This window comes from Chitinophaga filiformis (assembly GCF_900102545.1).
GTDB lineage: Bacteria > Bacteroidota > Bacteroidia > Chitinophagales > Chitinophagaceae > Chitinophaga > Chitinophaga filiformis.
The window spans coordinates 1-57,671 of sequence record NZ_FNBN01000004.1; the positions used below are offsets into that span (position 1 = coordinate 1).

Genomic DNA, 57,671 nt, shown 5'->3' on the forward strand with positions numbered 1-57,671 from the left:
CGGTTATTTAAAAACTATGAAACCGCGGCGGCTATAGTAACAGCGTCTATCCGCATCTACAATGAACAAAGGCCTCATGCAAGCTGCGACTACCTAACTCCAAATCAGGCACATACAAAACAAGGGGAATTAGTAAGGAGATGGCGAACGAAGAGAAAAGATAGTCCTGGATCAGGATTAACAGCTGATACTGTCAACCTGATCCAGGACTAAAATCTAAACAAAACAACCTTTTTAGGATTATCTTTTAATATTGTAAAATTCAAACGGATTATCTCATCAAAACTGTAAACCTATACCAGGACAAGACAGCTTGTACGGCGTCAATACGGCATCAGATCGGGACTAAAACGAAGATAAGTCTAACCTAAACCTATCTCAGAATGTCTCTCCGGGATCTCAACATCCTGAAATCCTTTCTTTATCAACCAGTTACGGAATATCTGCTGTACTTCATACTCTCCATGTACCAGGAATAACTTCTTCACCTCCCTGGGGTCCTGGCAAGACAGCCACTGGCTCAGGTCCTCATAATCACCATGAGCGCTCATAGAACGGATCACACCCACATCGGCCCTCACCTCGTAGCGGGTGCCGTAAATGGACACTTCCCTGGCCCCTCTCATCAGCCGACCACCCAAAGACTGCGGCTCACAATATCCAACTATCAGGATCGTATTCCGGCTGTCGCCGATATTGTTGGCGATATGATGCTTCACCCTGCCTGCTTCCGCCATACCTGAGGCTGAAATGATCACGCAAGGTTCCTGGCGGAAGTTCAGTGCTTTCGATTCATCTACGGTTTCAATATAGTGCAGACCAGGGAAGTCAAACGGATCGTCGTCAATCTCCAGCAGTTTGGCTACTGTCTTATTGAAAACCTCAGGATGATGCCTCACCACGTCTGTAGCTTCCAGCGACAGCGGACTATCCACAAAGATGTCCACCTTCGGTAACTTACCTTCCAGCCCTGCCCTGTTCAGTGCATACAGGAGCTCCTGGGTACGGCCCACACTGAAAGCAGGGATGATCAGTTTCCCTCTCTTTAGCTGACAGGTATCATGAATATATTTGATCAGCAGATCGTCTGAAGGAGCAGCTTCCGCATGTAAGGTGCTGCCATAGGTAGATTCCAGCAGGATGTAATCTGCCTGGGGGAAAATATCGGGGGATCTTAAGATGGCATCATTATACCGGCCTACATCTCCGCTGAAAGAAACCTGCGTAGTCTTTCCATCTTCCGTGACACGCACATGTACAGACGCACTTCCGATGATGTGACCTGCATCCGTGAAATACACTTCTATATCGTCATCTATCCGGAACCAGGTCTTGTAGTTCACTTTCTTCAGGTGTGTAACACTACGTTTAGCATCATCAATGCTATAGAGGGGCGCCACTTCCGGTTTGCCCTCTTTTCTCAGCTTCTTATTCTTGAACTTCGTATCATCTTCCTGAATCTTGGCGGAATCGAGCAGCAGGATCTCTGTCAGATCAAATGTGGCGGGTGTGCAGTAAATATGTCCCTTGAATCCTCTTTGTACCAGCAATGGTATTAGTCCTGAGTGATCGATATGCGCATGTGAAAGGATCATGTATGTCACTTCCGCTGCATTAAACCCAAAGTCTTCATTCATCGCATCCGTCTCTCTGCCCATTCCCTGGAACATGCCGCAGTCCAGCAGTATCTTCTTGCCATTCTTTAATGAGATAAGATGTTTGGAACCGGTAACTGTACGTGCCGCTCCGTGAAATGCAATTTTCATGTGGTGTGTTTGAGAAATGATCTGTAATGGTATATTCCTGTCTATGCTTTTCCTTTGAATGACCAGGTGATAGCGAAAGAGGCAATTACTGTGCCATCCTGGCTTTTACCGATACTGTTCACCGTAAGCACTTCCGGCTCTCCGGAAGCAGCGGTACGCGCTATGGCGGCCTGTATCGCCGCTCCGTCCTGACAGGTGAACCATGTCTTGCCAGTCGCTTTTTTAGTAAACGAAGCTTCCATACCAGTTACCAGCATGGATACACGTTTAGGAGCGGCCGCACGTACATACATCATGGCCATTAATCCCGTGCTCATTTCTGCCGCCATCGCCAGGCAGGCAAAATAAGTAGAGCGGAAAGGATTCTGGGATAACCACTTAAAGGGAACGACTATAGTGCATTGCTGCTCTTCTAACTGTTGTAACCTCACGCCTGCCAGCCATGCAATGGGCAGCTTCCATAAAAGATAAAGGGAAAACTTAAACGGGTGTCCGGCAAAACGGATGAATGACCGGACAGCTGGATGAGACGTGGATTGCTCCATAGCGGTGGCTTTATTGGTTTGTATAATAAGCGGGATTCAATGCATCCGGCGCCCACTGTTTCAGCATGTCTGCCACCTTCTCCTTGTCATAAGTATCTGCCGATTCCAGCAAACCGGAATTCTGTGTATGTAACCTGTTCCCTTTTGCATCCAGGATTACCAGTACCGGGAAACCAAAACGCTGCGGATATCCCAGCTGTTTCAGCAATGGCAGGTTCTTGTTCTCCTTGCTATAATTCAGGTGGTACACTACATAGTTTTTCTCTTCCAGTGCATTCAGGGTCGAATCTTCATGAACAAACTTATAGAAGCGCTTACACCAGATGCACCAGTTTCCTCCGATCTGGATCAACACGTGCTTATTCGTTGCCGCCGCCTGTTTTTCTGCTTTCAGCAGATCTGCCGCTGCATCTGCCGCGGGATCATAGATATGCTGAAGATCCAGGTAGGTTTTTTCCTGTGCATGGGCCATGCCTATAGCACACATCATTACCACAATGGGTAGTAATAAATATTTCTGCATACGTTAATTTATCTGTCTACAAAGACTGTATATACTGGTATATCGCCTGTTGTGCATTTACACGCGGCGCGCCTTCTTCCGGAACAATTTCAATATTACGAATCTCCGCGTCCAGTTTCACCGCATTGGTATTATCTGCCAGCTGCAAGCGGATAATTTCTTTCAGTTGCGCCTGTAACTGCGGATCATATACCGGGAAGCACACCTCAATACGCCGGTGCAGGTTACGGTTCATCCAGTCTGCCGATCCCATATAGACCTCTTCATTGCCATTGTTATGGAAGATAAAGACCCTGGCATGTTCCAGGTAACGGTCCACAATCCGTCGTACCCTGATATTACTGCTCTCCGGCTGTTCCGGCACCAAACAGCAAATACTGCGGGCTATCAGATCAATCTTCACTCCTTCCTGGCTGGCGGTATACAGGCTGGCAATCATCTCTTTCTCCTGCAGGTTATTCAGCTTGATGATGATCTTTGCCGGTTTGCCTGCACGGGCATTTTCAATCTCACGATTGATCAGTTCCTTAAAGCGGTCCATCAGGTTGAACTGTGCTACCAGCAGATGCTGGAAGGTAAGGAACTTATATTTGACCGGTTGTTCCCTGGCCTGCAGGTACAGAAAGAGCAATTCCAGTTCCTGCGTAATGCCGGGATGAGCTGTCATCATCACATGATCTGTATAGAACCGTGCGGTAGATTCATTGAAGTTGCCCGTAGCCATCAATCCTGAGTAGTCCCACTGGTATCCGCGACGGCGTTTCACCAATGCGATCTTGGCATGTACTTTCAGTCCGGGTATACTGTATATGATCTTTACCCCTGCGGCCTTCATCTTCTTAGCCCAGCGGATATTGTTAGCTTCATCAAAACGGGCTTTCAACTCCACGAATACCGTTACCTGCTTACCATTGCGGGCAGCGCTGATCAGTGCATTCGCGATCTGTGAGCTGGAAGCAATGCGATACAGGGTAATGTAAATTTCCTGTACGGCAGGATCTACTGCCGCTTCATTAAAGAAACGCAGGATGTAGTCGTACCGCTGGTAGGGAGCGTGCAACAGGATGTCCCGTTTGGCTACTTCGTCCAGCAGACGGGGCACATTCTCCAGTGCAGGTACCTGTATAGAAGACTGTTTCGGATAACTGAAGGCGGGCGACTTCACCGGCATAGGCAGGTCGTTCAGATCCTTCAGATTGTGATAACGGCCACCTTCTACCATTTCTTCCGGCAGGATGTGGAAGTAAACTGCCAGCAGTTTCTGCAAGGCCAGCGGCATCGTTGCATCGTACAGAAAGCGGGTAGGAATCCCCAGTTCTCTCTTCTGGATCATGGTTTCTACCTGTTCGAGGATATCGCTGGCCAGTTCATTCATGTCTGTTTCCGCATCACGGGTGATCTTGATACTGTAGCAACCAGTTACTGTATAACCCGGGAAGAGGAAGCCTACATTCTCCCTGATCACGTCGTCCAGCATGGCAATGTAATACACATTATCCAGCGGTGGCAATTCTATAAAGCGGGGCAGTGAAGCGCTGGGAATATTGACCAGGGCATATTGCTGCATATCAGGAGCCGTGTCTTCCGTAAGAGAAACCACCAGGTATAGCTGGTTATTCTCCAGGAACACTTCCTCCGGTTTCTTCTTCCGTAGCCACAGTGGCTGCAGAAAGCTGAGTACCTTTGTCAGGAAATACTCCCGCAGGTGCTCAAGATGTAATGTATGTAAAGGCTCGTTGTAGTACAGGTGTATATTGTAACTGCGTAATGCAGGCAATAACTGTCCGGTCAATGTACGTCCGAATTCTCCCAGCTGCCTGTTGATCTCCTGTTGTATAGCAGGCAATGTATCCTGCGAAAGAATGTCTTCTCCGGCGGCGTCAGGATTACGATGTAACAGCTTATTCACTGCCAGTACAGCTGGCATACGCACACGGAAAAACTCATCTAAGTTGGAAGAGAAGATAGAGAGGAACTTGATCCTTTCATACAATGGCACCTCTTCACTTTTAGCCATACAGAGCACGCGGTAGTTGAACGATAACCAGCTAAGGTCACGGTCATACAGCGGCACATTCGTAGATATAGTCTTGTTACTCATGCTTAGTTCTTCACCGGAAAAAATAGGGCTGCTATCAGGAACGCCAATACGGAAATGATCAATCCGAACATAAAGATGTTGTAGGCGATGCGCAATTGTTTATACTTTTTGCCCAACACGACACCAAGATGGTAGATGTCCTGTATCATGCTGCCATACACATATTCATTGTCTTTCATCATTTCAGTCATACCCCAGGTATACTCTTCCAGCGACATCTGATGGAAGTTACCAAAGAACAACAGGTTAGTCTTTTTACTGTCGATATCTGCTTTAGTGAACTTTCCGACGTTGATATTAGGGCGGGTGGCCAGCACGGAGAAAATAATAGTCAGCACTCCTGTCAACAGGAATATGAAGGCAGGGATGATCAGGTTAGGATAATCTTCCAGTCTTCTGAACAACACACCCAGTATAACGGATATGATGATAGAGTTCACTGAGATCATGATATGCGCCTTACTGTCTGCCATAGAGCTTAGGCGGATATGATTGGTAGAAGTGGTACGGAACATGGTTTCCACACCTCTTCCGGGTTTGGGTTCCTTGTCTTTCTTCTTCTCTTCCTTTCCTTTCTTCTCTTCCTTGATGGCAGCCGGGCTTCCATTATCAGCAAGCGGCAATGCATGCCCTTCTTTTTTAGCGGCGGCCTTTTCTTTCTTATGGGCCTTTTCTTCCTGTTTGTCCAGTTTACTTTTCAACTTGGCGATGTTTTCTTCTTTTTGTTGTTGTAGCAATGCTTTACAGTATGCTGTGAAATAATGATGGGATTCCTGCAGGCGTAAAGAGCCGGCATTCCAGGTAGCACCAGGGATCTCTTTTCCCCAGGTTAGTTCCATTTCCTGTCTTAGTAGACGGGAACGTTCTTTAAAGTCTTTTGTACCCAGGTGAAACAGGTCTGCATCACATACGATCTCTTCCAGCAGGTTTTGTGGATTCTGTGGCATTTTTGTAGCCATGATACAGCCTACCACCTGCTGTTGTACATTTTCTGGAATCTGTTGTACATTTAAGAACTCCCTGGCCATCTCAGCGCCCTTCTCTTCATGCATTTTCGTTTCTCCTGCCAGGTAGCCCAGATCATGGAACCAGCACGCCACATATACCACGAGCAGGTCATTGTCCTCCAGCCGGTAATGCGCTGCAATCTGCTGTGCTGCTGCCACCACCAGCTTTGTGTGTTCTAAATTATGATACACCAGGTTAGGGTGAGGACGGTCCTGGTATTGCTTCGCAACATATTGTTCTGCTGCTTCTATGATTAATCCTGTTTGCATAAGCCTTAGTTAAAAAAGCAAAACTGAGATCAGCAAGTTACTGCATTTTTAAGTTAATTTTATTCCATGAATACGCAATGCCGGATACAGCGGGCCTGTCGCTCGCTGTGTTTCTGCATTGAATATTAACCACTCATCTATGCAAGTAAGATATATTGCGTTCTTTTTCCTGTTCCTGTCCTGCAATGCATTCAATCGCGAGGATAAACAATATGGCTCTCCCAAAGGTTATAATCTTGCAGAGCCTACCCGTTACCGTGTCAGACAGTCCATGCAGGAGATATCAGGCATCGTCCTGGCCCCCGATGAACATCATATCCTGTCTATTAACGACGAAGAGGGTAAGATCTATTCCATCGATGTGAATACAGACAGGGCCTACCCTACTTCCAAGTTTGACAGAAGCGGCGACTATGAAGATCTGGCTACCAGTGGTTCCGATTGGTTTGTGCTCAAGAGCAACGGGCACCTGTATCACATCCATGGCATGTTCACTGACACGGTAGATGCCACCCATTATAAACTATCTCTTCCAGGCAAAAGGGAATTTGAGAGCCTTTACTTCGACGCAAGAGACAGTAGCCTGATCGCCATCTGTAAGACTTGTGACGAAGACAAAAGAGAAGGCTTTACCACCGCTTACCGTTTCCGGCTGAATACTATGGAGTATGACACCACGCCGGCCTTCCGTATCAACGTAGCCGATATTGCCAGGCTAACAGGCGGAGATGTAGGGCGTTTCAGACCTTCCGGGGCCGCAGTACATCCGATAGAACACCGGCTATATATTGTATCAGCTATCAACCGCCTGCTCGTTATTACCGACCTTGACGGTAAAGTACAGGAAGCTTATAATCTACAGCGTCGCCGCTTTCCGCAACCGGAAGGCATCTCTTTCACCGCAAACGGCGATATGTACATATCTAACGAAGCAGTAGACGAATCGCAGGCCAGCATTCTGAAATTTAAGTACCATTGAACTCATCACGATGATTAGCATTTTACCAAAAGCAAGACACATTCTACCCCTCCTCTTCCTGCCACTGCTCACGCAGGCCCAGATGACGGACGACAGCCTGGCGCGCCGGGTGATCCTCATCGGAGACGCCGGAGAGTTACATAAAGACGGGCACAATCCTGTTATAGATGCAGTGAAACAGCGTATTAATCTCCAGGATGCCAGGAACACAGTGTTATTCCTGGGCGACAACATATACCCTCTCGGCCTGCCGGATGAAGGCTCCTCCAGGTACGATGAGGCCAGACAAGTACTGGATTACCAGGTAGGCCTGGTAAAAAACACCAACACACAAGCCATCTTCATTCCCGGTAACCATGACTGGAAACGTTCCAAACCGGATGGATGGCAGACAGTGATCAATCAGCAACTGTATGTAGACTCCTTACAATTGCCCAACGTCAACTTCCTGCCTAAAGATGGCTGTCCCGGTCCTGAAGAGGTACACCTGGACAACAACACTACCCTGATCATCATGGATACAGAATGGTGGTTGTTCCCGTACCAGAAACCCGGATCAGAATCTTCCTGCGATACTAAAACAAGGGAAGAGGTGCTCACTGAACTGAACGATATCGTTAGCCGTAACAGGAATAAACTGATCATCTTTGCAGCTCACCACCCTTTCAGGAGCTATGGCATACATGGCGGTTATTATACCATCAAACAACATATCTTCCCTTTTACTGACCTGAAAAAAGGACTGTACATTCCATTACCACTGATCGGGTCTATCTACCCTATCACCCGCGGTGTATTTGGCACTCCGGAAGATATTCCGAACCCGATCTACCAGTCAATGATCCGTGGAGTGGAAGCGGCTATTAAACCACATGGACCAGCCATCTTCGTGTCGGGTCATGACCATACCCTTCAGCTCATCAAAGACGAACAGAACTTCTATATCGTGAGTGGTTCCGGCTCTAAAGAGAACAGGGTAAAGAAAGGCAGCAAGTCGCTCTTTGCCAGCAATGAGAATGGATATACCGTGCTGGAAATATCCAAAAGTGGCCGTGTGGAAGTAAAATACTATACCATAGAGAAAACAGATGCTCCCGCATATGCACAACAGTTATTCAGCCTGCAGGATGTTCGTTCCAGCGCTATTGCCAATGCCAGTCCTTCTGCCAGCCAGCTGCCTGCTGCGGTTGTTATGCCTGCGGATTCTCAATATACCGGTAAGACAAGTTTCCATTACTGGCTGATGGGAAGGAATTACCGCGATGTATGGGGCACCCCGCTCAGCTTCCCGGTTTTAGACCTGAACAAAGAAAAGGGAGGTCTGAAGATCCTGAAACGCGGCGGTGGTATGCAGACACTCTCTCTGCGCCTGGAAGATAAAGATGGTAAGGAATGGGTGCTCCGCTCCCTGAAGAAATACCCGGATAAGGCTGTACCAGAGGCGCTGCGCGAAACAGTAGCCAAAGATGTTGTACAGGATCAGATCTCCGCTGCTAATCCTTATGCACCCGTAGCGGTAGTACCACTGGCAGATGCTGCCGGTGTTCATCATACCAACCCCACTTTTGTATACCTGCCTAAAGACACGGTCCTGGGTATTTATCAGAACACTTTCGGGGATGACGTTTACCTGTTTGAAGAAAGAGAAGCAGATGTAAAGGGGAAGACGCTGAACACTCCTAAAGTCCTTGAACAGTTGCATGGAGATAATGATAATACTATCGATCAGCCGGCAGTACTGAACGCACGTCTGCTGGACCTGCTGATAGCAGACTGGGACCGTCACGATGACCAGTGGAGATGGGGCGCAGAGAATGATAAAAAAGCAAAGACACAAAAATACTTCCCTATCCCCCGCGACCGCGACCAGGCATTCTTTGTAAATGAAGGTTTCCTGCCACGTATTGCCTCCAGGCGTTGGGCATTGCCTAATATCCAGGGCTTCCGTCCCAAGATCAGGTTTGTAGAAGGTCAGAACCCTACTGCACAACCTTTCGACCGTTCCTTTATGAACGAGCTGAGTGAACAACAGTGGAAAGATATCAGCAGGAACTTCGTACAACGTATCACAGATTCTGCTATCAGGGCGGCTGTGAACCGCTTCCCCGATACCATCAGGGCAGAAGTTGGCGAGCGTACCTACAATACACTGATAGCCCGCCGCGCTATACTGGAGAAAGAAGCGCTTGAATTATACCGCTTCCTCTCTAAAAAAGTGGAAGTGACCGGCAGTAAAAAAGACGAGCTGTTTACCGTTGAACGTCTGCCGGGAGGCCTGATGGATGTAACGGTTACCAAGATCAATAAAAAGGGAGAACTGGAACAGGTGATCTATCACCGTACTTTCGATCCTAAAGACACCCGTGAATTAAGGCTGTTCGGTCTTGGTGGTGAAGACAGATTTGTCATGAAAGGAGATAATGGTTCTCCTATCAAAGTGCGCATCATCGGTGGTAAAGATGTGGATACTTATATCGACAGCACCGGCAGCCATGCTGGCAAGCGTATTCGCATCTATGAACTGGCCAACAGGAAAGACAGCTTCGATATGCACGGCAATGACAGACGTATCCTGTCTTCCAATCCGGACATCATCAGATATGAGCGCACCTTCTTCCGCTTACAATACAACAAACTGATGCCGCTGGCGTCTGCCGGATTTAACGCAGATGATGGTCTGTCGCTCGGCCTCGGCTTCCAGTATACCACACAGGGCTTCCGTAAACGCCCGTTCGCCACAAGACATACCGTACTGGCCGGTCACTCACTGGGTACCGATGCATGGCAGTTCCGTTACCTGGGCGAATTCACAGACGTAATCGGCAATACTGATCTGACCATCACTGCCAATGCAAAAGCACCTAACAATACGATCAACTTCTTCGGCTTCGGTAATGAAACGGTGTTCGATAAATCGAGGACCATCCGGTATTACCGTACCCGTTTCGCCCTGTTCAACATCGAGCCATTACTGAATACCAAACTGTCACGGAATGTAGAACTGTATTATGGTCCTTCACTGACTTATTACAGCCTTGATAAAGATGAAACGACAGGACGTATCATCTCAGACTTCCCACACAATGGACTGGACTCTCTGTCTGTTTACCGGTCTAAGTCATACGCTGGTCTGCGCCTGGGATTAAGGATTGATACCCGCGATAATGCCCTGATACCAACAAGAGGCATCAGCTGGAATACTTCTGTATACGGCAGCCAGGGACTGAATGAAGAGAAACGTAATTACCTGCAGGCGCAGACAGACCTGAGTATTTACACCAACTTCCATGTACCGACCAGTGTTGTACTGGTAACCCGTTTCGGAGCAAACAAGATCTGGGGCAACTATGAATTCTTCCAGGCAGCAGCGATCGGTGGTGTGCAGAATCTCAGGGGTTATCGTAATTACCGTTTTACCGGTAATGCGGCAGTGTACAATAACGTAGAGCTGCGCGTTAAGCTGTTTGATTTCCGCTCTTACCTCTTCCCTGCCAGTGTGGGCCTGCTTGCCTTCAATGATGTAGGCAGGGTATGGTTCCCCAGTCAGAAGTCAGCTATATGGCATGACGGCTATGGCGGAGGCGTTTACTTCACTCCTGCTAATCTCGTAGTACTTTCAGCGATAGTAGGCCGTTCTGATGAAGGCGTATTACCATACATTACTTTCGGATTCAGGTTCTGATATCCGGATTAAAATAGCAAAGGCCCGCTCTCATGACAAGAGCGGGCCTTTTTTGTTATATTAAATCCTACAGTCCTAGTCCATATTCACCTTCACACGTAATGCTCTCAGACCGCTTACCCCTTGCAGGTCTTCCAGGTCCAGCATTTCTACTTCAGATGACAATACTCCTTTATTCTGCAGGAAGGTGATGTACTTCAGGTATTCCTCCATTTCCTTCGCATAGGCATATACGATAGAAATAGTACCGGGTTGTGTCAGGCGTTTACCTGTCTGACGGATATGCACTTTATCTATCCGTTTCTTCATGATCTCATAACGGATATTGTAAGCACCTTCCACATCGAAGCGGCGTTCATCCTGACGGAAGCTGATATCTATCGGATTGCTGTGCACCAGGATCAGCTGTGTAGTCTGTAAAGGCACCTTTAGTGTGTCTTTCAGTTTATTGGTCATCTTCGCGATCTCTGCCATGGAAGAAAGCTGCCACAGACGGAGGTTACGCAGATACAGCATGTCGAACTTACGGCTCTGAGCGATTGCCTGTCCTATATAGATATTGTACTCCACACCATCGGTACGGTACTTCTCAAAATAGCAGGGGAAAGAATGCTGAATATTCTCTTTCTCTTTATCCAGGTACTTATTGATTTTCTCGTTGATCTTCGCCAGGCTCTCTTCATATTCCTGACGGTGATGCAGGATATGACCTTCTGAAGTATCTACCACAGAGAAATAGCGCTCCAGTGCAGGCTGCAGTTCAGGATGACTTTCATGCAGGTGACGGAACAATGGCCCGATCTCTTCATCGAGGTAGTTGTTCGTCTTCAGCTCATCTTCAGACAGCATGCCACTGGTAATACCAGTGATCAGCTCATCGTTCTTGAACTTCAGTTCTTCCAGCAATGGCAGATAGATTGCATTGCCGATATAATCAAGTATTTCCCTGATCAACAGTAACTGTTCCCGTAGGTCTTCGTGGATCGCATTGCTGCGTTCTGTAGAAGAGTTCCTGATATCAACAGCGCCATATAAAGGATAGACATCTTCAAAAGAGATATTACCAATGTCCTTACGCTCTTCCTGCGGCGTATGCAGATAATGCCAGGCAGCATCTGTAAATTTCCATTCTACGGATGGTTGCAAGGCAGTGAACTGCTCCTTGATCACCTGAACGATGCGGTTATTCACAATGTCGGCGCCCCTGGTCAGCAACATCATTACCTGCTGATGAGCAGGATATGCACGGCCTATTGTTTCCGCAGTAACCTTATTGACCTGAGAAGACGCTATTTCAACTATTCCCAACAGCTGTCCTTCATACCATATCGGCGCCATCAGATAGCTCTTGATACCTTTGAGTGGCAGATAACGCAGGAAAGGATAAGACAGCAAAGTAGCGTCAGTTACTTCCGGGATCAGCAATGGATCTTTCTGCATCATCAGGTGTTCCAGCAGTTGCTGAAATAACTGTTGCTGCTGTTTACCATTGTTGATCACTCCCAGCATGACACCGCTTTCGCAGAGATCGCATTCCAGTACATACTTACCATTGATCTTTGGAATCGGTACGATATGAACACTGACATCTTCCTGCTGGATCAGTGATTCCAGTTCCTCTTCCATCCGGCGGTAGGTCTGCTGTTCGTTACCATCATGCATGTTCAGGATCAGGTTCTTCATGGTATTCTGCACCTCATCCTTTGTAACATCCTGTATGGTCCAGATCACAAAACCTTCCAGTGCGAAGTTGCGCAATGGCAGCAATTCCTGCAGGACTTCCAGAGAGAAATGCTGCTGGCATATGTTGTCATATTTCAGGTTGGGGATCTCTCCCTTCACTTTTACATCTACGAAACGTGCATCAATATGTAATTTCACATACTTCTTCAAGCCGTTACTTTCAGGCAGGGTAACATGATGGATGATCTCGTTCTGGTAATCCATCGGAAACCCATATACTTTTTCAAGTAAGAGTTTGTATAACCATTCCAGTTTGTCTCTTTTTACTTTCTCCACAGAGATACCTTCCGGCACTGCCAGAAGCTTATCGCCATTAGCGGCAAAGAGCTTTTTGAACAGATCGGAGTAGTAAAAGATGGCAAACTTGTGAGGAACGCCTATGCCATATATATCCTTGTCCATGTCGACAGTGACAGGGAAAATGGTTGCAATGATCAGATCAAGATATTCCTGGTAAGCAGACAGGTCGTCCGCACCGGCTATGGGCCCCAGGAGGGCGGGGTTACCTTCAAACTGTTTAACTATCTTTTGGTAGTAAGCAGCACGTGCGTCCGATGTTTTGGCAGCCTTTTCTTTCAGAAACTTAACGTAAGGACCGAATGAAATGTGGCTGTCTATCATCACTTCCTCTTCTCTGAACACTTCGGAGTTAGCTGATAAAACTTTCATAAACTATAATGTGTAAAAAATACTCATCCTATATATAAGAGACGATTGGGAAAATAAATTATTTTATGTGGCTAGCAGAATAGACAGTGTGCAGGTAAAGCAGGATTGCGGTGAATCATTTTGCAAATTTATGTTAAAACTTGTTATAACACTTCAAAAAAAATGCAGATTTGCTTATACAAATCTGCATTAGTGCTTTAAGTATTAAGTAATTAGTTAATTACAGCTCTATCTGGTTACGCAACAGGTCTTCAATCGTATCCCGCTTACGGATCAGCTGTGCCTTACCATCTTTCACCAGTACTTCAGCTGGTTTCAGGCGGGAGTTAAAATTGGAGGACATTTCGAAGCCATAGGCGCCGGCATTGTAAAATACCAGGTAGTCGCCCTCTTTCACCTCATTAATCTTACGGTCCCAGCCAAAAGTGTCTGTCTCACAGATATTTCCCACAACGGTATAGATACGCTCTGTTCCTTTAGGATTGGAAATATTGCGGATCAGGTGGAAAGCATCGTAGAACATAGGCCTGATCAGGTGGTTAAAGCCTGAATTCACACCTACGAATACGGTAGCAGTAGTCTGCTTGATAACATTAGCTTTTACAATGAAATAACCGCATTGGCTTACCAGGAACTTACCCGGCTCAAACCATACCTGCAGCGGACGGTCGTATGTCTTGCTGAATTTATTAAAGGCTTCCGACAGCTTTTTGCCCAGCAGGTTAATATCTGTTTCAGGATCACCAGCCTGATAAGCTACTTTAAAGCCGCTTCCCAGGTCAATGAATTCCAGGTCAGGGAAATGTACTGCCTGTTCGAACATGATCTCTACCCCACGCAGGAATACATCCACATCCTTGATCTCAGAACCGGTATGCATGTGCAGGCCGGTCACTTTCAGTTTGGTGCTTTTCACGATACGCTCAATATGGCGCAGCTGATGAATAGAGATACCGAACTTGCTGTCTACGTGCCCGGTGGAGATCTTATAGTTTCCACCAGCCATGATATGCGGATTCAGGCGGATACAGATAGGGTAAGAATCACCGAAACGGTTTCCAAACTGTTCCAGGATGGAGATGTTGTCGATGTTGATATGCACACCCAGTTCTTTCGCAGCGATGATCTCGTCCAGGTCCACGCAGTTTGGCGTGAAGATGATGTTATCAGGCGAAAAACCTGCTTTCAGTCCCAGTAATACTTCCTGGATCGATACGGTATCCAATCCGCAGCCCAGGGAATTGATGTACTTCAGGACGTTGATATTGGTCAATGCTTTACAGGCGTAGAAAAAGCGGGCATCCGTTTTATGGAAAGCTGTTTGCAGCTTTTCGTACTGGATCTTTATTTTTTCAGCATGATATACATATACCGGTGTTCCAAATTCTTCCGCCACTTTCACGAGGAAGTCGGCTGGGAGAAGATCGCTTTGCTTAGACATTTATGGATAATGATTTACAAATTTTTTCATGTGCAGACAGCTGATTCTCTAAGGGCTGCCTGAAAAGTCTGCGAATTTACTACTGAAACCGGAGATTTTTTACAAATCTTCTTCTCCTCCACCCATAAAGTCGTCCAGCTCGCGGCGTTCCTTCTTGGTCGGACGGCCAATCTTGCTTGGGCGCTTACCTGTCTGGAACACAGAAGCCTCGCGGTGCTGCTGTTTATCCTCTTCAGGAGTGATATCATTGTAAAACTTGATCGCTTCTGTATACTGCACACGGTTGGCCAGCAGGCCGGTTACCTGTATCACCCACTTACGGCCTTCAGTTCTGATCTCATAAACGTCGTTAACGGCTACCGGGCGGGCTGCTTTTACTGCTGCCCCGTTCATTTTCACCCTGCCGGATTCACAGCCTGCTGAGGCCAGGGAGCGGGTCTTAAAGATTCTGATAGACCAGAGGTACTTGTCGATACGTACTTTTTCTACTTCTTTCATCTTTGGATAATGTATAAGGCCGGCCCGTTAGTAACGAGCCGGCCTTCAAATTTATCAATAAATAGCGTTATCGGGCTATTTGCTCATTTCTGCGAAATATTTGTGGAAGTAAGGGATGGTCTCAATTCCTTTATAGAAGTTGGCCAGGCCATACTTTTCGTTGGGAGAGTGCAGGTTATCGCTGTCCAGACCAAAGCCCATGAGGATGGTCTTCAGGCCCAGTTCCTTCTCAAACAGTGCTACGATAGGAATACTTCCGCCGCCGCGCATCGGGATAGGACCTTTACCGAAGGTAGCCTTGATCGCCTCACTGGCTGCTTTGAAAGCCACATGATCTGTTGGCGTTACGTAGGGGCTGCCGCCATGATGGGTTGTTACCTTTACCTTCACAGATTTGGGAGCGATCTTTTCAAAGTGTGCCTGGAATAATGCAGAGATCTCTTTCCAGTCCTGGTTAGGCACCAGGCGCATGGAGATCTTGGCAGAAGCCTTGGATGGCAGCACGGTTTTGGAGCCTTCTCCGGTATAACCACCCCAGATACCGTTTACTTCCAGTGTAGGACGGATGCCGGTGCGCTCGATGGTAGTATATCCTTTTTCGCCCCAGAGTTCATCTACCCCCAGGTCTGCTTTGTATTCCGCCTCATCGAAAGGTGCGGCGTTCAGTGCATCACGTTCTTCCTTGCTCAGCTCCTGTACTTTGTCATAAAAGCCGGGAATGGTGATGTGGTTATTTTCATCGTGCAGGGAAGCGATCATCTTACAGAGGATGGTGGCGGGATTAGCTACCGCACCACCGTATACGCCGCTATGCAGGTCGCGGTTAGGACCGGTTACTTCCACTTCCATATAGGAAAGACCGCGCAGACCGGTATCCAGTGAAGGATTTTCCAGGCTGAGCATGGCAGTGTCAGAGATCAGCACAACATCTGCTTTCAGTCTTTCTTTATTCTCCTTGATGAAGATACCCAGATTAGCAGACCCAACTTCCTCTTCGCCCTCTATCATGAATTTGATATTGCAGGGCAAGGTGTTGGTTTTGGCCATGGTTTCAAATGCCTTCACATGCATGTAAAACTGTCCTTTATCATCGGCGCTGCCGCGTGCATAGATCTTTTCATCTTTGATAACAGGCTCGAAAGGACCGCTATTCCAGAGCTCCAGCGGATCTGCAGGCTGTACGTCGTAGTGGCCGTACACTAATACGGTAGGTAGTGCAGGGTTTATGATTTTCTCTCCATATACGATAGGATGGCCCGCGGTAGGGCATACCTCTACATTTTCAGCGCCGGCTTCCTGCAGGCGCAGCTTCACAGCTTCCGCACAGGTTTTCACATCCTTGCTGAAGCTTGAGTCAGCACTAACAGAGGGGATGCGCAACAATTCCAGCAGTTCTTCGAGGAAACGATCTTTGTGTGTAACCTGGTAATCTTTCCAAACTTGCATGTTCCAGTAAATTAGCTTTTAGAAAGGTGCAATTTAAGGGAAAGTCAGAAATATTGATTTGTCTGTTTCAGCCGATCAATTTGACCACATTAACACCGCATTAACAATTTTGTTGAACTTTTGATCGAACTTAACCCTGCAAAAACCGGTATACACTACACCAATCCCAAAAAGTATGCAAATCAGCGAGGACATCACAATGTTATCAGCCCTCCAGAAAGATAACAGACTTGAGGCTTACCAATACTTCTTTATGAAATACTATAAGCCCCTTTGCTTTAAAGCCTGCCAGATGCTGGGGAACGAGCAACGCGCTAAAGAAGAAGTGCAGCAATTATTTATAGAAGTATGGAAAAAGAAAATTTACAGGCAAATATCCCATTCTCCGGGAGGGTTCTTTTATCAGCTTTTATATGAGCGATGCCAGAGGATACAACAACAGGCAGCACCCAGTACCTGTCCGCCTTGTCAGACAGGACCTGCCGTTGTACCCCAGGCCTTATCTCCCCGGTTGAGCATATCGTGACCCTGTCATTCAAGAACACAACATAAATTTTACCCTCAATTAATCTTCACAGCACAAGATGAAATACGACCAAGAGTATATATACACATTACTCCTGCGTAAGCAACTGGGCGAATTAAGTGAAGTAGAAGATACGTTGCTGCAAAACGTCATACATACCGATGAACAAGTTCGTAAATGTTACTATGAACAGGAAGAAGCTAAACTATATACTGACAATGCTTTTCTTGACGATCTGCGGGTAGAACATGACTGGTTGAAAGTAGCAGCTATCCTTGCTCCCAAGCCCTTACATACGAGGATCTTTCAGTTTGCCAGACAGCATAGCACTGCTGCAGCTGTATTTGTTACAGCCGTAGCCTGTGCGGGCAGCTGGATGGTTTATACGCAGGGCTATTTTCAGACGCCTACCGAAACACCGGCGTATGCGTCCATGGTATACCACAAGGCGCCACCGGCAGTAAAGAAAACCACCCCTGCAGCTGTGGTATTACCGGCCGATACTACCGTCCATGTCACTACCACACCAGCCGTACCTGCCGGTAATATGCCAGCAGCACCTGCCGGAGATACTGTTGCCATGGACGCGATCAGTCCACTGGCCGGCAGGCGGATCACGCACGACAGCATCTATCTGAGCAGCACCATCGAGTGGAATACACTGACGGTACCGCCCAGAACGGATTACAGGATTGAACTGTCCGACGGTACGGAAGTACACCTGAATGCCAGTTCCACACTGCGGTTCCCGTTCATCTTCCCCGGCAGGACCAGGGAGGTTTACCTGGAAGGAGAGGCATTCTTCACCGTAGCGCATGACCCGAAGCACCCGTTTATTGTGCATACGGGTACCACTTCCGTGATTGCATTGGGCACGGAATTTAACGTAAACTCTTACGATCACAATATCATCACAACCTCCCTTGTCACAGGCAGTGTGGTAACAGATGTAGGCGATAGTCTGGATGTAACCCTGAAACCGGGCTATGAGGCTATTTACAGGCCGGGTGAACGTTTTAAGGTAAAGCGTTTTGACGAGAACGTTACCCTGGGCTGGAGAGATGGGATCTTCCGTTTTCAGAATAAACCGCTGGAAGATATCATTCCGGTGATGAAGCGCTGGTTTGGGCTGAAGGTTTCATTTGCAAAACCCGGTATGGCGGACCAGCTCATTTCCGGCGATCTTGATAAGGATAAACCCGTTACTGACTTTCTGAACGATATCTGCCGGGCAAAAGGTCTTGACTTCAAGATCTATGACGGTACCATTCACTTTACCGTACAAAAACAATAGGCGGAGAAAAATCAGGAAATCAGTTTCTGCCGTAGCAGGAATTCAAGTTTCTCGTTTACATCCAGCAACTTGGCTGTTAGCTCTTTATTCTCTTTCCGGAGGGAGTAAACTTCGTATGCCTTATCTATATTCTGCTTCAGCTCATCGTCATTCCAGGGCTTCGAGAAGTATTTGTATACCTGCCCTTTATTGATGGCATCTATTACAGCATTGATATCAGCATAACCGGTTAACAGCATCCGGATCGGTTCCGGATATTTATCGAGAATGGATTCGAAGAACTCTATTCCCGTCATTTTGGGCATCCGCTGATCAGAAATGATGATGTGTATTTCCTGCTTTGCCAGCACCTCTTCTGCCTCCTCTGCCGAAGTAGCCGTAAACACTGTGTAGAGCCTACGGAATGATGCCTTAAAAGCATTTAAATTGTGTATCTCATCATCAACATACAGGATATGGATGTGTTGTGCACTCATTGACGCTGCCTTAGATTCAAATAATTAAAAAAACGCGTTACAAACGAATGAAAGAAGATAGACACTGAAATACAAGCGCTTATATTGGACCCGTTCATGGATAACTTCTTCAGATACAAGCTGTTCCGTACCTTGCTACCGTGAAATATTAGTAAAATTATAGAGAAACGTACATAACACTGCCGTTTTTTTTGACAATGACGATATCTTTTCTGTGAAAGTGAAATAACGCCGTTTTATCGTTTACGCGACATCCTTGCAGATTAAAAAAAAGCTCCTATGTTTGCTGTTGCTATCCAGTTTATTTCATGGAGGTCTGACCGGATGCCCCCAAACTGCATTCTAAGTTACGATAAACCAAAGTGATATAGTACTGTTGTATTTTAAACTGCAAACCATAGATTAAACTTAAATCCTTATTAACATGAAAAAAAACACGCTTGTTATTTTAATTATCATAGCCGTAATTGTAATTCTCGGCGGTTGTGGAGTTTCTAAATATAACAGTATCGTGAACCTGGATGAATCTGTAAAAACATCCTGGGGTACCGTACAGAGCCAGTATCAACGCAGATCAGACCTCATCCCGAATCTTGTTGCAACTGTAAAAGGCGCTGCCAACTTTGAGACAGAAACGCTGACCAAAGTGGTGGAAGCACGCGCGAAGGCTACATCCATTAACGTAAATCCGGAGGACCTTACTCCTGAAAAAATGCAGCAGTTCCAGCAGGCGCAGGGCCAGCTCAGCACCGCATTGGGAAGATTACTTATGGTTACTGAAAACTATCCTCAGCTGCAGGCTAACCAGAACTTCCGTGACCTGCAGGCACAGATAGAAGGTACTGAAAACCGCATCGCTGTTGCGCGTAAAGATTTCAACGAAACTGCCAGAGTATATAACAGCACCATCCGTACCTTCCCGAACAATATCGTGGCGGGCTTCGGTGGCTTCCAGCAGAGACCTTATTTCGAAGCACAGGCGGGTGCAGAGAATGCTCCTAAAGTGCAATTCTAAACACAATCCTGTATGAGCATATTCCCATTCAAAAAAAAGGAGCTCCTGACAGAGGCTGAAAAACAACAACTGGTACAGGCTATACGCGATTCAGAAAGGCTTACCAGCGGAGAGATCAGGCTGTACGTGGAAAGCCGTTGCAAGTATGTCAGTCCTATGGACCGTGCACAGGAAATATTCCTGCAGCTGGGCATGGACAAGACTAAACGTAGTAACGGCGTGATCGTGTACATTGCCATGAAGGACCGCCAGTTTGCCATCCTGGGAGACCGGGGCATTCACGAGAAAGTAGGCGGCGACTTCTGGGTAAAAGAAGGAGAACTGCTGATCAGCCATTTCCAGAAGAATGACTACGTAGGCGGCATAGAAGCCTGTATCAGGGAGATAGGAGAATCGCTTTGCAAGTATTTTCCTTTTGAAGGGGACGACGAAAACGAATTACCCGACGACATAGTGATCGGAAGATAAGCGGCGGCTGATCATCCTCCGCACTGTAAAATTTTATATGATGAGGAAAATATGCTGGTTATGGCTGGTTATACTGTTATTCACCGGATGGAAAGTGCAGGGGCAGGATATTCCTCCCCGTCCCAATCCTCCAAGACTGGTAAATGACTTTGCAGGCGTATTGTTAGGCAACGAAGCGGAAATGCTGGAGCAGAAACTCCGCGCCTATAACGATAGTACCTCCACACAGATTGCGATCGTAACGATGAACACCATCGGCGATTACGAAAGCAGTGAAGTGGGTTTAAAGATCCTGCGTGATTGGGGTATCGGTACTAAAGGTAAAAACAATGGTATCCTGATACTCGCTGTTATACAAGACAGGAAAGTACGTATCGAGACCGGCTATGGCATGGAAGGTGTGGTGCCCGACGCGATAGCCAACCGTATCATAGACGAAGCGCTTAAACCTAATTTCCGTCAGCAGCACTACTACCAGGGCTTTGACGAAGCGACTGACAAGATCATTGCAGCTGCTGCAGGTGAGTACAAAGCAACTCCCGGCAGCCGGGGAGGTAAGGGAAGACCTGCCAGTGCCCTGTTCATGACCATCTTTGTCATTGTCATTGCTATTCTCCTCCTGTGGCGAGGCGGAGGCGGTGGCGGCACGACCATCAGCAGAAGAGGTTCCGGCGGCTGGATAGGCCCTACTATAGGAGGTCTCGGTGGCTTTGGTGGTTTCGGTGGCGGAAGTTCCGGCGGAGGCTGGGGCGGCGGTGGAGGCGGAGGCTTCGGTGGCTTTGGTGGCGGCTCCGGTGGTGGAGGCGGCGCCAGCGGCAACTGGTAATAACGTAAATACCGTATAAAAGAAACAGGCTGTTACGCGATGCGAACAGCCTGTTTCTTTTATACCTCTGTCAGCGGGAACCAGACACTCACCCGTGTACCTGCCGGCTGCCCGGCTTCATCGTACAGGTCTTCTATATCAAATGTAGCATCCAGGTTGAAACGTCTGTTATACAGCGCCAGCCTGTCTCTTGTGATCTGTAGTCCGCGGGAATGATGCTCATTTCCCTGCTGCCGCTGTGCAGCTGCTTTCTCCCTGCCAATACCATTGTCTTCTATCACACACAACAAACTTCCCTCCCGCTGCTCGAAAGTAATCGATAAGCGGCCATCTCCTTTCTTATGTAACAATCCATGCCAGATGGCGTTCTCCACAAAAGGCTGTAAGATCATGGTGGGAATATCTGTAAAGTCAGGATCCAGGGCATCATCCACCGTAATGTTATAACTGAACTGGTCTCCAAACCGTAGTTTCTCCAGCTCCAGGTAGTTCTCCAGCATCCTTAGCTCTTTTGATATAGGGATACTGTTTAACTGTGAATTGTCCAGTACATTCCTGATCAGCCTTGCAAAACGGCTTAGGTAAGACAGTGCCTGCTCCGTTTCCCGCTTCATCATGAAGGTCTGGATGGAGTTCAGGGCATTGAAAATAAAATGAGGGTTCATCTGCGCACGCAGTGCTTTCATTTCCAGCTGCGCTATCTGCTGCTGGATAACCGCCCGGCGGCGTGCTTCCTTCTTAATAGCGTTCACCCGCAGTTTAAAATAGATGTAGATCAGTACGATGATCCCCAATGCACATAACACCCGGAACCAGGCCGTTTGCCAGAACGCGGGTAATATATTGATCGTAAGAGTGGTTATCCCTGTTGAAAAGGTACCGGCAGGATTCACGCTACGCACTTTGAACAGGTAACTACCTGGCGGGAGATTAGTATATCTTGCTATTAGCAATCCTTCAGCCTTTACCCATTCTTCGTCAACCCCTTCCATCTGGTACAGGTACCCGACCGACTCATGATGATACTGCAGGCTTTTGAATTCAATACTGATAAAGTTCTGCCGGTGCGATAAGGTAACCGGTGTATATCGTCCACCCTCCACTCCGATATTGATCACACTGTCCATGGCCCGGAAACCCAGTATCGTCACATTCGGCGGAGGAGGCGCTACTTCCAGGGCGGCCGGATCGAATATCACAAAGTGATCCGAAGCGCCCACCATCAAACGGCCATCCAGCAACTGACTTACAGAACGACGCACCTTCCTGTTATTATCAATAATATCTCCCGACTGTACGAATGTTTCAATCGTTCCCTGCTGCCGGTTGAAGCGGTAAAAGCCGTACTGGGTTGTGAACCAGACGCCTGTCTTACCGATCACCTGCAGGTTCAGCACCCATTCGTCGAAGAGGGCGCCGTTGATCATCAGGGGTCTCCCCTTCGCGTTGATGGTATTATAGATCCAGAGACCATGATCTGTTCCCGCTACCAACGTACTGTCATCCAGGAATTCTATACAGGTGATATTGCTAACCGTCAGTTTATCCTGCAGGAAAAGCGTTGATCCGTTTACCTTCCCTGTTTTTATATTAAACCTGATCAGGCCTGCATCGCTGGTGGCTATCCACAACAGCGAATCATGCTGACGGGCTACATCCATTACCGTTATAGGCCGTCTTACATATTCCAGCAGTCCGGGGTAACGTACGAATTCATTGGTACGCGTATCCCATCTGACCAGCCCTCTCTTATATAATCCTATCCATACAGCAGTATCATTTTCCGGCAACATCGTCATCAGGGTCTGCTCACCAAACGTCGGGGAATGATAGTGATTCACGAACATGCCCTTCTCCGGATCAAATACTGAGAGATGGCCATTCTCCTGCCCTACCAGCACTTTCCCATCCTCCATCTCAGCAAAACTCCAGACAAGACTTCGCTCTTCCGGCAATTGCCAGGCAGGGCTCCTGGCATTATGCTGGAACTGCCCCTTCAGCTCCAGCGAAGGATTTAACCAGTTGAATCCCTTTCCCCAATATCCGGCATAGATATTCCCCCGGCTGTCCTGGAACAGTCCTGTCACTTCCGCTCTGGGCAATCGTTCAGCGGTACCTTTAAACACAGTACGATGGTCCATGATCCGGAAGGAGCTGTCCGGCATATTCAAGATGTTCACACCGAGATCTGTTCCCACCCAGAGACGGCCGTTACGGTCATTCAGGAAACAATTCACCTCAAAATCGTAATGCAGACTCTGATCATCTTCGTTATGGGCCTGGATATTTGTGGTGAATTGGCCTGTACTTTCATTGAACCTGTAGATGCCTCCGTTTTCGGAGGATACCCAGATATTCATTCCTTTGTCTTCCACGATATCCGTCACCATATTCCCATTGCCAGAGGGCAAGGTAAAAGAATAGGCATTCAGCTGATGGGTATCAGGATGATATTGATAGAGCGTATCGCCGGCCCTGGCAGCCACCCATATACGTTGCCGGTGGTCTATATAAAATCTTTTAACGCTGCTCCTGATAGCAAGCAGGGGGTTACGATGAGGATTGTTTGCATGATAATAGAGATGCTTTCGGGGAGGGTCGAACATATAGATGCCATCCCGCCCGCTGATCCACAGATTACCTTTTTCATCTTCAATGATCGTGCTGTAAAGGTCTCCCCGTATCGCTTCTGGAATATTGGCAGGCTTGATAAAACGGCGATGCGCCTCATCATACTGTAACAGGCCTTCCTGTGTGGTAGCCCATATCACGCCAGCGTGGTCCTGTATGATGCGGCTACAATTCAGGTTACCGTGCAGAGAGGGAGGAATGTCGATCTTTAGTACCGCTACTGCTGACAATGCAGGGTCATAGTACCGGATATTGTCAGGAGCGCCCATCCAGATCCTTCCTTTATTGTCTTCACACAGGCAGATATCATCATAATAAATAGATCCGGGTACCTTATCAAAACTGGCGATCGTTACCAGGTTCATTCCGTCATAGCGTTGCAGCGCGGTGCTGGCGATCCATATAAAGCCTTTGCTATCCTGGAGGATCGCGGAAACGTGATTACTGGCCAGGCCATCTTTGCGGTCCAGGTGTGAGAAAGTATAGGCAGTTCCCTGCGCCTGCATGTCCAGGCAATACCATGCCGTCAGCCATAGCAGCAAGGCTGAGACAGATAAGCGTTTCGACAAATGCAGTTTCATCAAGGTGGTGAAAGCGTTAAATTGTTTTTTGTACCCTGGCTATTCCGACAGCTGCCTGGTACTTCCCTTCATCAAAAGCATTTTCACTTTTAGCCATCACGATAGTGGCTACGCCATTTCCGATAAGGTTAGTAATAGCACGCGCTTCCGACATAAAACGGTCTACACCGATCAGAATACCCAATCCTTCGATGGGGATTACCTTAATAGCGGTCAGGGTAGATGCCAGTACGATAAATCCACTGCCGGTAATACCAGCAGCTCCTTTTGAGGTTATCATCAGTATGCCGATGATGGTCAGCTCCTGCCAGATGTCCAAATTTACACCATAGACCTGAGCCAGAAATATCACCGCCATAGAAAGATAAATGCTGGTGCCATCCAGGTTGAAGGAATAGCCGGCTGGTACTACCAGTCCAACTACCTGCCTGGCGCATCCCAGTTCTTCCAGCCGCGCCATCAGACCTGGTAAGGCGGATTCGGAGGAAGAGGTGCCCAGTACGATCAGTATTTCATTGCGGATAAATTTAAGATATTGCCACAGACTGAAACGATAAATACGTGCAATGCCTGCCAGCACTACACCTATGAACAATAACATTGTCAGGTATACACAGCCCATCAGTTTCAGCATCGGGTATAAAGAGGCGAGTCCGAAGCTGCCTATCGTATAGGCCATTCCACCAAAGGCGCCCAGCGGGGCCAGTCGCATGATAAATTTGAGGATGTTAAAAAACACTTCGGATAATTTCTCGAAAGTTGCCAGCAATGAGTTGCCAGCGCCATTCATCCTGGTAAGACCGTAACCAAACAACACAGCAAAGATCAGTACCTGGAGGATGTCTCCTTTCGCGAAAGAGTCTACCACATTGGAGGGAACGATGTGCATGAGAAACTCAGACCATTTAAACTCCTCCGCCTGTTGCTGGTATTTCGTCACGGCAGCGGTATTCACATTCTGAAAAGCTCTGCCTACACCTGGTTTCAGCTGATTGGCTACTATCAATCCGATGGCAATGGCCAGGGTGGTAATGATCTCAAAGTATAGTATTGCCTTCCCCCCTACACGACCCACTTTCTTCATGTCTCCCATACGGGCGATACCCAGTACGATGGTCAGGAAGATGATAGGAGCGATCAGCATTTTGATCAGGTTAATGAACATTTCACTCATTAACTTACCTGTAGGGGCGATGGAGGGGAATAGGGCGCCGGCGAGTATGCCAAGGATAATTGCAACGACTACCTGGAAGTATAGATGCCTGAATAGTTTACTCATACAGTCAAGATACAAAAAAACGCTTAACGCTGCGTGCAATCTGCACACAGCGCCAAGCGTTCCCGTAATATGATATGTAACGATTATCCTTTGATAGCGGCAATACCAGGAAGGGTTTTACCTTCAAAGAATTCCAGCATTGCACCACCACCGGTAGATACGTAACTTACTTTTTCAGCCAGGCCAAACTGGTTTACTGCAGCTACAGAGTCACCACCGCCTACCAGGGAGAATGCACCCTGTGCAGTAGCGTTCACGATAGCATCAGCTACAGCTTTGGTACCTTTCTGGAAAGCTGGCATTTCAAAAACACCCATCGGACCATTCCACAGGATAGTTTTTGACTGTTGGATCGTTTCGCTGAACACCGCTACAGATTTCTCTCCGATATCCAGTCCCATCCATCCTGCAGGGATGTTGTCATTACTCACCACCTGGGTGTTGGCATCAGCAGCAAATTTATCAGCAGCTACTGAATCCACAGGCAGGATCAGCTGTACGCCCTTCGCTTTTGCTTTGGCCAGCAGTTCAAGTGCCAGTTCCAGTTTATCATTTTCGCAGAGGGAGTTACCGATCTCTTTACCCTGAGCCTTCAGGAAGGTGTAAGCCATACCACCACCGATGATGATGTTGTTAGCTTTTTCCATCAGGTTCTCGATGATCAGGATCTTGTCGCTCACTTTAGCACCACCCAGGATAGCGGTGAAAGGTTTACCAGCACCGTTCAGTACTTTCTCTGCGTTACCTACTTCTGCTTCCATCAGCAGGCCAAACATACGTCTGTTGGCAGGATAGAATTCAGCGATAACAGCTGTAGAAGCGTGTGCGCGGTGAGCGGTACCAAAGGCGTCGTTCACGTAAACATCACCCAGTTTGGACAGTTTTTCTGCGAAGCCTTTATCACCTTTTTCTTCTTCTTTATAGAAGCGCAGGTTCTCCAGCAGGAGTACTTCTCCGGCCTGCAGGTTAGCAGCTGCAGCTTCTGCTACAGGGCCGATGCAGTCTTCGGCAAATTTCACTGTAACACCATCCAGCAGTTTTACCAGGTGGTACACCAGGTGTTTCAGGGAATACTTCTCGGTAGGACCATCTTTCGGACGACCCAGGTGAGACATCAGGATCACGCTACCGCCATCTTTCAGGATTTTCTTGATAGTTGGCACGGCAGCCGTCATACGGGTATCGTCAGTGATCTCGTATTTATCATTAAGAGGCACGTTAAAATCAACACGTACCACTGCCTTATGGCCGTTGAAATTGAAGTCGGAGAATTGACTCATTTGCAATTATTTTAAAAGATGGAGAAGTAATCTGAGAATAAAATATAAATGGTGAACAGTGAATGGTGTGTATTACCACCATTTACCATTCACCACTTACAATATTAGCAATAAGCCTATTTGCTGATCAGACCGGCGAAGTACTTAACAGTACGTACCAGCTGAGATACATAGCTCATTTCGTTATCGTACCAGGATACGGTTTTAACCAGTTGTTTGTCGCCCACAGCAACGATTTTGGTCTGTGTAGCATCAAACAGGGAACCGTAGGTGATACCGATGATATCGCTGCTCACGATTTCATCCTGTGTATAACCGAAAGACTCGCTGGAAGCGGCTTTCATAGCGGCGTTGATTTCGTCAACAGTCACTTTCTTCTTCAGAACGGTTACCAGTTCAGTCAGGGAGCCGGTGATAGTTGGAACACGCTGAGCGCTACCATCCAGTTTACCTTTCAGGCCAGGCAGTACCAGACCGATGGCTTTAGCGGCGCCGGTGCTGTTTGGAACGATGTTAGCAGCAGCAGCACGGGCACGGCGCAGGTCACCTTTCGGGTGAGGAGCGTCGAGTGTATTCTGGTCGTTGGTGTAAGCGTGGATAGTGGTCATAGTACCCAGTTCGATGCCGAAGCTATCGTCCAGTACTTTTGCCATTGGCGCCAGACAGTTAGTAGTACATGAAGCGCAGGAAATGATAGTTTCGCTACCATCCAGGATGTCATGGTTTACGTTGAAAACTACTGTTTTCAGGTCGCCGGTAGCAGGAGCAGAGATAACTACTCTTTTAGCACCTGCGGTCAGGTGAGCGGCAGCTTTATCTTTATCTGTAAAGAAACCTGTAGATTCAATCACCACATCAATACCATGTTCTTTCCAGGGAATTTGTGAAGGATCTCTCTGTGCGTATATTTTCACTTCGTTGCCGTCAACGATGATGGCATTATCAGAATGTTTAACTTCTGAATCGAAACGACCCTGTGCAGAATCGTACTTCAACAGATGAGCTAATACAGCGGGACTTGTAAGGTCATTAATAGCTACCACGTCTATACCTGGCATCTTGTAGATCTGACGGTATACTAAGCGGCCGATACGACCAAAACCATTAATACCGATTTTAAGATTAGTTCCCATTTTACACTGAGTTTGTTGAGATTGAAAAAAATTGAGTAGCGAATTTACAAGCTATAGCGGGATAAAGCAATATAAATTTAAGTTAAGCAACTTTTTTTTGAAAATATCAAAATTGAGATTACCTTTGCAGTCCTCTAAACATGGAGAGCATGTCAAAGAGGGGATTAGCCGCGTTGGTCAATCGGCTAAGACGCCTCCCTTTCACGGAGGAATGACGGGTTCGACTCCCGTACGCGGTACCAACAGAAGAAGGGAACATCGAATGATGTTCCTTTTTTTATTTATACCATGCTAGTCCTGATTCAAGCCTTTGAAAAAATCCCATATCAGTGCAGGAGCGTCTACACCTTTAGTCATATTGCCCATTTTACTAATTGGTATCCTGAAGTTCCTGTTAGGAATGGTGTGTCCTCCGTCCGATATATCAAGGAAAGAAATCTGTTTACCGGCAGCTGTGGCATAATTTGAGAGCGTTGCGCTTTGAGTAATAGCAATTGTGGATTGAATATCGAACTTATCCTTTTGCAGCCAATACTGTAAAGTTTCTTTTGAACTTCTCACTTCTCCAAAGCTTTTTCCATTCAAAAAGATCTCACCTCCTTTGTATGGAACAATGGGGTCTTGTTGTCCGGTCATATAAAACAGCGATACCGGATGCATTGCATTTTCACATTTATCATTTGAAGGCGTACCCAGGTTAGCATCAATAACCGCAAATCCTTTAAACCATTGAGGATATTGTCTTGCTAAGCTCATTACCATCTCTCCCCCATTTGAATAACCAACAGCAAATACTTCGGAGGTATCAATATGATAGTTTTCCTTAAAATAGCGGATCATCTGTTTTGTAAATTCAATATCGTTTATATTCATTTCGCCCGCAGGATAGGGTGCTACTTTTCTGCAACCATTCCAGTTATTCTTAAACCCATTGGGATATGCGATAATTGTGTGTTGCTCTTTATCAGACAGCTCATCAAATTCGTGCCCGGTGAATATTTGCATGATATTACCGTTAATACCGGAACCATGGTATAAGATTATTAGCCGTGGACGCGCTGTTATTTTCTTTGGCAAGTGGTATAAAAATGTCCTGTCCCTGCCTTCGATTTTTAATGTGGCACTTTTCAACGGATGTAATACATTCCAGCGATACAGGTAAAGAAACATCCCTATCATCATTACTATTATGAAAACAATTATTCCTGTCAGCATTTTCTTATGTTTCATTATTGCAAAAATGAGTTCTCTATAGTTTACTTTTGCTATGCATTTACTTTTAGTAACTAGTTTCCAAAACGAAACCAATCTGATAATCAAATGAATATACAGGACTGCATTACGCCCTGCACGCAAAAACCAAAATTGGTACTGGCCATCAGAGATGCCATGGAAGTATTAAATGGCAAATGGAAGATTCTGATCATAGGTACGCTGATGGCTGGAGGGAAGAAACGTTTTATGGAACTGTTAAGAGAAGTAGATGGAATCGCTGCAAAGATGTTGTCGAAAGAATTGCAGGAACTGGAAATGCATAAATTAATTTCCCGCACGGTATGTAATACCAAGCCCATTACAGTAGAATATGAGATTACCGAGTATGGAAAGAAACTGGAAAAGATACTACTGGAGTTAACTAACTGGGGAATGGAACACAGGGAAATGATCCTGAAGGGATAACTAAAAGCTGCTCAAAATCTTCAACTAATGTCAGAAATAGTAGCACTGCACACATTTATGATGATATTTCTATAAAACATAATTATCCATATCTTGCCTTCATATTAAAACTCCCTAACCAACATGAAAAAAATTTTCTGCATCATCCTTCTGCAATTTGCGGCTGTGCAGCTCTTTTCTCAATCAATTCAGTATGAAATAGCAAACTGTAACGGCGAACGTCGGACCCTACTATTTCTGAATCAGATAACCAGTGTCCTGCACGCATCCAAAGGAGAGTTATCACTTAAGAAAAATCTGTCGCTCAAATTCAGCCGTGATAGTCACCTCAATTTAGATAGCCTGGATCTGGTAGCCATCAGGTTCGGTAAAGCATTTCCTAAAAACTACTGGAGTCAAGGTGTTCCGGTTATTACACTAGATACCAGGCCCAATGAGGAAGGACGCATCTGGTTTGAAAACGTGTACGTTGAAGAAGATAGCAAGGGGAACATTAAACCTATAGCTGCGCTAAAAGTGGTTTTTGAGGGCAATGATGCCGGGAAAGAAAGAGTTTCTCCAAAAATCCTCAATATCATTTATATCTCTGATCCCAAAGCACTTAAAAAGTACATTGCCGTTATAAAGCAGTTAAAAATAGCAAACAATATAAAAACTACAAATGTCCTCAAAGAGGCCGAAAACGCTCCGCCACCACCAATAAGGAATCTGTAAGATTGTTTCCCCAGCATCAAAGAGTAGTGAGTTCTCATTTTACGTCTTTTCCCCGGCTATGCTATTACGATCGGGCTGCTGGTGCAGGGACACAATGTCAGAGAAAATGCGTTAGCATTTATATTCTCTTGGCGAGCAAAAATGAAATTTTTCCTGCTAAATCAACGTCAAGTTTTTTGAATCATTACAAAATCGCCCATCCAATAGTTCGACACCTGTCCGGCCCGTTGTACCAACAGGACGGGGATAGTACGAGAGTATTATCTCCGTTTTTATTTTAGGGCAGATCGGGGGCCATTGGGTGACGGCAAGGAAGATCCCATTTACACAGAAGGTTCAACTCTGGTCGTTTTTCCGGTTATAGGACATTTCTTCAGGAAAGAGTAAGAATTGAAGTTGCTGTTTTTCGACATAGGTGGCTAGATCCCATTGGTTGTGGGTTGTTTTATTCAGCTCCTTTGGACTTCCAATGCTTTCTCGCTTTCCCGGTCTTCTCCTGTTTGTTCTTTTAACTCTTAATTAACACAAACCCCGCCCAATAATATGGATTCCTATACAACCTCTTCATCTTCTCCTGCGCTCCTATCAACGCCCTTGACGCGGCCTCTCCTTTCACAATCCTTTCATAAAAATACCTCATCATCTCTGCTGTATGCTTATCTGAAATATTCCACAACGTCACTAAAACCTCATCCACGCCTGCTAGTGAAAACGCTCTCTGAAATCCTTGCACCCCCTCGAATCCATAAATTTTCCCAAGTCCTGTTTCACAAGCAGACAGCACCACCAGCTTAGTACCGGACAAATCCATTTTCTCAATATCCTGCGCAGATAAAATCCCATCATTTAACTTATCTGCATGCATATTATTAGCGCCGGCAAACACCAGATTACAATTTCGCATAGCAGTAATAGATTGAAATACATTGAGCCTATCACTGGTAACATCTACCGAAACCACCTCCTGCCCTTTATCATAATATCCATGCGAAGCCACGTGAATAACATCATAATGTCCCCCTGACAAAGACCTGAATTTTTTCTCTGTCGCATTCCCGTCTGTTATAGCCTCACTTGACACCTCATGTCCGGCTAATAGCTTATCAATATCCTTCACTTCACCCAAAGTAGCAACTAACCTGTTAAAGCGCCTTTTCACCGAGTTATTATGTTGACTGCGTTGACTGCCATAGTCAATGCCTCCAAAGAGAATAACGCTCCCATTAAGAGATGTCATTGAATTACTCTCTTTCAAAATACGGGTACTACCCACTATATCATAAGTAAGACCAGATTCTTCCAATAATGCAGGAAATGATACCTGGTGAAGGATTCCGGACGGCGATATAAATAAATGACCAGATTGCATAGTATTCTCGGTAATAGGAGCAATCAGCAGTTTTCTCATTAGGGCAATTGAATGAACATAAGTTATATTTATTTGCGCAATAAGGTTCTCTCGGTCATTAATTAGTTTATTCAAATCTTGTTCTTTACAAATCCTAACCAATTTGGGATAAGAAAAATCTGCCTGTAATATTAATGCATAATAATCATTTGACCTGCTGCTATCAGATAAGTTATATGATGGAAAATATTCAACAGCAACATCTCCTACAGCCAATCCATTCTTCACATCCTGCCATGTAATCTCTAATGGATCATATGATTTAAAATCAGGTCGTGATCTTAGGGAATGTAGGAAATTCTTCTCCTTTAATAACACATCAATCTGATTAGCATTCACATCCTTTTCCTGTAGCAACTGGAGATATTGTGTCTTTAATAAGCTATCATGTAAAAGACGACGTTGATAGCGATTCGTATAAAGGACCAGATTTTTAGAAGCAAGGATATTATTGTACAGCTGCATATTTGCTGCTGGTGTATTAATTCTCACTAGAATAGCATTAATAATTTCTAACTGTTGCTGTATCTGATCCGCATAAACATCCCGTTCATATTCATTCAAATAAATCAGCTTATTAACAGCCTCGTTAAAAACGGAAGCGGTTATATCCTTTAATGTAGTTAGATCAGAAATATTTCTTCTCTGCATCAACTGGCAAAATAGGGATACTATATATATACGGTTTTTAAAATCAACTGGCACTTGTTTATAACTATTCAACCTGGCAGTAATATCATGAAAGATTTGTTCAGCACCTGCATAATTTCCAAACTTCAAGTAGCAATATCCCAATTGATAGCGGGCATGTTCATACTCTAAAGAATTATTACCATACCTCTTTTCAATTTTCTCTATAATACCTTCATAACAATCTAGTGAAGCTGATATAAATTGTTCTCTGTCGCTAAGCGAAGGTGAAAAAAAAGATAAAAACGACTGCCACCACCCTTTTTTAATCACATTTTTATTACCAGTATTACTAACCGACACCATCTCACAATATTTCGCTTTTGTCATCAGATAAGTAATATAGAATTCACTTTTGCTTTTCTTCTCAGCAAATGGGATCGCTTCTATCAACAACTTTCCCGCTGCCTGTGTGTTTTTAAGCAGCAAGTGTCCCCATGCAGCTGAGATAAGGTGATATAAATATTGAGATGACTTTTTACTTAATTTAGCTTTCCTGTAAATGTCCAGATTATTTATATGCAGTGTTGCATATGTCTTTTCATCCCCCGACTTCAATGCATATTCCGCTACCTCTTCCTGACATTCAATGAAATACCTCGTATCAGCTTTATCGGCATATTCAATAAAAGACATCAGCTCAATATTACAGCTATCCGCTTTCTCAAATTTTCTATATTTCAAATAAAGATCAATCAATGCAGTCAATGGATAAACTTTATAATCCTTCCGCTTTGATAATAGGGCAGTATCAGTTAAATGAAGAATATTATTATACTCCTGAATAGACTCATTTTTCAGACTGTCGAAATTGCTTAAGCAATAGGCATAGTTAATACTTACAGCGTATTGTTCATCTAATTTAGCAAGTCTTCCATCTTCTGTATTTTGATAATATTTTGTCAGTACAAATATTGGCCAGGGGGAATTGCCAAATACTGCATTCTTCTTTGCTTTTTTTGCATAACTTAGTGCCTCTTCAAATTGGGCATTACGTACTAGCTCCTCGGATTGTTCAAGATATTTATACTTATCGGCCATAAGCTTATAGAACTTTAGCTCTAGATAATTAATCTGAAAAAAGTTTAGCCCCTGCATGACCAGCAATAGCGCAATAAAACCAATTCCTAACAATAATTTTTTGAATGAAAAATTATTGAATAGATCCATTACTCCAATCATAATAAGCCAGAGGAGCATCAGTAATACGGCCAGGCCTCCAATCACAAGAATAAACGTTCTCAACCAGGAAAAGAAGCTCCAGAATCCCTCTGGTTTAACTATATACCAGATCAAATGAGCAATATTAACTATAACAAACACTATTAGAATGGCTATAACGACAAAGCTTATTCCTGAAAATGAATCTTTTATCTTTCCTAAGCGTCCCATAAGTATAATCTGGATATTTTTTTTATTTTCAATTTAGTTAAATAACCAGTTCAAATGAACCTTGAGAGAAAAATAGGTATTGTCACAGGAGTACTGACTATAATTGGAACTATCTATGCACTTTTTGTAACAAACGTTATTACATGGAAGAAAGATGCGCTTGAAACCCAGGAAAAGAAAAACACTCTGAACGCAGCAGAACCGCGCTTGACAGTCTGTTATGCAGAGGTATCAGGAGACCTTAACCGGGCCCAAGGCTCAAGTGCGAGTAAAGAACCTGAACTCGCTAATTTAGCCAGCCTTCGTATCGCTGATAATGGCCTGCTCTCATGTACAGAAGCTTGCCTGAATATTGCAAGTAAAAAAAAGCTTAAGACACATACTATATATCTGCTAATAGAAAATAAGGGAAAAGATCCTGCCTCAGGCATTAAAATAGAATACACCATATGTGGTCTATCCAATATAGTTAAGATAAAAGATAGTATTGTCGGCACCTTTGACTATGAAACTGCTATTTTATCTGCAGCTGATAACCAGTCTAAATATATACAAACCGTTCCCTTTGAAATTGAAAGCGGCATGAAAATTTTGGTACCTGTATTAATAGCGACAGTTGGACCAAAGGCTAAGGATCTGAGCCAGGAATGGCAAATTGTATCTAGGCTTGTTTATTTACCAAGAATTATGAAATACAAAAGTGAGATTAGTAAGAAAGATTATGCTGATTCCGTAAGGAGAATGGAGGCGCCGATGAAGGCGTCAGATTTGGTGAATATAAGGGGATGATATAGATAGTATCCAATGACAAATATTGCATAAATAACATATTTCCTCTTAACGTTATAGATGTAACGACCTACTATTACTCTTTTTGTTTTTGTATTATTGATAGATTGCGAAAACCTATTATAAATTGAAATAGTATCATACTAATAAGAAACGCCTATAACCGCACTACCAATGGTAGCTCGCTACAATAACAAACAACGATTATTAACGGGACTTGGGATTAAGATGCGATGGAAGGCCTACTTTTTTGAGAAGTCTTTTTACAGCTTGAGCCTTTTTCTCAAAAAAAGGATGCCCTTCAAATGAAGGCAACGTCGGATCTACAGTAACCAATGGCTTGGTACCAACCTTGATAAGTCCCTTCTTTTTTGGCTTATTTGACATAATGCAAAGATAATTATTTTTATCCTCTTCTAAAAAACACCTAATAAACTGATAATCAAAATATAAACATCCCCTTCTGATATCCTAAAAATGCTTGATAATTTACTCCTTTCCGGAAGAGCTCCCATTGATCACCTTCTAATAATCCATATACTTCAAAGACCGGTTCAATTCGTTCCCAATGCTTATTTATATTCATCTGGTATAACCGGGTTCTGACTTTGTTTGTACCCTGGACAGAGACTATTGAGTTGGCGAATAAATTTGTAAAATCATAAATAATTGAACCAAGCGTACCCATAATAACATCAACGTCTTTGTTATCGCTTACGGCGGTATCGGAAATATCACCAGTTACAGGATCTAAGTCCCCAAATCCAAAATTGTAAAGATTATCTTCAATAAGATTAAATTTTGCAATCTTTTGTATTGACCCTTGAGGACCATTGCTGGTAAAATGATAGGCCATAAAGGTTTTATCACTCGTATACTGGTATTTATCAAGACCAAACATAGGTCGCAATATACAATTGAATCCAATCCGAAAAACCAATGTTAATAACTGTATATCAGCTCCATATGCATCCAAACACCTACATTATCTAACTGAAATTCTGCAAAAAAAAGTTTGACGTTTGTTCGCCATGCAGGACCAACATGAACGAGGATACTACGTACCTTTCCCACACACCTACTTTTCCTCCTTTCGCGGATTCTTCAATATCGAAAAAAACGGATTCCAGGGCATTTCTACCTTTTCTTTTTTCGCGTCCTCCAGCATTTCCTCAGTCGCCATTTTCGGAAGCTCCACCCTGATTCCTTTTTTAAGATCGATTATCGCACCTACAGGAGCATGATCACTAAACGCTTTTTGTTTCCCCTGGTCTGTTGTCCATTTATCTGTTTCACTGTGATCCGTATCAACAGGTTCCAGGCCACCGCCTCCCCGTTTAACAATACCACCACTCACGACATTGGTATCCTTATTTACAAGGATAATATCTGCCTGGTTGTATTTGACCTTATCTTTTTTATTCGACCATCTATTTGTTGCGGCAGTAGTATCACCAGCAATTTTCACTCCCTTCTCCTCAAAAACAGTCTCGGCTTTTTTATTGCTTTCAACGTGATCCTTCGGATTAATGTACAGATCACCAATCATCACCTCATTCGGGTTCTTACGCTTCGACATATCTTCAAGGGCAGTGGATATCTGGCTAAAAACCTTCATTCTCTTCTTACCATCTGTGGTTTTTCCTTCATCACTTGGCGAGGTATGCACAACATTCAACGCGAGGTTTACATTTCTTTCTTCACTATTGATTGAATACCGTCGTATTGGTCTGTAAGTGTCCTTCTCCTCTGCCTCTATATTAACCATCGTTGCTACATTATGAACATGCGCATCGAGGTACTCAATATACTTATTGAAAGATGGTTCATCCAGGCCCTTCACGAATACCAAGACAGAATTTGCCCATGTTTGCAACTGAGTATAATAAGCTTTATTAGGTTTGTTTTCAGTTTTGTCCATAGGTATAACATCTTCAAACGGCTTAAACCCCTGGGATTTCAATTCCTTGTTAAGATCTTCTATAAATGAAAGTATACTGTTATTCCCGTCCTCGATACGCCTTTTCAGTTCCCAATTTCCTCCCCGGTCACGCCAAACATCCCTATCTCTATGACTTTCATTCCATTTGAAATATCCGTCTTCCATATCAACATCCTCATTGTGGAAATCGATTTCTTCATCGCCAGCGTTGTTTTCCAGTTCTTTGAAGTACTCCCACAATCCAGCAGAACGAAGATCCTTTTCTTTCTGCTCATCTGTCATGTTGACATAGGCATTTTTTTCTTCCTCCGTTAAGGGGGGAGCTAATGATTTTTTAAATTCTTCCTCGTTAAGTCGTACAGGCACACCTATCTCCATATTGTCAGACTCTTCCAAAACATCCATGCCACTTCCGGGATAGTAAGAATCAGTGCTGGTTATGCTCCAATCACTATTTGCTCTTGTAACAACAACATAATCCTCACTCTGTCCTACGCCACCGGTCTTTTTAAGCGCCCCCATAGGAAGGCCGCCGGTTATTACCCGCAATCCGGCACGGTCTATCAGCTTTTCAAACAACTCAACATCATTTACTTCCTGTACTACCATAATATCCAGCCACTTGTTTTTCTTAAACATATCAGCGATCTCGCTGACTTTCTTTTTATTAAATGCTATCGCTTCTTTTCCACTGCCGAAGTGAGCTATGTTCCAGGTCACAATTCCTACCTGTTGAGGATTACCTGATCCTTTCTTCTTATTTGATTTCTCCGTTTTTCTTTTTTTTACGGGCTTATCAGTTTCTGATCTTGCTCTTTTCCTTCCCCGCGGCTGTTCTTCCGTTAATAGATCTTTCTCCTCATGCTGTTCTTTTCTGTGACGCTCTATAGATTCTTCATAGCCCTCTCTATTTCTTAACAATTTGTAATGTCTGAATTCTCTATCCGTCATATTATCAAAGTCTACCTCATCTTCACTTTCCACATACGTCTGCTTTAATTCGGAATAATATGCTAACGCCTCAGCAACTGTTCGTTGTACAACAAGTCCCGGGCCTTTGAGAGAAATTTGTTGGGTATTAGAAGAGTCATTGAATGGAGTATTCTCTTTTCCATGAAGCGATGGTGAGTCTTTCCTCTGAAATGGAGCAACAGCGGTCTTCGATATCCCCAGTGAACTATTATTATTAGCCGCAGCCCGCGAAGAACTGCCGGAGGTGTTAACACTTCTTTTTTCTTGTCGCATAGGGTAATGTATTAGCGTTTGCTCATCAATTGACACAACGGGTATTCGAAGATAATTAAAAGCGGGGCAAACTGGACCGTTTTTCTCACTATTCCTTTTCTGTAAGCATATGAGGGCCATAGGGTTCCGATCGCATAAATCAGGTATTTATACGCTTTTCAGAAATGACAGAAGCAGGTAATTTTGTTCTCACGATTTCCACAACGAGCTGCTGATTTTTCAACCCCAAACATTATACATCATGAATTTCACAAATCTTCAGGAGCAGGTTATTCAAAAACCTTTTGTAGAAGAGCTATTTCTCTGGAACAAATTTTATTCAAGCACAGTACTTAACTTTAACATGGAAGCGCAAACACAGTCCAATTGGTGCTGGGCCGCGACTTCCAAAAGCGTATCGTTCTTTTATTCAGCATTGCTGAACCCATGGACACAATGTAAAATAGCATCTTCCGAGCTAGGACAGACCTGCTGCACATCACCCGTTCCGGGCCCTTGTAATGTACCCTGGTACCTCGATAAGGCGCTCACCCGTACCAAAAACTTTGTTGAATTAAAGTATGGTACAATGACCTGGGAAGCTGTTAAAGCAGAGATTGATGCCGGACTGGTAGTGGGTACCCGTATAGGCTGGTCTGGTGGCGGTGGGCACTTTATGGTGATCTACGGCGTGTCTAAGATCTTTAACACAAAGTATTTCCATATAGATGATCCTATCTACGGCAAAAGCGTACTCACCGTTAACCAGTTTTCTACCAACTATCAGGGCAGTGGTTCCTGGACACACAGTTATATCACGAAAAAACACTTTTATTTTATGTGGATCAAAGAACTCACATTCAAACCGGAATTACTCAAGCCAATCCCTGAGGTTCGCCCGCTGATACGTTTACAGCGTCCTGACCTGAAGGCCGACAAGAGCGCAGCCGAACTGGAATTGAGCTTTGCACACCACACGTATATTGTAGGGCTGAAAGATATCGATAAGGATATCACGATTCCTGAAAGGCCTAGTTCCCTCCGTGTGATAGAACTGGATCAACGGAAACCTGTAGCACTCTATGATCTCGCTACTACAGAAGAAGATCCACAGGTATTACAGGTAAGTACTGACGATGATTACCTCAATCGCATTGAGAACGGCATGGAAAAAATAAAATTCAGCCTGCAGGAAAAAGAGATAGAAGGAGAAATGAGAGTGCTGAAGTTCCCTGCGCTGAACCTGGAAGCACTTTGGTTGCATACAGAAAATAAGGAAAATGACCGCTATTATCTGCTCCGCCACTTTGGCCAGGAAGATAATGTACTCAATGAAGCCAGTTTCAAAGAGCTGGTGTTCAGACAGAAAGCTGTCACAGAAAAACAAGACGACCTTATGGGCGCTTAATATTACAAATCGCCGGCCTGAAAGGGGCTGGCGATTTGACTTTATCGCGTCCTTTTGCTTATTTTTAAGTATGAACACAACTATCCCCCTGTACCTGCTGCTAGCCTATGGCATCTCTACCCCGTGCTTTCTTGTAATGGCTGTCTTTAACTCCCATTTAAGAAAAATAAGGCCCCGGTATTTATCTACTGCCAATATCATTGCCGCTCTTGCTGCGCTTCTGATGATTATATTACTGGTCATTGATCTTCGCAACGCCCGGCGAATCAACGCTGACGATAGTTTTTACCAATACCGTAGTGCCACTATCCTCCCAATCATCCTTTTCCTGTCGGCAGCCTGCCTGTTAACGCTTTCGCGGAAACTGCGACGCAATGTGCTCTTTACATTGGTACTGATCGCGATTTACTGCATTTGTATCTTTAAAGACGCTGTATACGTCTTTTTCACAGGCTTTTCCCGGGATTACCTGCCTTCCAGCTGGTCCTACTATTATAGCGCCTATGACTTATACATCCTCATCTATGCAGCGGTTTATTTAGCCATCTGCTATTTTATTGCTGCTAAACCGGTATCCAGGAGTAGAAGGTAATCAAAGACCGATCTTCACATACGGTACCCTTATTCCCTTCACCCGATAGTAATAAGGATCCAGATAATCTCCCTCACAGGACTCCAGCCTACATGCCGAAAAATTCAGGCAATAGGTTAACAGTAGCTCATTCCTGCCATTGTCTGATTCCGGATGAATAACAGGCGTATAATATCGTGTATATTGACCTTTAAAATATTCCTTTATCGTATACACCAGCGTTTGCGCTGAAAACGGTCCTGTCGGAGAACTGGCAGTAGCGATGTATATATTCCTGGCTGTATCACAGTCAAAGCCCTGATCCATAGTCATCAGGATATATTTACCATTCAGGTAGGCAACACTCACAGTTCCCCTGCCATCTGCGATTTTAGCAGCACTGCCGAAACTGGGACTGCTGCCCCATGCGCTGCCATTATAGTATTCCCATTGCAGTGGATTGCTCTCACGGAATCGGGCCACATGTACATAACTGGCATAATGGATTTCCGCTCACTTCCATGTACTTGCTGCTCTTTACATTTCTGAGCGTAACAGTAATATAGTCCGGAAGCGCTTGCATTTTTGCCATTGCCAGGTGCAGGTTACAAAATAAGATGGATAGTAATACAATGAGTGTTTTCATGATACGTGGCATTTTGAGTAGGGTTAATTGTATAACAATATATAAAACAAAAGCCATCATTTCTGATGACTTTTTGTATACACACAATTCTAAACAAGAATTCCTTATTGTGCAATAACAACCTTCCCCCTACGCTGCGTTGACTCAGCGAAAGCGCTTATTTGGAATTAAGCGTAGCCAGCAACTTTTCAACGGTGATCTGTGATGAAGCCGGATTCTCACCTGTGATCAGCAAACCATCCTGCACTGCAAAAGGAGTCCATTTTTCAGCTGCCTTCTGATAGTTGGCGCCACGACCTCTCAGCATGTCTTCCAGCAGGAAAGCGCCTTTTGCACCTGTTTGTCCTGCTACTTCCTCGTCGTTAGAATAACCTGTCACAGTTTTACCTTTGATCAGGTATTCGCCATCTTTGGTCTTCACATTTTTCAGCGCTGCAGCAGAATGACATACAAATGCAGTTGGCTTCTGCTGTTCAACGAATGACTGGATCAATGCAATAGACGCTGCATTATCAGGCATATCCCAGGTTGGTCCATGGCCACCGGAATAGAATACTGCATCATAATCCTTCGCCTTTACAGTGTTAAGTTTAACCGTATTATTAAGCTTACGCTGCGTTTCCGGATCATTCAATGCCCTTTTTGAAATAGGCGCGATCAACTGTTCACTGATGCTTGCAGGATCGATAGGTGTCTTTCCTCCTTTTGGAGAAGCCACTGTTACCTCTACACCGTGCTCTATCAGATAATAATAAGGAGCAGCAAATTCTTCCATCCAGAGACCTGTCTTAATATCCGCGCTCACCGTTTCAAAAGAAGTAACCACGATCAGTACCTTCTTCGCTTTTTTAGTTTGTGCGCTTGCTGTCATACCGGAAAAAGCCAATGCTAATAAAGCCATAAATGCTGCCACATATTTGATCTTCGTTCTCATATATTTGTTTTTTTGACAAAGCTAGACCCATACAGGCCCTCAGCCAAGGACCTGGCTCACGCATTTGATGTGATGTAGATCACACCATATTTTTTGTTAAGTTTGAGGCATTTAAGAGATCTGTATGCATCTTGCACTTAGAAAACACTTTGAGGAATTAGTCAAACTGACCGATGCAGAATATGAGCGTATCGCCCCCTGTTACCATCTCAGGAAATTTAAAAAACACTCTATCATCCTTCAACCCGGAGATATTGTCAACCATGAATATTTTGTCTTAAAAGGATTACTAAAGACCTTTACCATTGACGACAGCGGGAAAGAACACATCCTGCAGTTCTCTATGGAGAACTGGTGGGTGTCTGATTACATGGCACTACATACCGGCGGAAAATCGTCCTTTATTATCCAGTGCCTGGAAGATGTAGAACTGCTATATATCTCATACGACGACAGACAGCGCTTATGCGATGAGCTGCATCAGTTCGAGCGTTTCTGCAGATTAAAGATCACTTCTGGATTTGTCAGCATGCAGAAAAGAGTGATGGCATTGATGAAGAATGATGCTCAATCCAGGTATCAGCAATTACTGGAGCAATACCCGTCCCTCTTCCAGCGCGTACCGAAAGCCCTTATTGCCGCATACTTAGGTGTTTCAAGAGAGACACTGAGCAGGTTACATGTCTAACTATTACAGGTAATTCCTTCCCATACCGGATTAGAGAGACTAATAACTGGTTCAACCTGCAGAAATTAAAAACCAGCAGTTAACAATCAGGAAATAGCACAAACTTATCGTGTATACCAATCCCGGGCTGCCAGCTCCGGGTTTCTCCATTCCTAACCCATTGTAAATGAGCACTCATCATTTTTCTGAAAAAAAAGTTCCCTTCCGCATCAAAGTATCCCTCCCTTCCAGCTGTCATTATACTGGCTAGCCAAAATTTTTGATCCTTCAAGTAAACCATTATTTATGCAAAAACTCACAATCATCATTGCGGCACTAGCCATTTTTACCAGCTGCAGCAAAGAAGCTGCCACGACAACAGATACCCCTTCAACAAACACCAGCGCGGATGGCGGAGCACGTAAAGCAGCTACTACCATCAATTTCAGCGGTTATACATGGGAAGTAAGAGACCAGGGATCTTCCGGTCCCGGCCCTAACTACTGGAGTTCCAGTAATGTGTGGGTAGACAGTGAAGGTCACCTGCATCTGAAGATCAGGAAAGATGCCGCTACCGGCAGATGGTTATGTGCTGAAGTAACTTCTCTGCAAAACTTCGGATACGGTTCTTATATTTGGAAAGTAGAAGGCGCTGTAGATAAATTGGATAAAAACATCGTACTGGGTCTGTTCAACTATAAAGCAGGTGACGACGGACATCATGAAGTAGATATCGAGTTTGCCCGTTGGGGAAACAATGCATGGCCAAACTACAATTATACCGTATACCCTGCTTCCGGCTCAGGCAGTGTATCACAAACCAACGAGCTGGCACTGAACGGGACTTATACGTCCTATAAATTTGTTCGTACCAGCACTTCAGTGTCTTACAAGGGCTACCACGGTCACGGCCTGGATGAAGCTAATTCCTTCTTTCCATGGACAACGCCGGCAGGCTTCAATGTAAGCACACTATCTTTACCGGTACATATGAACCTCTGGCTGTTTAACGGTAATGCTCCGTCTAATCAGCAGGAAGTTGAAATCATTATACACTCATTCACATTTACCGCTGCGTAAGTGTTGTAAGTCTTGTAATGGAGAGGGTTACGCCAGGAAGGTTTCTACCTTCCGGTTAACCCTTTTCTCATTTAAATACGCTCCATTTGCAGCCATTTATCAGCTGTTCCTGATACTTACTATGGTCTCCCTCTCAATCTACGAAATCACCACTCCGTTCAAGCTGCATAAGCCATCAGGCTATTTTGCTTATATCCTCACAATGCCGGTTACGGAACCGGGATACATTACACCCTGTCTTTAATTTAAAAAACCTGCTGAAATGAGCGGGACTCTCGAAGCCAAGGCTATACCCTATTTCCTTGGCTGATTTGTCGGTATAATACAGGTATCTTTTAGCCTCCAGTATGATCCTGTTATGTATAAGGGTAGAAGGCGAAGGGCAATTGCAGATCCGGAAAACATTGGTCAGCGTTTTGGGTGATTTATTCATAGCCTCTGCGTAAAACATCACTTCATGTTCCTTTCTGAAATTGATCTCCAGCAACAGGTTAAACTGCCTGATGATGTCCATTTTATCTTCTGTGACCCGCTGGTAACACTCCGTCTGCTTCCTGGCGATCCTCGTTATATTGATAATAACGCGTTTTAACAGGGTACGTAGCATTTCTCCCTGCATACTGTCGCTTAGCTGCATGTCTTCCAGAAACAACTGTTCAATAGTAGTCAGACTATGCATCTCGGCTGAAGTAAGTGGGATAAACATGGGGTGCTTGATGCCGTAAAAGATAAATCCTACACAGCTGACTTCCGCGTCGTGATCCATAATACAATAAAACTCCCGGTTGAATTGCCAGGCCAGTAATAATTCGGGGTTTTCAAAAACGAAATGCTGGTTAGCCACCAGTGGCAATACAGAATGAGTAGGCATGGTATACACTATTTCATCAATAGTGACCCTTTGCGCTTCCCCTTTGTTGATAACGAATGTATTGATCGTGCTCTTTTGCCCGTTCATTACACCTTCTCCTTTAAAAGAGTGATCATCCACTCTCATAACAAAGCGGCCCAGTGTTGATTTATCTGTAAATTCCAGTTGCATCCGTGAGGCATTTAATCACGGATCTAAAATCATATAATATAGTGGCACTGGAAATGTTTGGATTTCCCGGAGACTTATCTATTCTTCCCGGGGCATGAATCTAAGAGGATAAAAGAAAGGAGGCCCCACAACAGGGGCCTTCTTATAGTATTCGTCATTTAATGGTTACTTTCACGATATTGCTAATAGCCGGAAGCGTCGTGAAAGCATTGGGATTAGGAATTTCGCTGATTATAGATCGGGTTGTCAATGCCGTTGTACACCACTACCAGTACGGGCGACAATGGAGTGAAAATGCCGGTATTCTCTTTGACATAATTATACAGCTGAGAATTGTCTCCCGCCTCAGCCAGGCAGGATCACGGGTGGAGTTCCCTCTCCCTGATAAGTCCCTGACTCTACCAATGTTCTGGAATTCAATACATTTTCAACGGTGATTGTTCTCTTTTCTGTACCTTCCGGTGGATTATTATCATCATCCTTGTTACAGGCGATAAAGGTCAGCGGTAAAAGCACTGTAGCTATCCAGCCCAGACGTAGCGTATTCATTGTCATGGTATTCCTTTTTGTTTTAGGATAATCACAAATTTATACGCCTCAGAAGGGGCCAGGAATGACGGTCCTTCCCGAACAATTGACAATACCGCCCGGAGGGAAAAATTATAGGGCAAACAATCTATCTGTCACGGAAGTGCTTTATTTTAAAAAGAATATAATAAATTAAGCGCCGAAAACTGTTATAAGCATATGGAGAGCAAGGCTAAAATTATCTTTTTAGCAGACGATGATCCTGAAGACCAGGAAATTCTGAAAGACGCAATTTTAAGACTAGAACCAACAGCAGACATTCATTCTGTGGTGAATGGGCTACAAGCCGTTGAATACCTGCTTAACTGCCCGGACGCCAGCCTGCCGGAACTTCTCATCTTTGACTACAAAATGCCCATTTATAACGCAATAGAGGTATTGGAGAAAATCCGGGATGTACCCCGCCTGAAAGCTATTCCCAAGGTAGTATGGAGCACGTCCAATCAGCCTGAGCATGTCAGGAGCTGTAAGGAGAAAGGTGCCCTTCAGTATTTTGTAAAGCCCACTAAAATCGACGAGTTAAATAACATCGCCAGGCAAATGCTGGAAGCAGGTAAAAGCTGAGGCCTTATTCACAGGGGACATAGATATCAAACCTGGCGCCATGACCAGGATTACCATATGCCTTAATAAGGCCATGATGATTCAGTACGATCTTCTTACAGATAGCAAGCCCTATCCCGGAGCCTGTAACACCAGGTTGACTGTGTAATCGCTGGAAGAGTTCAAACAGCTTATCTGCATAATCAGATTCAAAACCGATTCCGTTATCAGCTATTGAGAACCTGTAATAACACAGCTCCGCAAAGCCCGCATTCCTGGCCTCAGGAGGCGCTGCTGTCTTTTCAGCACGAATGGTAATATGTAGCTGACGATCCGGATGCCGGTATTTCAGTGCATTCCCCAGCAGGTTGTCAAACAACTGGGCAAACTGGAAAGGAATAACACGCATAACCGGGAACTGGTCTACCTCAATGAGCACATTATTTTTCTCGATGATATCATGATGAGATGAGATTGCCTCACTGATCAGGACATTAAGGTCTGTCTCCACCATTTCCTGTGAGAAGGAAGACGCCTGGGAATAGGTCAGCAGATCATCAATAAGCCCACGCATCCTGGAAGCTGCACTGATAGACCGCGTCAGGTATTCACGGGCTTTATCCGGCAGTTGCAGACCGGAATTGTCGAAAATATAGTTATTGTAAAACTGGATCTTCCGCAGCGGCTCTTTCATATCATGTGCAGCTGCGTAGGCAAATTGTTCCAGTTCTTTATTTTGGAACTCCAGTTCATTTGCATACTGTCTGATCTTGTCTTCCCATAGTTTTTTCTCCGTCAGGTCGCGTGTTACTTTGGAGAAGCCGATGACATTATGTTCGGCATCATGCAATGCCGTTATAACAATACTTCCCCAGAAACGGCTACCGTCTTTGCGTACCCGCCAGCCTTCCTGCACAGCTTTCCCCGTCTCCTTTGCTTTTGCGATCATTGTTTCCGGAAGATGTCTCTCCCTGTCTTCCGGCAGATAAAACACACTGAAATGTTTCCCAACGATTTCTGATTCACGATAGCCCTTGATCTTTTCTGCGCCCTTATTCCAGTTCTGGATGATACCTGATTTGTCGAGCAACAGGATGGCATAGTCTTCCACCTCTTCTATCAACTTATGATGGCGCTCCTCACTCCTTTTCAGCTCTTCATTCAGTTGCGTGTAACGGGTAATGTGCTCGTCAATTTCACGCAGCGCAGCAGTAGTTCCCATCACTTCCTGAAAGCAATGAAGCACAGCAGTCGTCACTCCGGATTTATCCTTCAAAGGAAGAAGGGTCCCTTTGAGAAGGATCTTTGATTTATCAGGACGTTCCAGTATAACCTGCCAGTCATCGCAGGGGGTACCCTCTTTTATCAATGCTGCAAGCGTAGCTGCATCGTGCGATAAATAGATTCCCTCCACTGTGTAACACGGAGACGCCGCATCGTAAATATCCCCGGCCTGGATTACCGTTGGTCTTCTTCCCCATAATTTCGCGGCAGCTTCGTTGTAAAATATCATCTTGCCACTGGCATTGTATATACAGGCAGCTACAGGTAACAATTGCAGAATGTCCAGTTGTGATATTCCTGCATCAGTAAGAAAAGCGTTCGATATGGTTGTATTAAATCCACGGTCCATTCCTTGAAATTAGATAATAGTAAGCTAATTTTAATACGATTTATGAGAGTCATTATTTGATAAGCGGCTACCAGCCTAATCCGTATAATGTCTACCTTTGTCTGTTTTTTTTATATCTATCCAATATAACTAACTCAATAACTATCACATGAAATTCAACATTGCAACAATTATCGCGCCGGCGGTTGTAGCGCTCTGTATGACAGCCTGCAACAACCAGCCTAAAACATCAGAGCATGCGGCTGACAGCACTGTCGCACAACCGACCATTACAGAAGAAACTGTTGCTATCCAGGCAGATAGTGTAACAATGAACAGTATTGTTGCTTTCAGCGATGACACCACCGCTAAAAAACCGATCGTACTGATCGTTCCTGAATGGTGGGGATTGGACGATTATATCAAAGGCAGGGCTAAACAGCTTGCTGAACTTGGGTACCTGGCTATCGGCATAGACATATACGGAGGTAGCAAACACGCTGATAATCCTGATCAGGCAAAAGCGTATGCTACACCATTCTACACTAATCCACAGCTTGGTTTCAGCAGACTGCAGGCGGCGCTGGCGAAAGCCAAGACCTATCCGCAGGCAGATACCACCCGTATTGCAGCGATCGGTTATTGCTTCGGCGGTTCCATGGTGCTGAACGGTGCTAAACTGGGGCTTCCTGTAAACGGTGTTGTTAGTTTCCATGGCGGATTGCAGGGTGTACCTCCTGTAAAGGGCCTGACAAAAGCACAGATCCTGGTATGCCAGGGCGGAGCTGATCCTTTCGTACCTGCCCAGGATGTGGCTACATTCAGAAAGCAGCTGGACTCCCTGAACATTCCTTACACCTTCAAGGAATATGCAGGCGCTACCCATGCATTCACCAACCCAGCCTCTACTGCAAACGGCAAGAAATTCAACCTTCCTATCGCATACAACCCTGCAGCTGACACTGCATCCTGGAACGACATGCGTGCCTTCTTCGGTGTAATATTCAAGTAATATTCAGGCATATAAAATAAAAGGAGCGTCTCTGACAGGGACGCTCCTTTTATTTTATATTTTTATCCGTTCTGATGGTTTAATAGCCGTAACCTAATTTGTCAGAACGTCTTTCTCCCAATATTTTATAGTCCATTTTGTCCAGCGCTTCCACCACTTTGGTCCTGTCCTTATACAGTGACCTGTGTTGGAAATTAAAAATCCCCAGGCCTATATGAAAGAAAATGCCGCTGATGATAATGATCTGCAGTAATTTCATGACGAATGCCTTTTTTGATACCAGCCACTCATAACAATAGAAAGAATAGATCATGGGCAATGGCAACAGCATGCAGAAGGTATGTGAAGACGGCCCCTTGATCGAGAAAAAGAAGCTGGCAAACACCAGCAGGAAAGTAAATAAGTTCAGCCACCTCATTTTCTTCCACTCCTCATTATCTGTTTTGATGAAGTAAGAAAGAATGAACAGTCCCACTTGTGCAAATCCAACTATCAGCAGGAAAAACAGGAATGGCGTCACCCAGATCTGCTCCTTCATAAGTTGCCATTTCTCCTCAGAATTGCCTATTACATAGGGTATCTCGAAAGAAGCGAAAGACCAGTACCTCGTCAGGATGGTTACAATATTTTTGATATTCTCCCAGTTGAATACAACATTGGATCCTACCTTACCCGCTTCCGGATCAGGGTGCAGCCAGGTGGGGATTAAAGTCAGCGCCCCAATGATCAGTCCTGCCAGGTATACCATCACACGTACGGACGTACTCTTTATGCCTGCCAGGCGGTAAGAGAACAGCATCGCTACTCCGGCATATGGCAACAACAGTACCCAGGACAGGTGCAGCTGCATGATCATCGTCGTGGCGAGCCCCATTACAAAGAAAGCCAGCCCGGGAGGGATGAACTTGTCCTTGCTCATGGGTAACACCTCCAGCAGGCAGATAAAGAAAGGAATAGCAAGCGCCATTGTGTAGGAGGGGTTTACAACCCTGGTGGGATAGTACAGGGCCCAGGGAGTGATCATACACAACACCCAAACCATCCAGGCGGGAATGCCCTTTACCCGGCGGGTAATATAGTAAGCCAGTAATGACAGGCTGGCAAAAGATAAAATGTTCAGGATGAGGGTCGGCATCTCTGGTAGTTTCGCAATATAGAAACCGGCGCTAACCAGCAAGCCCTGTAAGGCCCCGGGGATCTGCGTATTGGTATACACGACATCCGGGCCATAGGTCGGCCAGGTACCGGTGGTGAAGGATTTTAATCCGATCAGGTAGATTTGTAATTCGTCAGGGAACCAGAATTCCGAGCACAATCCATAAATCACCCGGAATATAAAAAGAGCTATAAGAAGCAGAAATAGGTTCTTCCTATTCATAAGTAGTCGTTTGTTATTTGCGGCGGGCCAAATTACATAACTTTCTCAATTGTTCGACCCGGATTTACATGAAAGCCATTGTTTTATCCTGCTAAGGCATTGTTTTTCAAACGTCTCATATAAGTATTTATGCTCAGGCGACTTACCCATATAAGATTATTGACCACTATACAATCCTCTCTTAACTAACCACTAATACAATACATATTCCAGTATAGCCTTGTGAGGGCTCTACCATAGTGCATTCGGTGAGATAACCCATATATAACCCATATATAAGCCATATATGACCCATATATAACCCATATTTGAAAGATATGGGTTATATATGGGTTATATATGGTTTGAGGATGGTTTATCTATGAATTATAATAAACAAAGCACCGGCACCACACCCTGTTTCGAAGCAGGTACAAACACGAAAAAGCCATGACTGATCGTCATGGCTGAATGCAGTTAGTATATAAAGTGTTACCGGCCAACCTGGAGGGGCTGGTTAGTAGTGTGGCAGGCGGGATGATTTATTCCCCCAGTAAGAGGTCATACAGTTCTTTGGCCATTTTCTGATAGCCGGGAGCGTTGTCAGGTTTGATAAAGTGTTTTAAAGCGCCCATTTGCTGGCACTTCTGTTCCTCACTACCGCTATCGGAGGTAGAGTAGGTTACCACCGGAATTTCCCGGAAAGCATCACTTCTTTTAATGTAATAGAGCACATCATAGCCATGTCCTGCGGCTGACAGGATCACATCGGGGAACAGGATATCGGATTCCTCCATGATGTCTTTCAGGATCTTTCCATCTTCTGCCACCGCCACTACATTAAATAGCCCCGTATCAGCAAATGATTCCTGTATCAGGACCTTACCATTTGCGTCATTTTCTGCTATAAGTATGTTTAGTTTTCCCATAGTAGTACAAAGGTGGGGTATTCTCTGCTTTTTGAAAATATTTAAAAAAAATTTTGCTGTGTAAAGTATTTTACTACCTTTGCAATCCCAAACGGGAAAGGCCGCGTTGGTCAATCGGCTAAGACGCCTCCCTTTCACGGAGGAATGACGGGTTCGACTCCCGTACGCGGTACCAACGTAGTGAAAAGGAACATCGGATGATGTTCCTTTTTTCATTTGGTGCATTCTTCACTTATCGGCACCAGATGCGCTATGCCGCCCCTCTTTCATAACTAGTTTCGAGTCTATATCCTTTACCGCGTATAACAACAATGTTGATATTCGGATCAAATTCCAATTTCTTCCTAAGTTTTGATATGAACATATCCAGACTACGCCCCACAATAACCCCTTCATCCTCCCATATCTCTTTTTGCAGCCGGCTTCTCTCTATCGTCTCGTTAGGAGACAGGGCAAAGATGAGCAGCAGGCGCGTTTCAGTCCGGGTCAACTCTATAGACTTTTCACCTATTATCAGCTGCCGTTTCTCTGCATCAAACAAGACCGGGCCAAAAGTGAATTTCCGGGCACTTTGACTACTCTGACCATCTTCCTCAGTATCTATCAGTACCGGCGCACTATCGCTCTGACCAATAGTGGTCATATCACTGACGCTAGTTGTAATACGCTGAGGTTTAGCAGATTTAAAAAATACAAACCCGGCAAATGCTAAAAACGGCAGGCTGGCCAACAGATATCCAATCATTGCTTTATCTGTGCCGGTAGGTTTAAACTTAATGTTAATCATGTAACAGGCTCTGGGTTGTACTCTTCGTGAACATGTCACAATATTATTCCTTTCATCTCTTGATATAGCATATCCAAAAGCGACACTGGCGTTGCCACAGTTCAGAACGTTGACAACATAGTCACGTGTAAGCGGGTCCTGGGCCAACAAACGCCGGGTAGTATTCACCAGGGAATCAGGCTGAAAAGTAAACTCTTTCTCAAACCTGATCTGGTATTCATTTTCTGCAACCTTTTTTACCGGGAGCACCCTTGACGTACTGTCCCCCGACTGTAAGAGCAGCTCATGTCCGATCTTGCGGAGCAGGACCTCCTTTCTGGCGAGATAAAAATCGTCACTTCCCGTCATATTGAAAGCGAGGTAGACCACAAAAATCAACAGGAATGGGATTAAACCATACAGGTACTTACGTTTCCCAAAGAAACGATTTAGGCCGCCATGCATAACATTGGATTATTTACAAAGTTTACATTTTTATTTACAATCCGAATTTTCCTGGCTGAAAGATATTGAAGAATTTCACAACATCGACGTCGATCTGATATGAAAAATAAAAGAACCATTTTCACTTACTCACTTTACTCCTACATCATGGAACCTCTTTGATTCGCCTGAAAGACAATCTTTTGACGATGGGATCCGATGAGTCTGGAGCTGGTGTCTAAGCAATGATTGTAACGTAAAAAAACAAAAAATGAAGCAATACGCACGCATTTACACCTTGCTCCTGATGTTAGTTTTTAACATTTCTTTTAAAGAACAAAACAAAACTAACCTGTCAAAAGATGATACCAGGTCTAAAACCGTAATTACGTCCCTCGGGCCTAACAGTGATATCCGTAATATAAAACAAGATAAAAAGGGCAACGTCTGGATCGCAACAAATGACGGTATCTTCAAATACGACGGGGGATCGTTTACTAATATCACAAGTAAGATAACTTCAGCCGCTTTCTCTTCTATTTTGGAAGATAGAAAAGGTAACTTTTGGTTCGCTTCTCTTGGTTCAGGTGTTTTTTATTATAACGGGACATCCTTTCGAAATTTTACAACCAGGGACGGACTTGCCAATAATGGGGTTCTTACCATCTACGAAGATAAAACCGGCAATATTTGGTTTGGCGGTGAAGGCGGAGTTAGCCGATACGATGGGAAATCATTTCAGAATTTTTCAATGAAAGAAATACTGTCCAACAATAATTTTGCTACCATCATTAATGCCAAAACATTAGAATCAATTCCGAATATTATAACGAGAGAAAAGCTGCCCAATAATACTATTAATGCTGTCCTCGAAGACCGAACAGGAAAATTCTGGCTTAGTACAAGGAGAGAAGTCTATGTCTACAACGGAGAAACATTTACTGTCTTCAGGAATAAAGACGGCAACCCTTTTATGAATGTTCGTACTATAATCGAAGATAAAAAGGGGAATATCTGGCTGGGGGGCCAGGATGGCCTTTGGCGCTATGACGGCAATACATTTACCAATTTCACCGAGCATTTCGTTGGTCAGGTTTACGAAGATAAGAAAGGCAACATCTGGACTACTTCAGCAAGGCCTAATGGCAGAACCTGGATACTTTCCCGTTATGATGAAAAGTCATTGTCTGATATAAGGCCCACTGTAACCCAAATAAATCCCAACTCAGGGCGACTGATTTTTGGGATTTTTGAAGCTAATGATGGAAATATCTGGTTCGGCTCAGGTGGCGTACTGTATCGTTATGATGGAAATACTGTTACCCCGGTTAATTCCTTCGGTATAAAATCGCTTATGAGTGATGAATTTGATTTTCCGTCATCAAACTGTTAGTCGGTGTAATCGTTGAAAGAGTGCTGCAAAGGATCAAAAGCATATTAATAATGAAGAAGGTTGCTCAATGAACAACCTTCTTCATTATTATTTCTTCACCGGCATACCGGCAGGATCAATATTTCCAAAATTATAAACCGGCTCTCGATAATATTTCTCTAATACCTCCATTTCTTTTTCATCCACAAACCGAACGACTGGCTTCATCACTTCTCGTGTAACGGGGTATCCTCTGGTATAATCGCGGATCTGTTTTATTTCATAAAAATGATGGACGTCGTTGTCTCCGGTTTCAGATACTTTGTTACTATAGTAGATCACTTCCACATAATCATAAGGGAATTGTTCAATTGTCTTCACCAGAAATCTGCCGGGTGAGCCATGGGTAATAGCACGTGAGCCGGGCATTTTGTAAATAGTGGTATCTCCTTTACGAAGGAAGCTTTCAGCAGGTCTGACCGCATACTGTGTCAAACGGATCTCAGGGATCATTGCTGTTCCATATATATACCAGGATCCATTTATCCTGTCCTGAAAAAAATTGCCACTCAGATACCGGAAAATACCCTTTTGCTCATCGTAGTAAACGAGAAAACGTCCATCAGAGGGGAAATACTTATTATTACTGTCATATTTTTTCGAATATAAGGTATCCGTCAGCTTACCATTATATGGACGGAAGGAGTAGTTCAGTACGAAACGATTTTCCCATTTTGTCACGATGTAATAATGCGCCAATGGATTCGCCTCAGGCCATCTGTCAACATGCATCAACAGCTCGGGTGCATCATACACTTCCGGGTCCTCAAATAAGATCCAGGCTGCGTCCTTATATATCGTTTGATTACCAATCTTTTTATAGATCTTGTCCGCTTCCGTCAATTCGGGGTTATAGTCAACCCGGTATTGAAGAATAGCAGCACTTACATGCGATATAATATATCTGGACACACTATCCGGCACTCTTTGATGGGTTCCGCTTTGTCCGTATAAAAAAGCACAGCTTAAAACAAAACTTAACAATGTCGTCAATAATTTCCTCATAATTGTATGCTTTTTGCAGGTTCCGGTACATAGCTTTTCTGTTCGTCGCAAGTTTTCTGATCTTCCGGATTATACTCCTCATGTCCATCACATACTACAATCACTCTTTCCTAAACCATAACCGTATTGAGTCTGCTTATCCCGGATCACAGACCATTTCAATACAGAATAGTAGTTCGTCGACGTAAAGTATACATGCATCATTTCATGAGCAGTGATACTTGTAAATCTATTCTCCGTAGTTATAGGAGCCGGTGTCCCTAATGCGAGTATTCCGTCATAGTTGAGATATATAAGTTTTTTAGTTGTCATGCCTCCAAAATATGCAGATAGTACATTCATGTTATCGGGAAGGCAGGACAAAAGACCGTACAGGAATATATATAACTTTATAAGGCTTGTTCACCGTCTTCAGCGATTTATCAGCAAACTGCAGGCTCTCCTTTGAAAAAGGCTGAGAGGAACTGGTAAGCAGCACCTGCCCCATGACTGATTGCAGTAAAAAACAAAAAAATGCGAGCAAATAAAGTTTCATAGGTTAAACACTCGGGTCAGTACTCGAAGGAATAAAGATGTAAATATATAAAAAATTATACTATGTAACAAATCCAGTCCTATGGTAGCAGGTCTCATTGCTGACATCATTAACTCCTTCATACAGATCCTGATAGCCAGCTGAAAACAGCCGCATTTACTTTCTAACCATCATTGAAATCAGCTCCCATGGGGTAGTAATTCGTAAAATATAGGGGGCTTATTCTTCGCATGGAAAATTTACTGCCGATGAACATTATCTTAGGCAAATAATCAGGCGTTATGAAATTTCTTCTATGCACACTTCTTACAGCTATAATAAGCATTACTGCTTCGGCTCAAAATCTGCAAAAAGGTGACTATGGCTATCTGTATTGTCACATGAGTGGCCGGGGAGAATGGACTGCCTTTGCCCTGAGCCGGGATGGATATCATTATAAAGATCTTTTGAATGGCGATTCTATTTTCAGTCCCGGTGAACATGCCCGTATTGAGGGAGGTACCCGCGACGCCTTTATTGCCCGCAAGCACGACAATACCGGTTATTTGATGGTGACTACAGATATGTGTGTAAGCAAGTCAAAGAAATGGGACAATTATGGAATAGACTTGCTGACAAGTGATGACCTTGTTCATTGGAAATCTGTGACCTTCGACTTTCGAAAAGGCCCTTCTATATTCTCTAATCCACAAGCACCCGATTGTTATAAAGATTACAGCACTATAGATCGTGTATGGGCGCCGCAAATATTCTGGGATCCGAATTATAGCTGGGAGAACGGAAAAAAAGGCGGATACTTTATCTATTATTCGCTTCTGAACCGGGAAGAAGAAGGCTACGACCGTGTTTATTATTCATACGCGGATGAATCGTTTACACAACTAACGAAACCAAAGTTGCTTTTCGACTGGGGCTATGCAACGATCGATGCGGATATCAATTATTTACAGTCGGATGGTCTTTATCATATGCTTATTAAAAAGGAAGGCGGTAAGCCTGGTATATATACAGCAACAGCCAAATCACTGACCGGACCATGGAATGAGCCGGATAGTGCTGACTATGTGAGTTTTGAAGGAGATAAGAAATGTGAAGGTTCATCGGCATTCCAACTGACAGGTGATAGCACCTGGCGGGTTGCATATGTTGAATATACCTCGAGGCCATCGCATTACCGCATTTGTAAAGCAGACAAATACCTGCGTAATTTCAGCTCGCCTGTAGATATCGAAGGAGTGGCGGCCCCGCAACACGGTTCATTTATGAGATTGACTAAAGAAGAATATCGCAGGCTAGAACAACTTGAGTCGATTTCACCGCAGACAAAGAAAAGCAGCCATTGACGCTGTTGGTTGTCCGTTATGTCAACGTAGCAAAATCTAACACTATCAACTTTTGAGTACGGGTAATTAACAAGCTGTTTTAACATGACACACCTTCATGTCTTCTACCCCTGCTTTATAATCGAAGCTAACCTCTCCCTATCCTTAATAATAATCGTCTTCCCGGAAAGCTCAATAATACGCTCTCCCGTGAACTCATTCATGACCTTAAATATTGTCTCATACGTTGTTCCCGCATAAGATGCAAGATCCTGCCTGGTTAGTGTGCCTTTAATTGTCCCATCTTCATCACATCCGAATACCTCTGCGATCTTCAATATGGTATCCGCAATACGGCTTTTTACATCCATATGCACCATATTCCGCATCCCCTTCTCAGCCTCCTGTAGATCGTGGGCATAATAAAGCATCAGCTGATAAGTAAGTTCAGGATTTATCCTGAGCGTCGTTTTAAGAAACTCTGTGGAGATAAAACAAACTGATGCATCTTCTATGACGGTAGCAGAGACGGGGTAATGCTGACTTGTACCGATCCCCCTGTGCCCAAGTACATCGCCTTCCTTCGCTAATTTGATGATAAGCTCCTTATCCTCCCCCCACTTCTTATGTATTTTAACCTTTCCTTCATGCAGAAAATAAAACCCTATAACAGGATCATCTTCCCGGAATATTGTCTGCCCCTTCTTGAAATTCAAGAGCTTAGAATTACTATCAATTGCCGCTTCCCATTCAGGTAAGGAATGTTTTTTGAGAAAACAATTAGTATGGTGATGCATAACCAAAGGTAACAAAACATTGCCTAAACAATGTTTTTAATGCTTTTTTAAGAAAAATTTTAGAATAAATGTTGTTTTCGCAATATTTTTGCGGTGAAAAATACATTTTATGCACAATAAAGATACTGACGAGTCTATATCAATAGCACCGTCCCTCGACCTTACTATCGATAAGGAACAGGAAGAGTACCGGCCCCTCGTTTCAAAAAGGGTTCTATACCTGAGCATTCAGGTGATATTCAATGCCATTATTATAGGCCTGATTGCCAAGGTCTTAGTTGCATTGATCAGCCTGATCACCAATCTTTCATTTTACGGAAAATTCTCTATTGAAGAAAGTAGTCCTGCGCACAACCAACTGGGCTGGCTGGTCATCTTTATACCGGTAATTGGCGGCTTAGTGGTGGGTATCATGGCACGTATCGGGTCTTCAGCTATACGTGGACATGGTATACCGGAAGCGATGGAGCAGGTGCTTACCAATAAAAGCCGTATAAAGCCTATCATTACTTTGTTAAAGCCGCTCTCTGCTGCTATTTCGATAGGTACTGGTGGTCCTTTCGGTGCTGAGGGACCTATCATTTCTACTGGTGGAGCATTCGGTTCACTGACCGGACAGATCATGCACATTTCGCCCAATGAGCGGAAAATTATGCTGACTGCGGGCGCTACGGCTGGTATGGCTGCTATCTTCGGAACACCGGTAGCAGCGGTATTACTTGCAATCGAATTGCTGCTATTTGAATTTTCACCCCGTTCTATTATACCAGTAGCATTAGCCTGCGCAACAGGCGCTGCCATGCATTATACGCTTTTCAGCGATGCACCGGTATTTGCAATGCCTGCCATTCCCTCTGCAAATGCGGAGGCGATGATCTGTTATGTTGCCATGGGTGCAGTGGTAGGTGTGATTGCTGCCTTTGTAACCAAAAGCATCTATTATATTGAAGACCTGTTTGAAAA

Annotated in this window: 51 protein-coding genes and 2 tRNA genes (1 of these 53 running past the window's edge); 22 read left to right on the plus strand and 31 right to left on the minus strand. The window is 44.5% G+C overall.

Annotated features, from left to right (window positions below; genetic code table 11):
* Positions 1-213, plus strand: a 213-nt coding sequence (locus tag BLR32_RS17755; protein ID WP_143011510.1) for an integrase core domain-containing protein, incomplete at its 5' end; no start/stop codon positions are given.
* Positions 214-362: 149 nt separating this feature from the next.
* On the opposite strand, the gene BLR32_RS17760 is transcribed toward BLR32_RS17755, so the two are convergent.
* Genes BLR32_RS17760 through BLR32_RS17780 form a run of 5 tightly spaced genes read right to left on the minus strand, consistent with a single transcriptional unit; the run spans position 363 to position 6,212 of the window.
* Positions 363-1,766, minus strand: coding sequence for an MBL fold metallo-hydrolase (locus BLR32_RS17760; protein WP_089834199.1), 1,404 nt, complete (start codon positions 1,764-1,766; stop codon positions 363-365).
* Between the two features lie 41 nt (positions 1,767-1,807).
* Entirely contained in the window at positions 1,808-2,311 is a 504-nt protein-coding gene (locus BLR32_RS17765; RefSeq protein ID WP_089834200.1) for a DUF4442 domain-containing protein, read from the minus strand.
* 10 nt (positions 2,312-2,321) lie between these two features.
* A complete protein-coding gene (locus BLR32_RS17770) occupies positions 2,322-2,834 on the minus strand; it encodes a thioredoxin family protein (RefSeq protein ID WP_089834201.1) in 513 nt (170 codons plus the stop codon).
* 16 nt (positions 2,835-2,850) lie between these two features.
* Positions 2,851-4,935, minus strand: coding sequence for a polyphosphate kinase 1 (gene ppk1, locus BLR32_RS17775; protein ID WP_089834202.1), 2,085 nt, complete (start codon positions 4,933-4,935; stop codon positions 2,851-2,853).
* A 2-nt stretch (positions 4,936-4,937) separates the two neighbouring features.
* Positions 4,938-6,212 (minus strand): Pycsar system effector family protein, encoded by a 1,275-nt coding sequence (locus BLR32_RS17780; RefSeq protein ID WP_089834203.1) that lies wholly within the window; start codon positions 6,210-6,212, stop codon positions 4,938-4,940.
* Between the two features lie 139 nt (positions 6,213-6,351).
* On the opposite strand from BLR32_RS17780, the gene BLR32_RS17785 reads away from it, so the two are divergent.
* Both BLR32_RS17785 and BLR32_RS17790 read left to right on the plus strand, forming a co-directional pair.
* The gene (locus BLR32_RS17785) at positions 6,352-7,191 is read left to right on the plus strand and encodes an SdiA-regulated domain-containing protein (RefSeq protein WP_089834204.1); all 840 of its coding nucleotides are present in this window, start codon (positions 6,352-6,354) and stop codon (positions 7,189-7,191) included.
* 10 nt (positions 7,192-7,201) lie between these two features.
* Positions 7,202-10,873, plus strand: a complete 3,672-nt coding sequence (locus BLR32_RS17790) for a BamA/TamA family outer membrane protein (RefSeq protein ID WP_089834205.1) — start codon at positions 7,202-7,204, stop codon at positions 10,871-10,873.
* A gap of 75 nt (positions 10,874-10,948) precedes the next feature.
* On the opposite strand, the gene BLR32_RS17795 is transcribed toward BLR32_RS17790, so the two are convergent.
* From BLR32_RS17795 to BLR32_RS17810, 4 genes are all read right to left on the minus strand, one after another.
* Positions 10,949-13,285, minus strand: a complete 2,337-nt coding sequence (locus BLR32_RS17795; RefSeq protein ID WP_089834206.1) for a hypothetical protein — start codon at positions 13,283-13,285, stop codon at positions 10,949-10,951.
* 220 nt (positions 13,286-13,505) lie between these two features.
* Positions 13,506-14,726: a diaminopimelate decarboxylase gene (lysA, locus tag BLR32_RS17800; RefSeq protein WP_089834207.1), complete on the minus strand. Its 1,221-nt coding sequence runs from the start codon at positions 14,724-14,726 to the stop codon at positions 13,506-13,508.
* Positions 14,727-14,825: 99 nt separating this feature from the next.
* Positions 14,826-15,224, minus strand: a complete 399-nt coding sequence (locus tag BLR32_RS17805) for an RNA-binding S4 domain-containing protein (RefSeq protein WP_089834208.1) — start codon at positions 15,222-15,224, stop codon at positions 14,826-14,828.
* A 75-nt stretch (positions 15,225-15,299) separates the two neighbouring features.
* Positions 15,300-16,670, minus strand: coding sequence for a dipeptidase (locus BLR32_RS17810; protein ID WP_089834209.1), 1,371 nt, complete (start codon positions 16,668-16,670; stop codon positions 15,300-15,302).
* Between the two features lie 175 nt (positions 16,671-16,845).
* On the opposite strand from BLR32_RS17810, the gene BLR32_RS17815 reads away from it, so the two are divergent.
* Together BLR32_RS17815 and BLR32_RS17820 are read left to right on the plus strand one after the other, a co-directional pair.
* Positions 16,846-17,196 (plus strand): sigma-70 family RNA polymerase sigma factor, encoded by a 351-nt coding sequence (locus BLR32_RS17815; protein ID WP_089834210.1) that lies wholly within the window; start codon positions 16,846-16,848, stop codon positions 17,194-17,196.
* A 58-nt stretch (positions 17,197-17,254) separates the two neighbouring features.
* A complete protein-coding gene (locus BLR32_RS17820; RefSeq protein ID WP_089834211.1) occupies positions 17,255-18,490 on the plus strand; it encodes a FecR family protein in 1,236 nt (411 codons plus the stop codon).
* An 11-nt stretch (positions 18,491-18,501) separates the two neighbouring features.
* Here the strand turns inward: BLR32_RS17820 and BLR32_RS17825 are convergent, their stop codons facing one another.
* Positions 18,502-18,966 carry a response regulator gene (locus BLR32_RS17825; RefSeq protein ID WP_089834212.1) on the minus strand — a complete coding sequence of 155 codons (465 nt, stop codon included), beginning with the start codon at positions 18,964-18,966 and terminating at the stop codon, positions 18,502-18,504.
* Positions 18,967-19,390: 424 nt separating this feature from the next.
* Here BLR32_RS17825 and BLR32_RS17830 point away from each other — a divergent pair, with 424 nt between their 5' ends.
* The 3 genes from BLR32_RS17830 to BLR32_RS34490 are packed head-to-tail and all read left to right on the plus strand — an operon-like array spanning position 19,391 to position 21,275.
* Positions 19,391-19,981: a LemA family protein gene (locus BLR32_RS17830; protein ID WP_089834213.1), complete on the plus strand. Its 591-nt coding sequence runs from the start codon at positions 19,391-19,393 to the stop codon at positions 19,979-19,981.
* A 12-nt stretch (positions 19,982-19,993) separates the two neighbouring features.
* On the plus strand, positions 19,994-20,449 hold the full coding sequence (locus BLR32_RS17835; protein ID WP_089834214.1) for a TPM domain-containing protein: 456 nt from the start codon (positions 19,994-19,996) through the stop codon (positions 20,447-20,449).
* A 37-nt stretch (positions 20,450-20,486) separates the two neighbouring features.
* On the plus strand, positions 20,487-21,275 hold the full coding sequence (locus tag BLR32_RS34490) for a TPM domain-containing protein (RefSeq protein WP_089834215.1): 789 nt from the start codon (positions 20,487-20,489) through the stop codon (positions 21,273-21,275).
* A gap of 59 nt (positions 21,276-21,334) precedes the next feature.
* Here the strand turns inward: BLR32_RS34490 and BLR32_RS17845 are convergent, their stop codons facing one another.
* From BLR32_RS17845 to gap, 4 genes are all read right to left on the minus strand, one after another.
* The gene (locus tag BLR32_RS17845) at positions 21,335-24,487 is read right to left on the minus strand and encodes a sensor histidine kinase (protein WP_089834216.1); all 3,153 of its coding nucleotides are present in this window, start codon (positions 24,485-24,487) and stop codon (positions 21,335-21,337) included.
* A gap of 16 nt (positions 24,488-24,503) precedes the next feature.
* Positions 24,504-25,766, minus strand: a complete 1,263-nt coding sequence (dctA, locus tag BLR32_RS17850) for a C4-dicarboxylate transporter DctA (RefSeq protein ID WP_089834217.1) — start codon at positions 25,764-25,766, stop codon at positions 24,504-24,506.
* 83 nt (positions 25,767-25,849) lie between these two features.
* Positions 25,850-27,046: a phosphoglycerate kinase gene (locus tag BLR32_RS17855; RefSeq protein ID WP_089834218.1), complete on the minus strand. Its 1,197-nt coding sequence runs from the start codon at positions 27,044-27,046 to the stop codon at positions 25,850-25,852.
* Between the two features lie 116 nt (positions 27,047-27,162).
* Positions 27,163-28,179: a type I glyceraldehyde-3-phosphate dehydrogenase gene (gap, locus tag BLR32_RS17860; protein WP_089834219.1), complete on the minus strand. Its 1,017-nt coding sequence runs from the start codon at positions 28,177-28,179 to the stop codon at positions 27,163-27,165.
* Positions 28,180-28,346: 167 nt separating this feature from the next.
* Here gap and BLR32_RS17865 point away from each other — a divergent pair.
* Positions 28,347-28,421, plus strand: a tRNA-Glu gene (locus BLR32_RS17865).
* 49 nt (positions 28,422-28,470) lie between these two features.
* Here the strand turns inward: BLR32_RS17865 and BLR32_RS17870 are convergent.
* A complete protein-coding gene (locus BLR32_RS17870) occupies positions 28,471-29,409 on the minus strand; it encodes a CE1 family esterase (RefSeq protein WP_089834220.1) in 939 nt (312 codons plus the stop codon).
* Positions 29,410-29,499: 90 nt separating this feature from the next.
* On the opposite strand from BLR32_RS17870, the gene BLR32_RS17875 reads away from it, so the two are divergent.
* Complete coding sequence (locus BLR32_RS17875) at positions 29,500-29,859, plus strand: winged helix-turn-helix transcriptional regulator (protein ID WP_218124213.1); 360 nt, start codon at positions 29,500-29,502, stop codon at positions 29,857-29,859.
* 123 nt (positions 29,860-29,982) lie between these two features.
* A complete protein-coding gene (locus BLR32_RS17880; RefSeq protein ID WP_089834221.1) occupies positions 29,983-30,573 on the plus strand; it encodes a hypothetical protein in 591 nt (196 codons plus the stop codon).
* A 508-nt stretch (positions 30,574-31,081) separates the two neighbouring features.
* Here the strand turns inward: BLR32_RS17880 and BLR32_RS17885 are convergent.
* Complete coding sequence (locus BLR32_RS17885) at positions 31,082-34,063, minus strand: CHAT domain-containing protein (RefSeq protein ID WP_089834222.1); 2,982 nt, start codon at positions 34,061-34,063, stop codon at positions 31,082-31,084.
* 54 nt (positions 34,064-34,117) lie between these two features.
* On the opposite strand from BLR32_RS17885, the gene BLR32_RS17890 reads away from it, so the two are divergent.
* Positions 34,118-34,852: a hypothetical protein gene (locus BLR32_RS17890; RefSeq protein WP_089834223.1), complete on the plus strand. Its 735-nt coding sequence runs from the start codon at positions 34,118-34,120 to the stop codon at positions 34,850-34,852.
* Between the two features lie 207 nt (positions 34,853-35,059).
* Here BLR32_RS17890 and BLR32_RS17895 read toward each other — a convergent pair whose 3' ends face one another.
* The 3 genes from BLR32_RS17895 to BLR32_RS17905 all read right to left on the minus strand — a co-directional run bounded on the left by BLR32_RS17895 (position 35,060) and on the right by BLR32_RS17905 (position 38,039).
* Positions 35,060-35,239: a hypothetical protein gene (locus tag BLR32_RS17895; protein WP_089834224.1), complete on the minus strand. Its 180-nt coding sequence runs from the start codon at positions 35,237-35,239 to the stop codon at positions 35,060-35,062.
* Between the two features lie 55 nt (positions 35,240-35,294).
* On the minus strand, positions 35,295-35,753 hold the full coding sequence (locus BLR32_RS17900; RefSeq protein ID WP_089834225.1) for a DUF6934 family protein: 459 nt from the start codon (positions 35,751-35,753) through the stop codon (positions 35,295-35,297).
* 177 nt (positions 35,754-35,930) lie between these two features.
* Positions 35,931-38,039, minus strand: coding sequence for a hypothetical protein (locus BLR32_RS17905; protein WP_143011512.1), 2,109 nt, complete (start codon positions 38,037-38,039; stop codon positions 35,931-35,933).
* Between the two features lie 241 nt (positions 38,040-38,280).
* On the opposite strand from BLR32_RS17905, the gene BLR32_RS17910 reads away from it, so the two are divergent.
* Together BLR32_RS17910 and BLR32_RS17915 are read left to right on the plus strand one after the other, a co-directional pair.
* Positions 38,281-39,426: a papain-like cysteine protease family protein gene (locus BLR32_RS17910; RefSeq protein WP_089834227.1), complete on the plus strand. Its 1,146-nt coding sequence runs from the start codon at positions 38,281-38,283 to the stop codon at positions 39,424-39,426.
* Positions 39,427-39,496: 70 nt separating this feature from the next.
* Complete coding sequence (locus tag BLR32_RS17915; protein ID WP_089834228.1) at positions 39,497-40,018, plus strand: hypothetical protein; 522 nt, start codon at positions 39,497-39,499, stop codon at positions 40,016-40,018.
* Here BLR32_RS17915 and BLR32_RS17920 read toward each other — a convergent pair whose 3' ends face one another.
* From BLR32_RS17920 to BLR32_RS17925, 3 genes are all read right to left on the minus strand, one after another.
* A complete protein-coding gene (locus BLR32_RS17920) occupies positions 40,019-40,480 on the minus strand; it encodes a DUF4185 domain-containing protein (RefSeq protein WP_218124214.1) in 462 nt (153 codons plus the stop codon).
* Positions 40,464-40,643 (minus strand): hypothetical protein, encoded by a 180-nt coding sequence (locus BLR32_RS33800; RefSeq protein WP_143011513.1) that lies wholly within the window; start codon positions 40,641-40,643, stop codon positions 40,464-40,466. The genes BLR32_RS17920 and BLR32_RS33800 overlap by 17 nt, the downstream gene beginning before the upstream one ends.
* Before the next feature lie 157 nt (positions 40,644-40,800).
* Complete coding sequence (locus BLR32_RS17925) at positions 40,801-41,577, minus strand: type 1 glutamine amidotransferase domain-containing protein (RefSeq protein WP_089834230.1); 777 nt, start codon at positions 41,575-41,577, stop codon at positions 40,801-40,803.
* 124 nt (positions 41,578-41,701) lie between these two features.
* Between BLR32_RS17925 and BLR32_RS17930 the strand changes: the two genes are divergently transcribed.
* Together BLR32_RS17930 and BLR32_RS17940 are read left to right on the plus strand one after the other, a co-directional pair.
* A complete protein-coding gene (locus BLR32_RS17930; RefSeq protein WP_089834231.1) occupies positions 41,702-42,265 on the plus strand; it encodes a Crp/Fnr family transcriptional regulator in 564 nt (187 codons plus the stop codon).
* A 285-nt stretch (positions 42,266-42,550) separates the two neighbouring features.
* Entirely contained in the window at positions 42,551-43,324 is a 774-nt protein-coding gene (locus BLR32_RS17940; protein ID WP_089834233.1) for a glycoside hydrolase family 16 protein, read from the plus strand.
* A gap of 175 nt (positions 43,325-43,499) precedes the next feature.
* Here the strand turns inward: BLR32_RS17940 and BLR32_RS17945 are convergent, their stop codons facing one another.
* Together BLR32_RS17945 and BLR32_RS17950 are read right to left on the minus strand one after the other, a co-directional pair.
* Complete coding sequence (locus BLR32_RS17945) at positions 43,500-44,366, minus strand: helix-turn-helix domain-containing protein (RefSeq protein ID WP_089834234.1); 867 nt, start codon at positions 44,364-44,366, stop codon at positions 43,500-43,502.
* A gap of 345 nt (positions 44,367-44,711) precedes the next feature.
* Positions 44,712-44,915: a hypothetical protein gene (locus BLR32_RS17950; protein ID WP_089834235.1), complete on the minus strand. Its 204-nt coding sequence runs from the start codon at positions 44,913-44,915 to the stop codon at positions 44,712-44,714.
* A gap of 198 nt (positions 44,916-45,113) precedes the next feature.
* Between BLR32_RS17950 and BLR32_RS17955 the strand changes: the two genes are divergently transcribed.
* A complete protein-coding gene (locus BLR32_RS17955; RefSeq protein WP_089834236.1) occupies positions 45,114-45,518 on the plus strand; it encodes a response regulator in 405 nt (134 codons plus the stop codon).
* A 4-nt stretch (positions 45,519-45,522) separates the two neighbouring features.
* Here the strand turns inward: BLR32_RS17955 and BLR32_RS17960 are convergent, their stop codons facing one another.
* A complete protein-coding gene (locus tag BLR32_RS17960; RefSeq protein WP_089834237.1) occupies positions 45,523-47,130 on the minus strand; it encodes a PAS domain S-box protein in 1,608 nt (535 codons plus the stop codon).
* A gap of 148 nt (positions 47,131-47,278) precedes the next feature.
* On the opposite strand from BLR32_RS17960, the gene BLR32_RS17965 reads away from it, so the two are divergent.
* The gene (locus tag BLR32_RS17965; protein WP_089834238.1) at positions 47,279-48,121 is read left to right on the plus strand and encodes a dienelactone hydrolase family protein; all 843 of its coding nucleotides are present in this window, start codon (positions 47,279-47,281) and stop codon (positions 48,119-48,121) included.
* A gap of 79 nt (positions 48,122-48,200) precedes the next feature.
* Here BLR32_RS17965 and BLR32_RS17970 read toward each other — a convergent pair whose 3' ends face one another.
* Entirely contained in the window at positions 48,201-49,499 is a 1,299-nt protein-coding gene (locus tag BLR32_RS17970; RefSeq protein ID WP_143011514.1) for a hypothetical protein, read from the minus strand.
* 521 nt (positions 49,500-50,020) lie between these two features.
* Entirely contained in the window at positions 50,021-50,407 is a 387-nt protein-coding gene (locus BLR32_RS17975; protein WP_089834240.1) for a response regulator, read from the minus strand.
* Between the two features lie 100 nt (positions 50,408-50,507).
* On the opposite strand from BLR32_RS17975, the gene BLR32_RS17980 reads away from it, so the two are divergent.
* Positions 50,508-50,582, plus strand: a tRNA-Glu gene (locus tag BLR32_RS17980).
* Positions 50,583-50,657: 75 nt separating this feature from the next.
* Here BLR32_RS17980 and BLR32_RS17985 read toward each other — a convergent pair.
* Entirely contained in the window at positions 50,658-51,638 is a 981-nt protein-coding gene (locus tag BLR32_RS17985) for a winged helix-turn-helix domain-containing protein (protein ID WP_218124215.1), read from the minus strand.
* A 250-nt stretch (positions 51,639-51,888) separates the two neighbouring features.
* On the opposite strand from BLR32_RS17985, the gene BLR32_RS17990 reads away from it, so the two are divergent.
* Positions 51,889-53,010, plus strand: a complete 1,122-nt coding sequence (locus BLR32_RS17990) for a ligand-binding sensor domain-containing protein (protein WP_218124216.1) — start codon at positions 51,889-51,891, stop codon at positions 53,008-53,010.
* An 87-nt stretch (positions 53,011-53,097) separates the two neighbouring features.
* Here the strand turns inward: BLR32_RS17990 and BLR32_RS17995 are convergent, their stop codons facing one another.
* Both BLR32_RS17995 and BLR32_RS18005 read right to left on the minus strand, forming a co-directional pair.
* The gene (locus BLR32_RS17995; RefSeq protein ID WP_143011515.1) at positions 53,098-54,054 is read right to left on the minus strand and encodes a hypothetical protein; all 957 of its coding nucleotides are present in this window, start codon (positions 54,052-54,054) and stop codon (positions 53,098-53,100) included.
* A gap of 87 nt (positions 54,055-54,141) precedes the next feature.
* Positions 54,142-54,366, minus strand: a complete 225-nt coding sequence (locus BLR32_RS18005) for a hypothetical protein (RefSeq protein WP_143011516.1) — start codon at positions 54,364-54,366, stop codon at positions 54,142-54,144.
* Positions 54,367-54,870: 504 nt separating this feature from the next.
* On the opposite strand from BLR32_RS18005, the gene BLR32_RS18010 reads away from it, so the two are divergent.
* The gene (locus BLR32_RS18010) at positions 54,871-55,932 is read left to right on the plus strand and encodes a glycoside hydrolase family 43 protein (protein ID WP_089834244.1); all 1,062 of its coding nucleotides are present in this window, start codon (positions 54,871-54,873) and stop codon (positions 55,930-55,932) included.
* A gap of 104 nt (positions 55,933-56,036) precedes the next feature.
* On the opposite strand, the gene BLR32_RS18015 is transcribed toward BLR32_RS18010, so the two are convergent.
* A complete protein-coding gene (locus BLR32_RS18015) occupies positions 56,037-56,627 on the minus strand; it encodes a Crp/Fnr family transcriptional regulator (RefSeq protein WP_245705455.1) in 591 nt (196 codons plus the stop codon).
* Positions 56,628-56,817: 190 nt separating this feature from the next.
* Between BLR32_RS18015 and BLR32_RS18020 the strand changes: the two genes are divergently transcribed.
* On the plus strand, positions 56,818-57,671 hold the 5' portion of the coding sequence (locus BLR32_RS18020) for a chloride channel protein (protein WP_089834246.1). The gene runs 1,039 nt beyond the window's last position; only the first 854 of its 1,893 coding nucleotides appear in the window; the start codon lies at positions 56,818-56,820; its stop codon lies off the right edge, out of view.

Coding starts and splice junctions, on each gene's coding strand:
- BLR32_RS17760 (WP_089834199.1), bottom strand. CDS start 1,766: ATGAAAATTGCATTTCACGGAGCGGCACGTACAGTTACCGGTTCCAAA.
- BLR32_RS17765 (WP_089834200.1), bottom strand. CDS start 2,311: ATGGAGCAATCCACGTCTCATCCAGCTGTCCGGTCATTCATCCGTTTT.
- BLR32_RS17770 (WP_089834201.1), bottom strand. CDS start 2,834: ATGCAGAAATATTTATTACTACCCATTGTGGTAATGATGTGTGCTATA.
- ppk1 (WP_089834202.1), bottom strand. CDS start 4,935: ATGAGTAACAAGACTATATCTACGAATGTGCCGCTGTATGACCGTGAC.
- BLR32_RS17780 (WP_089834203.1), bottom strand. CDS start 6,212: ATGCAAACAGGATTAATCATAGAAGCAGCAGAACAATATGTTGCGAAG.
- BLR32_RS17785 (WP_089834204.1), top strand. CDS start 6,352: ATGCAAGTAAGATATATTGCGTTCTTTTTCCTGTTCCTGTCCTGCAAT.
- BLR32_RS17790 (WP_089834205.1), top strand. CDS start 7,202: ATGATTAGCATTTTACCAAAAGCAAGACACATTCTACCCCTCCTCTTC.
- BLR32_RS17795 (WP_089834206.1), bottom strand. CDS start 13,285: ATGAAAGTTTTATCAGCTAACTCCGAAGTGTTCAGAGAAGAGGAAGTG.
- lysA (WP_089834207.1), bottom strand. CDS start 14,726: ATGTCTAAGCAAAGCGATCTTCTCCCAGCCGACTTCCTCGTGAAAGTG.
- BLR32_RS17805 (WP_089834208.1), bottom strand. CDS start 15,224: ATGAAAGAAGTAGAAAAAGTACGTATCGACAAGTACCTCTGGTCTATC.
- BLR32_RS17810 (WP_089834209.1), bottom strand. CDS start 16,670: ATGCAAGTTTGGAAAGATTACCAGGTTACACACAAAGATCGTTTCCTC.
- BLR32_RS17815 (WP_089834210.1), top strand. CDS start 16,846: ATGCAAATCAGCGAGGACATCACAATGTTATCAGCCCTCCAGAAAGAT.
- BLR32_RS17820 (WP_089834211.1), top strand. CDS start 17,255: ATGAAATACGACCAAGAGTATATATACACATTACTCCTGCGTAAGCAA.
- BLR32_RS17825 (WP_089834212.1), bottom strand. CDS start 18,966: ATGAGTGCACAACACATCCATATCCTGTATGTTGATGATGAGATACAC.
- BLR32_RS17830 (WP_089834213.1), top strand. CDS start 19,391: ATGAAAAAAAACACGCTTGTTATTTTAATTATCATAGCCGTAATTGTA.
- BLR32_RS17835 (WP_089834214.1), top strand. CDS start 19,994: ATGAGCATATTCCCATTCAAAAAAAAGGAGCTCCTGACAGAGGCTGAA.
- BLR32_RS34490 (WP_089834215.1), top strand. CDS start 20,487: ATGATGAGGAAAATATGCTGGTTATGGCTGGTTATACTGTTATTCACC.
- BLR32_RS17845 (WP_089834216.1), bottom strand. CDS start 24,487: ATGAAACTGCATTTGTCGAAACGCTTATCTGTCTCAGCCTTGCTGCTA.
- dctA (WP_089834217.1), bottom strand. CDS start 25,766: ATGAGTAAACTATTCAGGCATCTATACTTCCAGGTAGTCGTTGCAATT.
- BLR32_RS17855 (WP_089834218.1), bottom strand. CDS start 27,046: ATGAGTCAATTCTCCGACTTCAATTTCAACGGCCATAAGGCAGTGGTA.
- gap (WP_089834219.1), bottom strand. CDS start 28,179: ATGGGAACTAATCTTAAAATCGGTATTAATGGTTTTGGTCGTATCGGC.
- BLR32_RS17870 (WP_089834220.1), bottom strand. CDS start 29,409: ATGAAACATAAGAAAATGCTGACAGGAATAATTGTTTTCATAATAGTA.
- BLR32_RS17875 (WP_218124213.1), top strand. CDS start 29,500: ATGAATATACAGGACTGCATTACGCCCTGCACGCAAAAACCAAAATTG.
- BLR32_RS17880 (WP_089834221.1), top strand. CDS start 29,983: ATGAAAAAAATTTTCTGCATCATCCTTCTGCAATTTGCGGCTGTGCAG.
- BLR32_RS17885 (WP_089834222.1), bottom strand. CDS start 34,063: ATGGGACGCTTAGGAAAGATAAAAGATTCATTTTCAGGAATAAGCTTT.
- BLR32_RS17890 (WP_089834223.1), top strand. CDS start 34,118: ATGAACCTTGAGAGAAAAATAGGTATTGTCACAGGAGTACTGACTATA.
- BLR32_RS17895 (WP_089834224.1), bottom strand. CDS start 35,239: ATGTCAAATAAGCCAAAAAAGAAGGGACTTATCAAGGTTGGTACCAAG.
- BLR32_RS17900 (WP_089834225.1), bottom strand. CDS start 35,753: ATGTTTGGTCTTGATAAATACCAGTATACGAGTGATAAAACCTTTATG.
- BLR32_RS17905 (WP_143011512.1), bottom strand. CDS start 38,039: ATGCGACAAGAAAAAAGAAGTGTTAACACCTCCGGCAGTTCTTCGCGG.
- BLR32_RS17910 (WP_089834227.1), top strand. CDS start 38,281: ATGAATTTCACAAATCTTCAGGAGCAGGTTATTCAAAAACCTTTTGTA.
- BLR32_RS17915 (WP_089834228.1), top strand. CDS start 39,497: ATGAACACAACTATCCCCCTGTACCTGCTGCTAGCCTATGGCATCTCT.
- BLR32_RS33800 (WP_143011513.1), bottom strand. CDS start 40,643: ATGAAAACACTCATTGTATTACTATCCATCTTATTTTGTAACCTGCAC.
- BLR32_RS17925 (WP_089834230.1), bottom strand. CDS start 41,577: ATGAGAACGAAGATCAAATATGTGGCAGCATTTATGGCTTTATTAGCA.
- BLR32_RS17930 (WP_089834231.1), top strand. CDS start 41,702: ATGCATCTTGCACTTAGAAAACACTTTGAGGAATTAGTCAAACTGACC.
- BLR32_RS17940 (WP_089834233.1), top strand. CDS start 42,551: ATGCAAAAACTCACAATCATCATTGCGGCACTAGCCATTTTTACCAGC.
- BLR32_RS17945 (WP_089834234.1), bottom strand. CDS start 44,366: ATGCAACTGGAATTTACAGATAAATCAACACTGGGCCGCTTTGTTATG.
- BLR32_RS17950 (WP_089834235.1), bottom strand. CDS start 44,915: ATGAATACGCTACGTCTGGGCTGGATAGCTACAGTGCTTTTACCGCTG.
- BLR32_RS17955 (WP_089834236.1), top strand. CDS start 45,114: ATGGAGAGCAAGGCTAAAATTATCTTTTTAGCAGACGATGATCCTGAA.
- BLR32_RS17960 (WP_089834237.1), bottom strand. CDS start 47,130: ATGGACCGTGGATTTAATACAACCATATCGAACGCTTTTCTTACTGAT.
- BLR32_RS17965 (WP_089834238.1), top strand. CDS start 47,279: ATGAAATTCAACATTGCAACAATTATCGCGCCGGCGGTTGTAGCGCTC.
- BLR32_RS17970 (WP_143011514.1), bottom strand. CDS start 49,499: ATGAATAGGAAGAACCTATTTCTGCTTCTTATAGCTCTTTTTATATTC.
- BLR32_RS17975 (WP_089834240.1), bottom strand. CDS start 50,407: ATGGGAAAACTAAACATACTTATAGCAGAAAATGACGCAAATGGTAAG.
- BLR32_RS17985 (WP_218124215.1), bottom strand. CDS start 51,638: ATGCATGGCGGCCTAAATCGTTTCTTTGGGAAACGTAAGTACCTGTAT.
- BLR32_RS17990 (WP_218124216.1), top strand. CDS start 51,889: ATGAAGCAATACGCACGCATTTACACCTTGCTCCTGATGTTAGTTTTT.
- BLR32_RS17995 (WP_143011515.1), bottom strand. CDS start 54,054: ATGAGGAAATTATTGACGACATTGTTAAGTTTTGTTTTAAGCTGTGCT.
- BLR32_RS18005 (WP_143011516.1), bottom strand. CDS start 54,366: ATGACAACTAAAAAACTTATATATCTCAACTATGACGGAATACTCGCA.
- BLR32_RS18010 (WP_089834244.1), top strand. CDS start 54,871: ATGAAATTTCTTCTATGCACACTTCTTACAGCTATAATAAGCATTACT.